This window comes from Curtobacterium sp. VKM Ac-1376 (assembly GCF_015351025.1).
Classification (GTDB): domain Bacteria; phylum Actinomycetota; class Actinomycetes; order Actinomycetales; family Microbacteriaceae; genus Curtobacterium.
Genome location: NZ_JADKRV010000004.1, coordinates 168,217 through 223,042 on the forward strand (window position 1 = coordinate 168,217; position 54,826 = coordinate 223,042).

The 54,826-nt window shown below is 71.3% G+C and carries 57 protein-coding genes (2 of these 57 running past the window's edge); 22 read left to right on the plus strand and 35 right to left on the minus strand.

Annotated features, from left to right (window positions below):
- The 3 genes from ITJ56_RS07535 to ITJ56_RS07545 form a co-directional block, all read right to left on the minus strand.
- On the minus strand, positions 1 to 1,197 hold the 5' portion of the coding sequence (locus tag ITJ56_RS07535; RefSeq protein ID WP_194629265.1) for an ABC transporter substrate-binding protein. The gene continues 129 nt to the left of window position 1, outside the view; 1,197 of the gene's 1,326 nt are visible here — the first part of the coding sequence; the start codon lies at positions 1,195 to 1,197; its stop codon lies beyond the left edge, outside the window.
- 23 nt (positions 1,198 to 1,220) lie between these two features.
- Entirely contained in the window at positions 1,221 to 2,441 is a 1,221-nt protein-coding gene (locus ITJ56_RS07540; RefSeq protein ID WP_194629267.1) for a Gfo/Idh/MocA family protein, read from the minus strand.
- A gap of 145 nt (positions 2,442 to 2,586) precedes the next feature.
- Positions 2,587 to 3,375, minus strand: a complete 789-nt coding sequence (locus ITJ56_RS07545) for a DeoR/GlpR family DNA-binding transcription regulator (RefSeq protein ID WP_194629269.1) — start codon at positions 3,373 to 3,375, stop codon at positions 2,587 to 2,589.
- A gap of 133 nt (positions 3,376 to 3,508) precedes the next feature.
- Here ITJ56_RS07545 and ITJ56_RS07550 point away from each other — a divergent pair, with 133 nt between their 5' ends.
- From ITJ56_RS07550 to ITJ56_RS07570, 5 genes are read left to right on the plus strand one after another with little or no spacing between them, the layout of a single operon-like run.
- On the plus strand, positions 3,509 to 4,387 hold the full coding sequence (locus ITJ56_RS07550) for an SIS domain-containing protein (protein ID WP_194629271.1): 879 nt from the start codon (positions 3,509 to 3,511) through the stop codon (positions 4,385 to 4,387).
- Complete coding sequence (locus ITJ56_RS07555; RefSeq protein ID WP_194629273.1) at positions 4,387 to 5,292, plus strand: ROK family protein; 906 nt, start codon at positions 4,387 to 4,389, stop codon at positions 5,290 to 5,292. Before ITJ56_RS07550 ends, ITJ56_RS07555 begins: the two co-directional genes overlap by 1 nt.
- Complete coding sequence (nagA, locus tag ITJ56_RS07560) at positions 5,289 to 6,404, plus strand: N-acetylglucosamine-6-phosphate deacetylase (protein WP_194629275.1); 1,116 nt, start codon at positions 5,289 to 5,291, stop codon at positions 6,402 to 6,404. The genes ITJ56_RS07555 and nagA overlap by 4 nt, the downstream gene beginning before the upstream one ends.
- Positions 6,401 to 7,363, plus strand: a complete 963-nt coding sequence (locus ITJ56_RS07565) for a 1-phosphofructokinase family hexose kinase (RefSeq protein ID WP_194629276.1) — start codon at positions 6,401 to 6,403, stop codon at positions 7,361 to 7,363. Before nagA ends, ITJ56_RS07565 begins: the two co-directional genes overlap by 4 nt.
- Complete coding sequence (locus tag ITJ56_RS07570; RefSeq protein WP_194629278.1) at positions 7,360 to 8,196, plus strand: class II fructose-bisphosphate aldolase; 837 nt, start codon at positions 7,360 to 7,362, stop codon at positions 8,194 to 8,196. Before ITJ56_RS07565 ends, ITJ56_RS07570 begins: the two co-directional genes overlap by 4 nt.
- A 41-nt stretch (positions 8,197 to 8,237) precedes the next feature.
- On the opposite strand, the gene ITJ56_RS07575 is transcribed toward ITJ56_RS07570, so the two are convergent.
- The 3 genes from ITJ56_RS07575 to ITJ56_RS07585 form a co-directional block, all read right to left on the minus strand.
- On the minus strand, positions 8,238 to 9,644 hold the full coding sequence (locus tag ITJ56_RS07575; protein WP_194629280.1) for an L-serine ammonia-lyase: 1,407 nt from the start codon (positions 9,642 to 9,644) through the stop codon (positions 8,238 to 8,240).
- A gap of 34 nt (positions 9,645 to 9,678) precedes the next feature.
- Entirely contained in the window at positions 9,679 to 9,873 is a 195-nt protein-coding gene (locus ITJ56_RS07580; protein ID WP_027466823.1) for a PspC domain-containing protein, read from the minus strand.
- Between the two features lie 117 nt (positions 9,874 to 9,990).
- Positions 9,991 to 10,917, minus strand: coding sequence for an NADP-dependent oxidoreductase (locus ITJ56_RS07585; RefSeq protein ID WP_228517314.1), 927 nt, complete (start codon positions 10,915 to 10,917; stop codon positions 9,991 to 9,993).
- Between the two features lie 103 nt (positions 10,918 to 11,020).
- On the opposite strand from ITJ56_RS07585, the gene ITJ56_RS07590 reads away from it, so the two are divergent.
- Positions 11,021 to 11,839, plus strand: coding sequence for a shikimate 5-dehydrogenase (locus ITJ56_RS07590; protein ID WP_194629288.1), 819 nt, complete (start codon positions 11,021 to 11,023; stop codon positions 11,837 to 11,839).
- Between the two features lie 74 nt (positions 11,840 to 11,913).
- Here the strand turns inward: ITJ56_RS07590 and ITJ56_RS07595 are convergent, their stop codons facing one another.
- The 15 genes from ITJ56_RS07595 to ITJ56_RS07665 all read right to left on the minus strand — a co-directional run bounded on the left by ITJ56_RS07595 (position 11,914) and on the right by ITJ56_RS07665 (position 24,268).
- The gene (locus tag ITJ56_RS07595; protein ID WP_194629290.1) at positions 11,914 to 12,357 is read right to left on the minus strand and encodes an SRPBCC family protein; all 444 of its coding nucleotides are present in this window, start codon (positions 12,355 to 12,357) and stop codon (positions 11,914 to 11,916) included.
- Positions 12,358 to 12,362: 5 nt separating this feature from the next.
- Positions 12,363 to 13,808: a phytoene desaturase family protein gene (locus ITJ56_RS07600; RefSeq protein ID WP_194629292.1), complete on the minus strand. Its 1,446-nt coding sequence runs from the start codon at positions 13,806 to 13,808 to the stop codon at positions 12,363 to 12,365.
- Positions 13,809 to 13,847: 39 nt separating this feature from the next.
- Positions 13,848 to 14,516: a hypothetical protein gene (locus ITJ56_RS07605; protein ID WP_194629293.1), complete on the minus strand. Its 669-nt coding sequence runs from the start codon at positions 14,514 to 14,516 to the stop codon at positions 13,848 to 13,850.
- 55 nt (positions 14,517 to 14,571) lie between these two features.
- Positions 14,572 to 15,099 (minus strand): GNAT family N-acetyltransferase, encoded by a 528-nt coding sequence (locus tag ITJ56_RS07610; RefSeq protein WP_194629295.1) that lies wholly within the window; start codon positions 15,097 to 15,099, stop codon positions 14,572 to 14,574.
- Between the two features lie 33 nt (positions 15,100 to 15,132).
- Positions 15,133 to 16,410, minus strand: a complete 1,278-nt coding sequence (locus ITJ56_RS07615) for an ABC transporter permease (RefSeq protein WP_194629297.1) — start codon at positions 16,408 to 16,410, stop codon at positions 15,133 to 15,135.
- Positions 16,407 to 17,135 (minus strand): ABC transporter ATP-binding protein, encoded by a 729-nt coding sequence (locus tag ITJ56_RS07620; protein WP_194629299.1) that lies wholly within the window; start codon positions 17,133 to 17,135, stop codon positions 16,407 to 16,409. Before ITJ56_RS07620 ends, ITJ56_RS07615 begins: the two co-directional genes overlap by 4 nt.
- Entirely contained in the window at positions 17,132 to 17,275 is a 144-nt protein-coding gene (locus ITJ56_RS07625) for a hypothetical protein (RefSeq protein WP_194629301.1), read from the minus strand. Before ITJ56_RS07625 ends, ITJ56_RS07620 begins: the two co-directional genes overlap by 4 nt.
- 101 nt (positions 17,276 to 17,376) lie before the next feature.
- Complete coding sequence (locus tag ITJ56_RS07630) at positions 17,377 to 18,384, minus strand: glycine betaine ABC transporter substrate-binding protein (RefSeq protein ID WP_194629303.1); 1,008 nt, start codon at positions 18,382 to 18,384, stop codon at positions 17,377 to 17,379.
- Complete coding sequence (locus ITJ56_RS07635) at positions 18,381 to 19,157, minus strand: ABC transporter permease (RefSeq protein ID WP_194629305.1); 777 nt, start codon at positions 19,155 to 19,157, stop codon at positions 18,381 to 18,383. The genes ITJ56_RS07630 and ITJ56_RS07635 overlap by 4 nt, the downstream gene beginning before the upstream one ends.
- The gene (locus tag ITJ56_RS07640) at positions 19,154 to 20,425 is read right to left on the minus strand and encodes an ATP-binding cassette domain-containing protein (protein ID WP_194629314.1); all 1,272 of its coding nucleotides are present in this window, start codon (positions 20,423 to 20,425) and stop codon (positions 19,154 to 19,156) included. Before ITJ56_RS07640 ends, ITJ56_RS07635 begins: the two co-directional genes overlap by 4 nt.
- On the minus strand, positions 20,412 to 21,059 hold the full coding sequence (locus ITJ56_RS07645) for an ABC transporter permease (RefSeq protein ID WP_194629316.1): 648 nt from the start codon (positions 21,057 to 21,059) through the stop codon (positions 20,412 to 20,414). Before ITJ56_RS07645 ends, ITJ56_RS07640 begins: the two co-directional genes overlap by 14 nt.
- A gap of 207 nt (positions 21,060 to 21,266) precedes the next feature.
- Positions 21,267 to 21,959, minus strand: coding sequence for a DinB family protein (locus tag ITJ56_RS07650; protein ID WP_194629318.1), 693 nt, complete (start codon positions 21,957 to 21,959; stop codon positions 21,267 to 21,269).
- Positions 21,956 to 22,567 carry a hypothetical protein gene (locus ITJ56_RS07655; RefSeq protein ID WP_194629320.1) on the minus strand — a complete coding sequence of 204 codons (612 nt, stop codon included), beginning with the start codon at positions 22,565 to 22,567 and terminating at the stop codon, positions 21,956 to 21,958. The genes ITJ56_RS07650 and ITJ56_RS07655 overlap by 4 nt, the downstream gene beginning before the upstream one ends.
- A 58-nt stretch (positions 22,568 to 22,625) precedes the next feature.
- Entirely contained in the window at positions 22,626 to 23,501 is an 876-nt protein-coding gene (locus ITJ56_RS07660) for an aminoglycoside phosphotransferase family protein (protein ID WP_194629322.1), read from the minus strand.
- A gap of 116 nt (positions 23,502 to 23,617) precedes the next feature.
- Positions 23,618 to 24,268 (minus strand): ScbR family autoregulator-binding transcription factor, encoded by a 651-nt coding sequence (locus ITJ56_RS07665; RefSeq protein ID WP_194629324.1) that lies wholly within the window; start codon positions 24,266 to 24,268, stop codon positions 23,618 to 23,620.
- A gap of 90 nt (positions 24,269 to 24,358) precedes the next feature.
- Here ITJ56_RS07665 and ITJ56_RS07670 point away from each other — a divergent pair, with 90 nt between their 5' ends.
- Positions 24,359 to 24,802: a hypothetical protein gene (locus ITJ56_RS07670; protein WP_194629325.1), complete on the plus strand. Its 444-nt coding sequence runs from the start codon at positions 24,359 to 24,361 to the stop codon at positions 24,800 to 24,802.
- A 30-nt stretch (positions 24,803 to 24,832) separates the two neighbouring features.
- Here ITJ56_RS07670 and ITJ56_RS07675 read toward each other — a convergent pair whose 3' ends face one another.
- From ITJ56_RS07675 to ITJ56_RS07685, 3 genes are read right to left on the minus strand one after another with little or no spacing between them, the layout of a single operon-like run.
- Positions 24,833 to 25,615, minus strand: a complete 783-nt coding sequence (locus ITJ56_RS07675) for a SpoIIE family protein phosphatase (RefSeq protein ID WP_194629327.1) — start codon at positions 25,613 to 25,615, stop codon at positions 24,833 to 24,835.
- 38 nt (positions 25,616 to 25,653) lie between these two features.
- A complete protein-coding gene (locus tag ITJ56_RS07680) occupies positions 25,654 to 26,001 on the minus strand; it encodes a GAF domain-containing protein (RefSeq protein WP_194629329.1) in 348 nt (115 codons plus the stop codon).
- Positions 25,998 to 26,774, minus strand: a complete 777-nt coding sequence (locus ITJ56_RS07685; protein WP_228517315.1) for a ThuA domain-containing protein — start codon at positions 26,772 to 26,774, stop codon at positions 25,998 to 26,000. Before ITJ56_RS07685 ends, ITJ56_RS07680 begins: the two co-directional genes overlap by 4 nt.
- A gap of 50 nt (positions 26,775 to 26,824) precedes the next feature.
- On the opposite strand from ITJ56_RS07685, the gene ITJ56_RS07690 reads away from it, so the two are divergent.
- Positions 26,825 to 27,277 carry a DUF3817 domain-containing protein gene (locus ITJ56_RS07690; RefSeq protein WP_194629331.1) on the plus strand — a complete coding sequence of 151 codons (453 nt, stop codon included), beginning with the start codon at positions 26,825 to 26,827 and terminating at the stop codon, positions 27,275 to 27,277.
- 151 nt (positions 27,278 to 27,428) lie between these two features.
- Here the strand turns inward: ITJ56_RS07690 and ITJ56_RS07695 are convergent, their stop codons facing one another.
- Complete coding sequence (locus tag ITJ56_RS07695) at positions 27,429 to 29,639, minus strand: NADP-dependent isocitrate dehydrogenase (protein WP_194629333.1); 2,211 nt, start codon at positions 29,637 to 29,639, stop codon at positions 27,429 to 27,431.
- Positions 29,640 to 29,833: 194 nt separating this feature from the next.
- Between ITJ56_RS07695 and ITJ56_RS07700 the strand changes: the two genes are divergently transcribed.
- Both ITJ56_RS07700 and ITJ56_RS07705 read left to right on the plus strand, forming a co-directional pair.
- Complete coding sequence (locus ITJ56_RS07700) at positions 29,834 to 30,199, plus strand: hypothetical protein (protein ID WP_194629334.1); 366 nt, start codon at positions 29,834 to 29,836, stop codon at positions 30,197 to 30,199.
- A gap of 27 nt (positions 30,200 to 30,226) precedes the next feature.
- Positions 30,227 to 31,918 (plus strand): cation:proton antiporter, encoded by a 1,692-nt coding sequence (locus ITJ56_RS07705; RefSeq protein WP_194629336.1) that lies wholly within the window; start codon positions 30,227 to 30,229, stop codon positions 31,916 to 31,918.
- 18 nt (positions 31,919 to 31,936) lie between these two features.
- Here ITJ56_RS07705 and ITJ56_RS07710 read toward each other — a convergent pair whose 3' ends face one another.
- Positions 31,937 to 32,431, minus strand: a complete 495-nt coding sequence (locus ITJ56_RS07710; RefSeq protein ID WP_194629338.1) for a hypothetical protein — start codon at positions 32,429 to 32,431, stop codon at positions 31,937 to 31,939.
- A 162-nt stretch (positions 32,432 to 32,593) separates the two neighbouring features.
- On the opposite strand from ITJ56_RS07710, the gene ITJ56_RS07715 reads away from it, so the two are divergent.
- The 4 genes from ITJ56_RS07715 (at position 32,594) to ITJ56_RS07730 (ending at position 36,327) form a co-directional block, all read left to right on the plus strand.
- The gene (locus tag ITJ56_RS07715) at positions 32,594 to 33,718 is read left to right on the plus strand and encodes a M23 family metallopeptidase (RefSeq protein WP_194629340.1); all 1,125 of its coding nucleotides are present in this window, start codon (positions 32,594 to 32,596) and stop codon (positions 33,716 to 33,718) included.
- A gap of 208 nt (positions 33,719 to 33,926) precedes the next feature.
- Positions 33,927 to 34,838, plus strand: a complete 912-nt coding sequence (locus tag ITJ56_RS07720; protein ID WP_194629342.1) for a helix-turn-helix transcriptional regulator — start codon at positions 33,927 to 33,929, stop codon at positions 34,836 to 34,838.
- Positions 34,839 to 34,867: 29 nt separating this feature from the next.
- Positions 34,868 to 35,647: a class I SAM-dependent methyltransferase gene (locus tag ITJ56_RS07725; protein WP_194629344.1), complete on the plus strand. Its 780-nt coding sequence runs from the start codon at positions 34,868 to 34,870 to the stop codon at positions 35,645 to 35,647.
- Positions 35,648 to 35,844: 197 nt separating this feature from the next.
- Positions 35,845 to 36,327: an FBP domain-containing protein gene (locus ITJ56_RS07730; RefSeq protein WP_194629346.1), complete on the plus strand. Its 483-nt coding sequence runs from the start codon at positions 35,845 to 35,847 to the stop codon at positions 36,325 to 36,327.
- 164 nt (positions 36,328 to 36,491) lie between these two features.
- On the opposite strand, the gene ITJ56_RS07735 is transcribed toward ITJ56_RS07730, so the two are convergent.
- A complete protein-coding gene (locus ITJ56_RS07735; RefSeq protein WP_194629348.1) occupies positions 36,492 to 37,478 on the minus strand; it encodes an aldo/keto reductase in 987 nt (328 codons plus the stop codon).
- A gap of 128 nt (positions 37,479 to 37,606) precedes the next feature.
- Here ITJ56_RS07735 and ITJ56_RS07740 point away from each other — a divergent pair, with 128 nt between their 5' ends.
- Positions 37,607 to 38,149: an acyl-CoA thioesterase gene (locus ITJ56_RS07740; RefSeq protein WP_194629350.1), complete on the plus strand. Its 543-nt coding sequence runs from the start codon at positions 37,607 to 37,609 to the stop codon at positions 38,147 to 38,149.
- An 87-nt stretch (positions 38,150 to 38,236) separates the two neighbouring features.
- Positions 38,237 to 39,118 (plus strand): aldo/keto reductase, encoded by an 882-nt coding sequence (locus tag ITJ56_RS07745; protein WP_194629352.1) that lies wholly within the window; start codon positions 38,237 to 38,239, stop codon positions 39,116 to 39,118.
- Between the two features lie 274 nt (positions 39,119 to 39,392).
- Here the strand turns inward: ITJ56_RS07745 and ITJ56_RS18720 are convergent, their stop codons facing one another.
- Positions 39,393 to 39,515: a hypothetical protein gene (locus ITJ56_RS18720; RefSeq protein WP_267239029.1), complete on the minus strand. Its 123-nt coding sequence runs from the start codon at positions 39,513 to 39,515 to the stop codon at positions 39,393 to 39,395.
- Here ITJ56_RS18720 and ITJ56_RS07750 point away from each other — a divergent pair.
- Complete coding sequence (locus ITJ56_RS07750; protein ID WP_194629354.1) at positions 39,514 to 39,885, plus strand: hypothetical protein; 372 nt, start codon at positions 39,514 to 39,516, stop codon at positions 39,883 to 39,885. The genes ITJ56_RS18720 and ITJ56_RS07750 overlap by 2 nt on opposite strands.
- Before the next feature lie 355 nt (positions 39,886 to 40,240).
- On the opposite strand, the gene ITJ56_RS07755 is transcribed toward ITJ56_RS07750, so the two are convergent.
- Positions 40,241 to 41,464: an alpha/beta fold hydrolase gene (locus ITJ56_RS07755; protein WP_194629355.1), complete on the minus strand. Its 1,224-nt coding sequence runs from the start codon at positions 41,462 to 41,464 to the stop codon at positions 40,241 to 40,243.
- A 23-nt stretch (positions 41,465 to 41,487) separates the two neighbouring features.
- Here ITJ56_RS07755 and ITJ56_RS07760 point away from each other — a divergent pair, with 23 nt between their 5' ends.
- The 4 genes from ITJ56_RS07760 to ITJ56_RS07775 all read left to right on the plus strand — a co-directional run bounded on the left by ITJ56_RS07760 (position 41,488) and on the right by ITJ56_RS07775 (position 46,911).
- Positions 41,488 to 42,069, plus strand: coding sequence for a DUF3000 domain-containing protein (locus ITJ56_RS07760; RefSeq protein ID WP_017886108.1), 582 nt, complete (start codon positions 41,488 to 41,490; stop codon positions 42,067 to 42,069).
- Positions 42,066 to 43,421 (plus strand): ribonuclease D, encoded by a 1,356-nt coding sequence (locus ITJ56_RS07765; RefSeq protein ID WP_323749751.1) that lies wholly within the window; start codon positions 42,066 to 42,068, stop codon positions 43,419 to 43,421. Before ITJ56_RS07760 ends, ITJ56_RS07765 begins: the two co-directional genes overlap by 4 nt.
- A gap of 128 nt (positions 43,422 to 43,549) precedes the next feature.
- Positions 43,550 to 44,770 carry a thiolase family protein gene (locus tag ITJ56_RS07770; protein WP_194629357.1) on the plus strand — a complete coding sequence of 407 codons (1,221 nt, stop codon included), beginning with the start codon at positions 43,550 to 43,552 and terminating at the stop codon, positions 44,768 to 44,770.
- Positions 44,771 to 44,772: 2 nt separating this feature from the next.
- On the plus strand, positions 44,773 to 46,911 hold the full coding sequence (locus ITJ56_RS07775; RefSeq protein WP_194629498.1) for a 3-hydroxyacyl-CoA dehydrogenase NAD-binding domain-containing protein: 2,139 nt from the start codon (positions 44,773 to 44,775) through the stop codon (positions 46,909 to 46,911).
- 151 nt (positions 46,912 to 47,062) lie between these two features.
- On the opposite strand, the gene dxs is transcribed toward ITJ56_RS07775, so the two are convergent.
- The 5 genes from dxs to dut all read right to left on the minus strand — a co-directional run bounded on the left by dxs (position 47,063) and on the right by dut (position 54,189).
- On the minus strand, positions 47,063 to 49,000 hold the full coding sequence (dxs, locus tag ITJ56_RS07780) for a 1-deoxy-D-xylulose-5-phosphate synthase (protein ID WP_194629359.1): 1,938 nt from the start codon (positions 48,998 to 49,000) through the stop codon (positions 47,063 to 47,065).
- Positions 49,001 to 49,200: 200 nt separating this feature from the next.
- A complete protein-coding gene (locus ITJ56_RS07785) occupies positions 49,201 to 52,038 on the minus strand; it encodes an aconitate hydratase (protein WP_194629361.1) in 2,838 nt (945 codons plus the stop codon).
- Between the two features lie 128 nt (positions 52,039 to 52,166).
- Complete coding sequence (locus ITJ56_RS07790; protein ID WP_194629362.1) at positions 52,167 to 52,946, minus strand: DUF3159 domain-containing protein; 780 nt, start codon at positions 52,944 to 52,946, stop codon at positions 52,167 to 52,169.
- A gap of 32 nt (positions 52,947 to 52,978) precedes the next feature.
- Positions 52,979 to 53,701 (minus strand): DUF3710 domain-containing protein, encoded by a 723-nt coding sequence (locus ITJ56_RS07795; protein WP_228517316.1) that lies wholly within the window; start codon positions 53,699 to 53,701, stop codon positions 52,979 to 52,981.
- Positions 53,698 to 54,189 (minus strand): dUTP diphosphatase, encoded by a 492-nt coding sequence (gene dut / locus ITJ56_RS07800; RefSeq protein WP_194629364.1) that lies wholly within the window; start codon positions 54,187 to 54,189, stop codon positions 53,698 to 53,700. The genes ITJ56_RS07795 and dut overlap by 4 nt, the downstream gene beginning before the upstream one ends.
- A gap of 63 nt (positions 54,190 to 54,252) precedes the next feature.
- On the opposite strand from dut, the gene ITJ56_RS07805 reads away from it, so the two are divergent.
- Entirely contained in the window at positions 54,253 to 54,684 is a 432-nt protein-coding gene (locus ITJ56_RS07805; protein ID WP_194629366.1) for a DUF3093 domain-containing protein, read from the plus strand.
- Positions 54,685 to 54,811: 127 nt separating this feature from the next.
- Here ITJ56_RS07805 and ITJ56_RS07810 read toward each other — a convergent pair whose 3' ends face one another.
- Positions 54,812 to 54,826 carry the end of a DUF4193 domain-containing protein gene (locus ITJ56_RS07810; RefSeq protein ID WP_017886098.1) on the minus strand. Its footprint extends 285 nt past the window's final position, so only the last 15 of its 300 coding nucleotides appear in the window; its start codon lies off the right edge, out of view; the stop codon is at positions 54,812 to 54,814.

Here is a 54,826-nt window from a genome sequence, read left to right on the forward strand (position 1 = left end):
CTTCGACACCGGCAGGGGCTTCGCGTAGTCGACCGCGTCGAGGAACACCTGCAGGTCGGCGTCGGGCATCGTCTTCGTGAAGGCGCCCTGCGTGCCCTCGTAGGCGGGGATGACCGCGCCCATGTCGCCCTGCTGCTGCTGGGCGGTCTTGCCGGCGAGGTAGACCTGGAGCGCCTGCGCGGCGGCCTTGTTCTTGCTGGCCTCGGACACGACGTTCGACACACCGTGGATGACGGTCGCCTGCTCCTTGCCCTTCGGCAGCGGGTAGACCACGACGTCCTTCTCCATGTCGGTGCCGGTCAGGGCGGAGCGGAACCAGCTGCCGCCCTGGTACATCGCGAGCTTGCCGGAGGTGAACCACTGGTCAGCGGTGGTGTCGGTGAGCTGCTTGATCGACGGCGAGGCACCCGACTTGATCAGGTCGGTCCAGAACTGCAGGCCTTCCTCCGAGGCCTTCGAGGCGTACTCGGACTTCGTGCCGTCCGCGTTCACGACGGATCCCCCGGCCTGGAAGATCGTGTTGTAGTAGGTCGTCTGACCGTCCATGCCGCCGGCGGCACCGTAGGCGCCTTCCGCCTTGAGCTTCTCGCTGAGCTCGGCGCTGGTCTTCTGGAAGTCGTCCCAGGTCCAGTCCTTCGAGGGCAGGTCCATGCCGGCCTGCTCGAACAGCGCCTTGTTCACCCAGACACCGATGGTGTCGAAGTCCTTCGGCACGCCGTACTGGGTGTCGTCGTACGTGTACAGGTCGTTCAGCGCGCTCGAGTACTTCGTCGGGTCGATGTCCCCGGCCTTGACCTCGCCGGTGATGGGCGCGAGCTTGCCGTTGGCCGCGTACAGCTGGAAGTTCGGGCCGTTCATCCAGAACAGGTCGGGCAGCGTGTTGCTCGAGCCCTGCGTCTGCAGCTTCGTCCAGTAGTTGGCGAACGGTGTGACGTCGACGCTCACCTTGATGTCCGGGTACTCCTCGTTGAAGCCCTTGAGGTTGGCCTTGATCGCCTTGACCTGGTTCTCGTCCCAGACGGCGTACGTCAGGTTGGCCTTGGTGTCCTTCGCGGCGACGGTGTAGTCGCTGCCGGAGCTCGACGCCCCGGAGGACGTGGAGCACCCGGCGAGGAGTGCGGCTGCACCGAGGGCGGCGACGGCGCCGAGGAGGGCGCGGCGCACGCCGGTCGCTCGGGCGGGGATGTGTGCGGTCATCGGGAGGTCCTTTCGCACGGCCGTCAGGAGCCGACGGTCTGGGAGGGGTGGGTGGTGGGGTGGGTGAAGTGCGCGATCGTCTCGGCCGGCAGGCGCGGGACGTCGATGGGGACGGAGCCGTTGCGGAGCGAGCGGGTCGCCAGCGCGCCGGCCGCGACCGCGGCGCGTGCCGCGATCGGGGAGAGTTCCGTCGGTTCGCCGAGGGCGACGGACCGCAGGAACTCGGTCATGGTGAGCAGGTCGGCGTCGGCGTGGCCGTCCTCGACGCCGTCGATCGGGTACTCACGGTCCCCCGTGGTGTCCCAACCGCGACGATGCGTCCAGACCTTCACGACACCGCCGCCGGTGTCGCCGATGTTCTCGAGCCGGCCCTCGGTGCCGATGACGGTGTAGTTCCGCCAGTAGTCCGGGGTGAAGTGGCACTGCTCGTAGCTCGCCTGCACGCCGTTGTCGAGCGTCATCATCACCATCGAGACGTCCTCGACGTCGACGACGGGGTTGAGCCCGGTCTGAGCCAGCGGCGGCCAGTTGTCGTGGGAGAACCAGTCCCCCATCAGCTCGCCGCTGCGGTCCCGCCGGTCGGTGACGTCCCCGTAGACCGACAGGGAACCCATGCCCACGACACGACTGGTGTCGCCACCGCCGAGCGCGTGGATGACGTCGAGGTCGTGGCTGGCCTTCTGCAGGAGCAGTGAGTTGACGTTCGCACGGTCCGCGTGCCAGTCCTTGAAGTAGTAGTCACCGCCGTTGCCGACGAAGTGGCGGCACCAGACGGCCTTGACCTCACCGATCTCGCCGCGGTCGACGATCTCGCGCATCAGGCGGACGACGGCGGCGTGCCGGAAGTTGTGTCCGACGTACAGCGGCGTGCCGGTCTCGGCGGCGGTGTTGAGGACCGCGTCGGCGTCCTCGACCGTGATGGCCAGGGGCTTCTCGAGGTAGACCGCGATGCCCGCACGGAGCAGGTCGATCGCGATCTCGGCGTGGGTCCAGTCCGGGGTGGTGACGATCGCGGCATCCGCGTGCCCGGTGAGTTCGCGGTGGTGGTCGACCACCAGGGCGTCCGGGTACTCGGCGCGCCCGCGCTCGCGGCCGGCGACGGTGACGTCCGCCACCGCGACCACCTGTGCGTGCAGTGCGGGGTCGGCCGCTGCCGCCTCGGCGACGTGCCGCGCGATCGCGGACCGCTGGCCCATCCCGATCACCGCGACGCGGAGTCCTGCGTTGTCAGCGCCCATGCTCATCGCTCCCTTGCGTGATTGTGACGCCCATGATGCCGAATCGATCATGAATGCACAATAGGCGCTCACGGATCGCTCAGGGAGTGGAGCAGGGAGGGTTTTACACGATCGAAACGTCGCGGACGCTTCGCGGTACGCGGACGACCGGTCAGTCGGCGACGACGAGCTCCACGCCGGCGCTGGCGAGGTCAGCGGCGAACGCGGGCGGGACGGGCTGGTCTGTGACGAGGACGTCGATGCGGTCCAGCGGGCAGATCCGGGCGAACGTCGCGCGCTCGATCTTCGTCGAGTCGGCGACGACGACCACCCGACGCCCGACGGACGCGAAGTGCCGGCTGACCTCGGCCTCGCCCTCGTGCATGGTCGTCGCACCGTACTGGCCGGTCAGCCCGTCGACGCCGAGGACCACGAGGTCGAGCGCGAACTCGTCGAGGGTGTCCCGCACGAGCGGCCCCACGAGTTCGTAGGACTGCCGCCGGGCAACCCCGCCGGTGACCACGATCTTCACGTTGGCGCGGACGGAGAGCTCGTACCCCACGTTCAGGGCGTTCGTCACGATGGTGATCCCGAACTCGCCGTCGGCGCGGATGAAGCGCTCGCTCTTGCCGAGTTCGCGCGCCACCTCGGTCGTCGTCGTACCGCCGTTCAGCCCCACCGTCTCGCCGGGCTGCACGAGCCGGGCAGCGGCACGGGCGATGGCCGTCTTCGCCTCGGCCTGCCGGGCGATCTTGTACTGCAGGGGCAGCTCGTACCCGGCACCGAGGGCCGCCGCTCCCCCGTGCGTCCGCGTGACGAGCCGCTGCTCAGCCAGGGTCGCGAGGTCACGACGGGCCGTCGCGGCGGAGATCCCGAGCAGTTCGCCGATCTCGGCGATCGACACGTTGCCGCGTTCGCTCACCAGTTCGAGCAGGGCGTTCAGCCGCTGTTGGGGGGTCATGACGGTCATCCTACGGTGTCCTCACGATCGCTATCTGATCGATTGTGACGTTTTCCTCTTCCATCGAGCACGATCGCTCGCTACGCTTCCTGATCATTCGATCACCCGGATCGACCCGGACCGGAAGGCTCCCATGACCGACACCTTCGTGAGCGCTGAACTGGCCTCGCAGCCGGAGACCTGGCGCGCAGCCGCCGCACTCCTGCCGACGTTCGCCGATGCGCTCCCCCAGCCCGGAGAACGCGTGGCCGTGGTCGGCTGCGGTACGAGCTGGTTCATCGCGATGAGCTACGCCGTCGCCCGCGAGCAGGCAGGCCTCGGGGTCACCGACGCCTTCGCCGGCTCGGAGTACCCGGCATCGCGCGAGTACGACCGCGTCGTCACCATCAGCCGCTCGGGCACCACGACCGAGATCGTCGACCTGCTGCAGGCCATGCCGTCCCAGCGCACCGTCCTGATCACCGCCGTCGCCGACAGTCCTGCCGCAGCCGTGGCCGACCAGGTGGTCGCCCTGCCCTTCGCGGACGAGCGATCGGTCGTGCAGACCCGGTTCGCGACGACCGCGCTCGCACTGCTGCGGGCGTCCATCGGCGACGACGTCGACGCACTCGCGTCCCAGGCCGAGACGGCTCTGACGCTGCCCATCGACGACCTGCTCGACGCCGAACAGGTCACCTTCGTCGGGCGCGGCGCCGCCGTGGGCCTGACGTTCGAAGCAGCACTGAAGACGCGTGAGGCCGCACAGTTCTGGGCCGAGTCGTACCCGGCGATGGACTACCGGCACGGACCGATCGCGATCGCGCAGCCCGGTCGACTCGTCTGGTCGCTCGGCACCGCTCCCGAGGGGCTCGCTGCCGAGGTCGCCGTCACCGGTGCCCGCTTCGTGCAGCACGACCTCGATCCCATCGCCGGGCTCGTCGTCGTCCACCGGTTCGCCGTCGCCCTGGCCGAGGGCCGGGGACTCGACCCGGACAACCCCCGTTCGCTCACCCGGTCGGTCATCCTCACCTGATGGCCGGCGCAGGCGCGGTGCTCGGGGTCGACGTCGGCGGCACGGGCATCAAGGCCAGGCTGACCGACGCCGACGGACTCGTCCTGTACGAGGCCCGGGTCCCGACGCCGAGCGAGGACCCGGACGCCGTCCGCCTCGCATCGGTGGTCGCCGAGCTCGCCGTCGACGCTCGGCGGCGCTGGCCGCTCGACGCGATCGGCCTGGTGACGCCCGGTGTCGTCGACGAGGCTGCCGGCGCGGTGGTCCTCGCGGTGAACCTCGGCTGGCGGGACGTGCCCGTGCGCGAGGCCGTCCGGACAGCACTCCGGCACCGAGGGATCGACGTCCCGCTCGCCTTCGGGCACGACGTCCGCGCCGGTGCCCTGGCGGAGATCGCCGGCGGTGATCCGGCGTCGTCCCGGGGCTCTGTCGCCTTCGTGCCGGTCGGCACCGGGCTCGCGAGCGCCCTCGTCGTCGACGGTATCGTCGTGCCCGGCGGTGGCTGGGCGGGGGAGATCGGGCAGGTGCGGATCCCGTCCGGGCAGCACGCCGGGCTCCGGGTCGAGGAGATCGCGTCCGCAGGGGCAGTCGCCCGGCGATCGGGGGCTCCGTCCGCGCACGCTGCGATGCTCCGGGTCCGTGCCGGGGACGTCATCGCGACCTCGGTCTGGTCCGACTGCGTCGCCGTGCTCGCCGACGCCCTCGCCTGGACGACCGCCGTCGCGGGGTGCCACACGATCATCGTCGGCGGGGGGCTCGCCGAGTCCGGTTCGCTGCTGCTCGACCCACTCCGCACCGCCGTCGCTGAGCGCCTGGTCGGCGTGCGGGTCCCCGTCATCGCGGCGGCTCGACACGGCGACGCCGCCGGTGCCATCGGCGCCGGCGTGCTCGCACGACGGCTGCTCGAGACCGAGGTGCTGGTGTGACGACGCTCGTTCGGGCCCCGCGCATCCTGACCGCCGCCGACGACCTGCGGGACGGCTGGCTCGTCATCGACGACGACTCGGTCCTCGCCCTCGGGACGGGGACGCCACCGCGGACCGACGCGGCGCTCACCCTGGCCGGCACGGTCGTTCCGGGCTTCGTCGATCTGCACGCCCACGGCGCACTCGGCCACGACTTCGCCGGGTGCTCGGCGGACGAAGCACGGGCCGTCGCCGCACACCACCGGTCGCGCGGGACAACGACCCTCGTCGCCTCGGTGGCGACGGGGCGCCCACGGGACACCGTGGACGCGCTCACCCGGCTCCGGCCGCTCGTCGCCGACGGCACGCTCGCCGGGATCCACCTCGAGGGCCCGTGGCTCGCCCAGGCGCGGCGTGGAGCGCACCGGGCGGACCTACTGCATGCGCCGGACCCGGCCGAGGTCGACGCCTACCGTGCTGCCGCCGGCGATGCGCTGCGCGTCGTCACGCTCGCCCCCGAACTCCCCGGCGCGCTCGACGCCGTGGCACGGTTCGTCGCCGCGGGTGTCGTCGTCGCCATCGGGCACACCGATGCCACCGCCGAGCAGACCCGTCGTGCCATCGACGCCGGCGCCTCGCTCGTGACGCACCTGTTCAACGGGATGCCCCCGCTGCACCACCGCACGCCCGGTCCGGTCGGGGTCGCGCTGACCGACGACCGTGTGCTGCTCGAGTGCATCGTCGACGGGCATCACCTCGACCCGACCACCGTCGACCTCGTCCAGCGGAGTGCCCCGGGCCGGATGCTCCTGGTCTCCGACGCGATGTCCGCGACCGGCTGCCCCGACGGCGAGCACACCGTGGCCGGATCGGCGGTGTCCGTCCGCGACGGTGTCGCCATGCTCGCCGACGGGTCGTCCCTGGCGGGTAGCACGATCACCGTCAGCGATGCCGTTCGGCGCCTCGTCGCGGCGGGCACCGCGCTGCCCGAGGTGGTCGCCACGTCCGCCGGTCGCGCGGCGCACATGCTCGGGCTGCCGGCACCGCTCACGGTCGGGACCCCCGCCGAGCTCCTGGTCCTCGACCCGGCGACCGGTACGGTCCGTGGCCTGCCGACGGTGGTGTCCGCGTGATCGTCGTCGTCACCCCGAACCCTGCCGTGGACGTCACCTACCGGGTCGCCGAACAACGCGTCGGCGAGACCCAGCGCGTGCTCGAGGTCCAGCGACGACCCGGCGGCAAGGGGCTCAACGTCGGCCGTGTCCTCGCGGCCACCGGTGTGTCCACACACGCCGTCCTGCCGCTGGGCGGCGACGCCGGAGCCTGGATCGCGGACGCCCTCGACGACCTCGCGCTCGCCCACACCGACGTCGCCGTCCGCGGCGAGACCCGGACGACGGTGACCGTGGTCGACGACGTCGCACACCCGACGATGTTCGGTGAGCCGGGCCCCACGCTCGACCACGCCGAGTGGGACACCGTCGCGACGGTGATCGACGACCTGCTCGTGACGGCCGACGCCCTCGTGGTGTCGGGGTCGCTGCCCCGGGGCGCCGACTCCGCCGTCGTCGCGCACTGGGTCACCGCCGCGCGGCACCGTGGCATCACCTCCGTCGTCGACTGCTCCGGGTCGGCGCTGCTCGCCGCGGCCGAGGCCGGCGCCACCGTCTGCAAGCCGAACCGCGAGGAACTGCTCGAGGCCACCGGCACCGACGACGAGCGGGCCGCCGCACTGCGGCTCCTCCGACTCGGCGCAGCCGTGGTGGTGGTGTCGCGCGGGTCGGACGGCATCGCCGCGCACACCACGGAACACGTGCTCGAGGTCCCGGCGGTCCCCGGCGTCTCGGGCAATCCGACCGGAGCCGGTGACGCCGCGACGGCGGGGCTCGTCAGCGCCCTGGTCGCCGCGGCGCACGACGGCGTCGTCCCGATCACCCGGACCGTCCTGCTCCGCGCACTCCGCTCCGCCGCTGCCCACGGAGCAGCCGCCGTGCTCCGGCCGGTGGCCGGCGAGGTCGACCCCGCCGACGTGCACCGCTTCCTGTCCGACCCGCCCGCTCCCACCCACGACCGAACGAGGACCCCAGCATGATCACCGACCTCGCCCTCACCGGCCTGCTCGACACCGCCCGGACAGCCCGGGGCGGGGTCGGCGCGTTCAACGTCGTGCTGCTCGAGCACGCCGAGGCGATCGTCACCGGCGCCGAGCTGGCCGGTCTGCCGGTCATCCTGCAGATCAGCGAGAACTGCGTCCGGTACCACGGCGGCCTCGCGCCCATCACGACGGCCACCCAGGCCATCGCGCGAGCGGCCGACGTCGAGGTCCTCGTGCACCTCGACCACATCGAGGACCCGGACCTGGTCGTCGCCGGGATCGAGCTCGGGGTGGACTCAGTCATGTACGACGGCTCCCACCTGGACTTCGCGGCCAACGTCGCGGCCACCCGGGGGCTCGCAGCTCGCTGTCACGCCGCGGGGGTCGCGATCGAGGCCGAGCTCGGCGAGGTCGGCGGCAAGGACGGCGTGCACGCCCCCGGGGTGCGGACGGACCCGACCGACGCGGCCGCGTTCGTGGCCGACACCGGGGTCGATGCCCTGGCGGTCGCGGTGGGGACCTCGCATGCCATGCAGACTCGCGAGGCCTCGGTCGACCGCGCCCTCGTCGAGCGGCTCCGTGCCGCGGTGTCGGTTCCCCTGGTGCTGCACGGTTCCTCGGGGCTGACCGACGATGAGCTCCGTGCGGCCGTGCATGCCGGGATGACGAAGATCAACATCTCGACGCACTTGAACGGCCTGTTCACCCGCGCGCTCCGCACCGTGCTCGACGAGGGGCCGGACGTCGTCGACCCGCGGAAGTACGTGGCGGCGGGACGCGACGCGATCGCGACCGAGACCGCGCGGCTCCTGACGCTCCTGCACGGCTGAGACAGCGCGACTCCAGGCCGGGCGACGCGGCACGAACTCCGTCAGCAGAGCGGGACGTTCACCGCAAGCCCGCCCATCGCGGTCTCCTTGTACTTGGTGGACATGTCCGCGCCGGTCTGCCGCATCGTCTCCACGACCTGGTCGAGCGAGACGTGGTGCACGCCGTCGCCGCGCAGCGCCATCCGAGCGGCGTTGATGGCCTTGTTCGCCGCGATCGCGTTCCGCTCGATGCACGGGATCTGCACCAGGCCGCCGATGGGGTCGCACGTCAGTCCGAGGTTGTGCTCCATCGCGATCTCGGCGGCGTTCTCGACCTGTTCCGGCGTGCCGCCGAGCACCTCGGCGAGACCGGCGGCGGCCATCGACGCCGCCGAACCGACCTCGCCCTGGCAGCCGACCTCGGCACCGGAGATGGACGCGCGTTCCTTGTAGATCGACCCGATCGCCCCGGCGGTGAGCAGGAACCGCGCGACGGCGGCGTCCCGTTCCGCCGCGGAGGAGACGGAGACCGTGGGCACGTAGGTGAGCGCGTAGTACAGGACCGCGGGGATGATGCCCGCGGCGCCGTTCGTCGGCGCGGTGACGACACGGCCACCGGTGGCGTTCTCCTCGTTCACCGCCATGGCGACGAGGTTCACCCACTCCATCGCGAACAGTGGATCGTGGTCGGGGTCATCACGGCTGAGCTGCTCGTGCCAGCTCGCGGCTCGACGACGGACGGAGAGGCCACCGGGCAGGCAGCCGGTGCGCCGCACGGAGCGTTCGACGCAGGACTCCATCACGGCGTGGATCCCGAGCAGTCCGGACCGGACGTCGGTGACCGAGCGGTCGACGGCTTCGTTCGCCAGCGCGATCCCGCTGATCGGCAGCCCTGAACGGGCGCAGGCGGCGAGCAGTTCGGCCCCGCTCGAGAACGGGTACGGCACGGCGTCGTCCACCGGGATGGCGGCCCCGGCGACGGCGGCGGCCGCGTCCGCTGCGGGTGCAGCCTTCTCGTCGCGCGCGATGAACCCCCCACCGACCGAGTAGTACGTCTCGTCGACCAGGTCGGTTCCGTCGGCGTCGCTGGCGCGGAGCCGCATCGCGTTCGGGTGCCGCGGCAGCATCGTCAGGGGGTGCAGGACGATGTCGGCGAGCCGGAAGGGCACGCTCGCACCGCCGTCGAGCCGCAGGACGCCGTCACGCTCCAGGTCGTCGAGCGCCGCGGCCATGGCGTCCGGGTCGACGGTCTCGGGGTGCGCCCCCATGAGTCCGGCGACGACGGCACCGAGGGTTCCGTGACCGTGCCCCGTCGACGCGAGCGACCCGTACAGGTCGACCACCACCGAGGCGACCGGCAGATCGCGGACGAGTGCGGCGAACTCGGCACCGGCCCGCATCGGCCCGACGGTGTGCGAACTCGAGGGGCCGACACCGACGCTGAACAGATCGAACACGGAGACCGGCACGCCGCCACACTAACCCGTCCGGACGGGTCTGCGGTCAGCGCCGACGGCCACCCTCGGGGGGCATCACGAACCACAGGACGACGTACGCGATCCACAGGGGGCCGGGGAAGAAGCTCAGGATCACCCAGACGACCCGGACCAGGGTGCGGGACAGGTTGAACCGGTCGGCGAGACCGGCGCAGACACCGGCGAGGAGGCGACCGTTGCGGGGACGGGAGAGTGTGCTCATGGGGACGACGCTACGCACCCGCGGGGGCGGTCGGCATCCGGGCAGTACCCCGGCCACGGTGGGGGAAACCCCCGACCCGACCCCCAGCCCGAGCCGGCCCGAGCCGACCCCGAGCGGTCACGGGACGAGAACGATCTTGCCGCGGGTGTGCCGCTGCTCGAGTTCCTCGTAGGCGTCCTGCACACGCTCGAACGGGTAGGTCGCCGCGATCGGCACCTCGATGGAGCCGTTCGCGACCTGCAGGGCGAGGGCTCCGAGGATCTCCGGGTCGGCGGTGTCCGAGCTGCCGGAGGCCTTCGCCCCGACCTCGGCCGCGTACTCGAACGCGATGATCGTCTCGATGCGGTCGACCGGCACCCCCAGCGCGATCCCGAGGCGCACGTACTCGGGCCCGTAAGTGTCGATGACGGCGTCGATGCCGTTGGTAGCGAGTTCGGTGATGCGCTCCTGCAGCCCCTCGCCGTACGCGACGGGCCGAGCGCGCTTCGAGCGGAGCCACTCGTGGTTCGCCTCGGACGCGATGGCGATGACGTCGATGCCCTCGTTCGTCAGCAGCTGGGTGACGAAGCCGCCCACACCACCGGCGGCGCCGGACACCACGACGGTCTCGCCGGGCCGCGGGTCGACGGCGCGCACGGCCGCAGCCGCGGTGGTCGCGATGACGTCGAGTCCGCCGGCGACGGTCCAGTCCAGCAGCCGCGGCTTCTGCACGACCTGGACGGCCGGCACGGAGACGTACTCGGCCTGGCTCGCGCGGTCCCACGACCAGCCGATGACCTCTTCGCCTTCGTCGACGCCGTCGACCTCCGCCCCGACGGCCACCACGATGCCCGCGAAGTCCGTGCCCTGTCCGGACGGGACCTCGCCGCCGACCAGGCCCTGGCGGATGGCGGACTCGCCGGGGTTGATGCCGGCCGCGCGGACGCGGACGAGCACCCGGCCGGGCGACACCTCGGGCACGGGCACCTCGGCGACGTGCAGCACGGAGCGATCGCCCCACTCGTCGAAGCGGACAGCGCGCATGGTCTCCGGGATCTCAGGCATCGCGTTCGACGCTACCCCCGAGCAGCGGCACCCGTCAGCGGCTCCGGCAGCGGCTCCGGCAGCGTGGACCGCTCCATCGGCACGGCAGTGCGAGACTGGGGCAATGCCCATCCTCAACAAGGACATGCAGGTCTGCATGTCGCTCGCCGCCCGACCGAGCAACATCGGCACCCGGTTCCACAACTTCCTGTACGACGAGCTCGGGCTCAACTTCCTGTACAAGGCGTTCACCACGACGGACCTGCCCGGCGCCGTCACCGGCATCCGGGCGCTCGGCATCCGCGGCTGCTCGGTGTCGATGCCCTTCAAGGAGGCGATCATGCCGCTCGTGGACCACATCGAGGACTCCGCCGCCGCCATCCAGTCCGTCAACACGGTCGTGAACGACGACGGCGTGCTCACCGCCTCGAACACGGACTACGAGGCGATCGCCGCGCTGCTCGGCTCACACGAGGTCGACCCGTCGTCGCGCGTGCTGCTCCGCGGCTCCGGCGGGATGGCCAAGGCCGTCACAGCAGCGTTCCGCGGCGCCGGCTTCGACCGGTTGACGGTCGTCGCCCGCAACGAACAGACCGGCCCGGCGCTCGCGTCGCAGTACGGGTACGAGTGGGTCGCCGACGAACACGAGGCGGGGGAGACCGACCTCGTCGTCAACGTCACACCGCTCGGCATGCGCGGCGACCAGCAGGACGCGCTCGCCTTCGCACCCGAACGGATCGAGGCGGCGCACACGGTCTTCGACGTGGTCGCGTTCCCGTCGCAGACCCCGCTCGTCCGCGCCGGGCGTGACGCCGGCAAGCACGTCATCACCGGCGCCGAGGTCATCGCCCTGCAGGCTGCGCGCCAGTTCGAGCGCTACACCGGCGTCGCCCTGACGAACGACCAGGTCGCGCGCGCCAGCGAGTTCAGTCGCGCGGAGTAGGAACCGGCCACGAATCCGACTGGAGGCACGGCGCCAGCTGGCACCGCGCCTCCAGTCCGGTGTTCGGGGACGTCTCAGGCGTTGGCCGCACGCCCGACAGCGACCCACTCGAGCCGGCGCAGCGTCTCGCGGTTGCGGGTCCAGATGAGCGGCTGCATGAGGAAGTCGGGCACGTACGAACCCGGCCCGGCCACCGCGTTCTCGGTGATCGTGACCTTGCTGCCGTGCCGGTGCGGTTCGACCTTCAGCTCGACGCGGGCCTCGCCGATGGGCCAGCCCTTCGGCTGGATGACCATGCGGTGCGGCGGCTCCCAGACGAGCGACGTCGTGACGTCGTCGATGACCAGCGGCCACGCACCGAACGAGTGGTGCAGCCGGGTGCCGACCTGCGGCCAGCCGGACTCCTCCTTGCGCATGCGCGAGGCTCCCACCACCCAGGTCGTGTAGAGCCAGCCGTCACCGAGCACGTCGAAGACGTCCTCGGGGCGGCAGTGCAGGATGCGGACGTTCTTCGCCATGGTGTTCAGCCTTCCGGGGTGAGGTCGACGTCGTCCGGCAGCCCGAAGGTGTGCCGGAGTGCGCTCTTGGCGGCGCGCCAGCCGGCCATGCCGTGCACGCCGGGGCCGGGGGCCGAGGACTCGGAGCACAGGTACATGCCGCCGCCCATCCGCCACGGGTCGCTGGACAGGACGGGGCGCTTCACGAGCTGCCAGAAGCTCGCGGCTCCGGCGGCGATGTCGCCGCCGACGTAGTTCGGGTTGTACTCGCCCATCTGCACGGCGGTCCGCGAGCTCGACGACAGGATCGTGTCACGGAACCCCGGGGCGAAGCGCTCGATCTGCCGCGTCACCGCCTCGGTCGGGTCGACGTCCGAGCCGGCTGGGACGTGCGCGTACGCCCAGAACACGTGCTTGCCCTCGGGCGCGCGGGTGGGATCGACCACGGTGGGCTCGGCCCCGAGGACGTACGGACGCTCGGCGTGCCGGCCGCGCGCGACGGCGTGCTCGGCCGCAGCGATCTCGCCCCGGGTGCCACCGATGTGCACGGTGCCCGCTCGACGCAGGTCCTCGTTGGTCCACGGCACCGAGTCGGACAGCGCGAAGTCGACCTTGGCCGCCGCGTTGCCGAACCGGAAGCGCCGGAGCGCACCGCGCTTCGGTGTCGGGATCTGCTTGCCGGCGATCCGGAGCATGCCCGGCACGCTCGTGTCGAACAGCACGGCCTTGGCGGGGGTCAGGTCACCGAGGGACCGGACCTCGTGTCCCGTGACGATGCGACCGCCGTGCGCGACGAGGTCTGCGGCGAGCGCATCGACGATCGCCTGGCTGCCGCCGATCGGTACCGGCCACCCGCGGGCGTGCGCGTAGGAGCCGAGCGAGAGGGCCGCAGCGGCGGTGGACAGCGACGGCAGGTGCTGGATGGAGTGCGCGGCGACACCGGAGACCATCGCGGGGGCCGCATCCCCGCGGAAGCGCACGTTCCAGGCGCTCGTGCCCTGCTCGAGCGCGCGCAGGCCGAACCGCAGGACGGTGACGGGATGCCGCGGCACGTGCAGCAGCGCATCGGTCGCGAAGTCGGCGACCTGGTCGGCGTGCCGCGCGAGCGGGGCCATCAGCTGCTTGAAGGCCGGGCCGTCCACGCCGAGCTCGGCGGCCGTGCGGTCGATGTCCCGGTACGCGATGCCGGCCCGTCCGCCGTCGAGCGGGTGGCCGTACTGCACCTCGGGCAGGCGGAGCTCGATGCGCTCCTCCATCCGGAACAGCCGGAAGAACTCGGACTGCAGGGCCATCGGGTGCACGGCCGAGCAGACGTCGTGCAGGAAACCGGGCAGGGTGAGTTCTGCGGTGCGGGCCCCGCCGCCGATGGTGTCGTTCCGTTCCATCACCTCGACCGACAGGCCAGCGCGCGCCAGCGTCACCGCGGCCGCGAGCCCGTTCGGTCCCGCTCCGACGACCACCGCATCAACCATGCCCCGAGCCTAGGGACTCGTGACTGTTCGTGGTCCAGGTCAGGCGCGCGAGGTGTCCGGATCGGCCGGGTCGGACTCGTCCTGGTCGCCATCGGCGTCGTCGGGCTCGTCGGCGTCCGCCGCGGTGGAGCCGACCGGGTGCTCGGCCAGCAGCGCCGCGAAGTCCTCGTCGAGCATCTGCTGCAGCCGGTCGTCGCGGCCGATCTCGTAGCCGTCGGCGGGGCGCTGCGCCCAGCCGAGCCGTCCGACGACGGTGGTGCCGATGTCGTCCCAGGCGCGGGCCCGGGCGGCGAGCACGATGCCGTCGACGAAGTGCTGGTCGTCACGGCGCTTGTCGAGCATCGTGGCGAGCTGCTCGTACGTGGCCTCGCGCATGCGGAGCTTCAGGTCATCGCCCCGCCGGTAGTCGTGCTGGTGGCGGGAGCGGCCCTTCTGCTTGCTCGACCGCGACCGGATGTCACGCATGCGCGCGGCATCGCCCCGCTGCTCCTCGGCCATGCGGTGGAGTTCCTGGCGCGTGGCCTCGGCGATGAGCGCGTGGTCGAAGTAGCCCTGGTCACGCAGGGCGTTCGTGATGATGCGGTTGGCCACCGCGATCGTGACGGCGGCCTTCGCGATGAGGAAGCCCTCGTCGACCGCCCGCTTCAGTTCGACCTGGCTGATGGGTCGATCGCGCACGTCGTGGTTGCGTCGTCCGAACAAGGCCATGCTCCGACGATACCGGCGACCGGTGTCGATCCGTCTGCACCGGGGGCGGCAGGGCTCAGAGGAGCAAGCCGTAGACGGCCACGTCGACGCGCTCCGGGCCGAGGGGCAGGGCCCCGCGCAGGGTGCCCTCGTGCGCGAAGCCGAGCCGCTCGGCGAGCCTGCGGCTCCGCGCGTTGTCGACGGCCGTCCGGATCTCCATGCGTGCCACGCCGCGCGCCCGGGCGACCCCGATCAGGACGGTGGCGGCTCGCCGGGCGACACCCCGCCCCTCCTGTCCGGCGTCCACCCAGTAGCCGAGTGATGCCTGCCCCAGGTACGGGTCGAACGTCAGCGACGCCACCCCGACCACCCGGTCGCCCGCGCGGATGACGCAGGGCAGCGCGCGGTCCATCGCGAACTGCCCGAGCAGTCGCTCGGTGTGCAGGGCGATGGCCTCGCGGGTCTGCGCGCCCCACGCCCAGGGCTCTGCGGCGCGCAGCCGGTCGAGGTTGGCGTGCACGAGTTCGAGCACCGGGTCGACCGTCGTCAGGTCGCGCAGCGTCAGCGTGTAGCCGTCGCCGAGGTCTCGTCCGAATGCCGTCACCGTCCTGACACTAGGCACCCCGACCTGGGGCCGTCACTCGTAGCGGAGTGCCTCGATCGGGTTCTGTCGCGCCGCGCGCCGCGCCGGCAGGGTACCCGCCAGGAACGCGATGAACATCACGACCAGGATGATCGTCGCGACCGAGCCCGGCGCGAACTGCATGATCTGCAGCCCCGGCAGGTCCTGCAGCAGCGTGCCGGCCAGCACGTTCGAGATCCCCGTGCCGAGCAGGATCGCTGCCCCGGCCCCGATGGCGCTGCCGAGGAAACCGATGAACACGGCCTCGAGCGAGAACAGCGTGTAGACCTTGCCGCCGCCCATGCCCATCGCCTTCATCAGGCCGATCTCGCGGGTGCGCTCCTGCACGCTCATGAGCAGGGTGTTGATGATGCCGAAGCCGGCCGCGATCAGGGCGATCACGGCGAAGGCGTTCAGCACCCCGACGATGCCGCTGATCACCGTCTGGAACTGGCCGAGCTGGTCCTGGACGGTCTGCCCGAGGAACCCGTCGTCGGACAGGGACTTCTTCACGGTGGCGACCGAGGCACCTGCGTCGAGCGTCGCGGTGGCGCTGGCGTACGACGTGGCGATCGAGTCGGGCTTGCCGATCTCCTGCGCGGCCTGCATGGCGTCGGTCAGCGCGGCGTTCGCCCCGGCACCGCTCCCGAACAGCGACTCGTTCTGCACACCGACGACCGTGGCGGTGAGGGTGTGCTCCTTGCCCTGGTAGTCGTCGACGGCGAACGTGAGCTCCTTGCCGACGGCGGCGGAGGCGCTGCCGAGACCCGAGTTCTTCAGGTAGTCGGTCGGCAACATCACCTGGTTGGCGTCGGTTTCGTCGTCGAGCTGCTTGCCGCTCGCCAGGTCGGCGTCGAGCTCACCGGCGTTGGCGGTCAGGGAGACGACGTACTTGCCCTGGTCGCCGTACTCGGCGTACTTCGGCGCGAGGGCGACCGCGGGACGGAGGCTCGTGATGCCGTCGGTCTTCTCGATGTCGTCGACGTCGGACTGCGACAGGTACGAGAACGACGCCGGGCCACGGTCGACGCTCTGGCCGGACTCGTCTGGGTCGTACTCCGCCGGGCCGCTGTCGGTCGAGGTGGTGTCGACGGCCTTGGTGACGACCAGGGTGCCGTCGTCGCCGATCGACGAGACCTGGCTGTCGATGTAGTTGCTGACGCCCGTGCCGATGGCGGACGTGAGCGTGATGGTGAAGGCGCCGATGAAGATCGCGATGACGGTCAGCGTGGTGCGGAGCTTGGAGCGGAAGGTGTTGCCGACCGCGGTGCGCAGGAGGTCGAGGACGTTCATGCGGAGTGCCTTCCGTGGGTGGCCGACGCGTCCACGGCGTCGACGCTCCCGCCGACGATCAGACCGTCGCGGACGTTGACGCTGCGGTCGCAGCGTGCGGCGAGCTCTTCGTCGTGGGTGACGACGACGAGCGTGATCCCCCGCTCGCGCTGCAGCCCGAACAGCATGTCCTCGACCACCTGCCCGGTGTTCGTGTCGAGGTTGCCGGTCGGTTCGTCCGCGAAGATGACACTCGGCTCGCCGACCAGCGCCCGGGCGATGACGACCCGCTGCTTCTGCCCGCCGGACAGGTCGTTCGCGTCGTTCTTCGCCTTGTCGGCCAGACCGAGGGCATCGAGCGCCGCCATGCCACGACGCTTCCGCTCGGCACCGGAGACACCGGCGATCTTGAGCGGGAGCACGACGTTGTCGAGCACCGAGGTCTTCGGTGTCAGGAAGAACTGCTGGAACACGAACCCGAAGGTGCTGTTCCGGGTGCGGTTGACCTGCCGTGCACCGAGCGTCGCGGCGTCCGTGCCGTCGAGCAGCACCTGTCCCGCCGAGGGCTTGTCGAGCAGCGCGAGCAGGTGCATGAGCGTCGACTTGCCGGAGCCCGACTTGCCGACGATCGCCAGGCTCTCGCCCGGGTGCACCGCCAGCGACACCCCCTTGAGCGCATCGAACCGCGTCGCGCCGCGGCCGTAGGTCCTGGCGAGGTCACGGGCCTCGAGCACGGGAGTGGTCATGGGTTCACCGTAGTGTCCGCCTCGAGACCCGCCGTCGCATCGCCGAGGCGGCTCGGTCCCTGGCGCTCGAGCAGGACATCGACCTCGACCCCGGTCCGCGCCCGCGTCGTCGCGTCGATCCGCGACACGGCTGCGCGCATCGCTGCCGCCTGAGACGCAACGACAGACGGACGGGAGGCGCGGCGCCAGCTGGCACCGCGCCTCCCGTCCGACGGATGGTGAGCGAACCGACCGCGGGACGTCAGGGCTTCGTGATGAAGCCCTCCTTCACCATCCAGTCGAACGCGACGTCAGCCGGCTCGCGCCCCTCGACGTCGACCTGACGGTTCAGCTCCTGCAGCACCGCGTCGGTGAGCTTCGGCGAGATCCGGTTGTAGATGCCCTCGAGCTGCGGGTACTCCTTGAGCGTCGCCGAGTCGAGCACCGGGGCCACGTTGTAGGCGGGGAAGAACCCCTTGTCGTCCTCGAGCACGGTCAGGCCGAGCGACTTGATCCGGCCGTCGGTGGTGAAGACCTCGCCGAAGTTGCACTTGCCGCGGTCGGTGGCCGTGTAGACCGTGCCGGTGTCGAGGATGCTGACGTTGCTGCTCGGCACACCGTTCGGGCCCGAGCTGCCGAGTTCCAGCCCGTACTTCTCGAGCATCGGCTTGAAGCCGTCCGCACGCGAGTTGAACTCCGACTCGACGCAGAACGTGCGCTGGTCGACCGGCAGCTTCGTGACGTCGGACAGGCTCGTGACGTCGCCGAGTTCCTCGACGGCCTCGTCGCGGACGGCGAATGCGTACGTGTTGTTCATCGGCGCCGGTTCGAGCCAGGTCAGCCCGTTGCCGGCGTCCTCTTTCTTGACCGCCGTCCACTGCTCGGTCTTGTCCGGGATCCCCTCGGCGTGGCCCATGAAGGTCAACCAGGCGGTGCCGGTGTACTCGTACGTGAAGTCGGCGGCGTGCGAGGTCATCAGCTCACGGACCGCGACGCTGCCGGGCACGTTCGTCTCGTCGGTCACGTCGAACCCGGCGGCCTTGGCGGCGAGCACCGCGATCTTTCCGAGCACGAGCTGCTCGGTGAAGTTCTTCGACGTGACGGTGATGTGGGCGTCGGCCGGCAGGTCGTCGATGCGCTGGATGGAACCAGGGGCGGCCTCGGGCACGAACGACGTCGCGGGCTGCAGGCCGCAGCCGGTCAGGACGAGGGCGGTGGCACCGGCGAGGAACGCGGCGGCACCGGCCCGGGTGCGGGTCCGGTGGTTCATCTGAGTCCCTTCGGTCGTGCGACCGTCTCGACCACGCGGCCGAGCCAGTCGATGGTGAGGGCGAGCAGGGCGACCAGGAGCGCACCGGAGATCAGCACCTTCGGCAGGAAGAGGTTCACCCCGGTGGTGATGAGCAGGCCGAGACCACCGGCGCCGACGAACGTGGCGAGGCTGGCCGTACCGACGAGGAGCACCAGGGCCGTCCGGATACCGGAGAGCATGACCGGCACGGCGAGCGGGAGCTCGACGCGCATGAGGACGCTGAACGCGCTCATGCCCATGCCCCGGCCGGCCTCGACCAGTCGGGCATCGACGCTCTGCACGCCGATCATGGTGTTCCGGAGCACCGGCAGGATCGCGTAGAGCACGAGAGCGACGACCGCGGACCAGCTGTTCAGGCCGAGCCAGGCCGCGAGCAGCACGATGAGGCCGACCGCGGGCGCAGCCTGCCCGAAGTTGGCGACGGCGAGCACGTAGACGCTCGCCCGACGCAGGGGGCCGCGGGTGAGCAGCACCCCGAGCGGGATGCCGATCACGAGCACCAGGATCGTCGACTCCAGCGTGAGCACGAGGTGCTGGCCGGTCAGGTCGAGGATGTCCGACGGGTTCAGCGTCGTGCGCTCGGTCGGGGTCAGGTCGGCCGTCGCGAGCCACACCGCGAACCCGGCCAGGACGACCAGGATCGCGATCGGCTGGAACAGCAGACCCTTCCACGAGGTGCGCGCACCGGTTGCCGGGCCGGCTGCCGCGGGGCCGGCCGCGACAGCGCTCACAGGTCTTCCCCCGTGGGCATGGAGGCCATCGGGGACGACGGCATCGTCTCGATCGGGTTCGTGTTCGTCCCGACCGGCGTGTAGGCCTGCTCGTTCGCGGCGGCCGCGCGGGATCGGGTGATGGCCTCCATCACGGTCTCGACCGTGATGACCCCGCGGAAGGCGTCGCGTCGCCCGGTGACGAGTGCGGCACCGGCACTCGAGACGAGCATGGTGTCGAGCGCGTCGTTGAGGGTCGCGCCCTCGCCGACGACGGGCAGGCCCGGTTCGACGCCGTCGGGGATGCGTTCGAGGCGCTCGAGCTGCCGGCGCGACGGCCAGCCGATCGGGCGCTGGCGATGGTCGACGACGACGACGTGCTGGTGTCCGCCGGCCTCGTTCATCCGCTGCAGCACGGCCTTGACCTCTTCGCCGGGGGAGCAGGTCACGGCGGACTCGACCTCGACGTCGCGCACGCGGTTCAGCGTCAGCTGCTTCAGCCCGGCACCGGAGCCGATGAAGTTCTCGACGAACTCGTTCGCCGGCTCGGCCAGGATCCGCTCGGGGGTGTCGTACTGCACGATGTGGGCGCCCTCGGTGAAGATGACGATCCAGTCGCCGAGCTTCACGGCCTCGTCGAAGTCGTGCGTGACGATGACGATCGTCTTGTGCAACTCCTCTTGGATGCGCAGGAGCTCGTCCTGAAGGCGCTGGCGGGTGATCGGGTCGACCGCACCGAACGGCTCGTCCATGAGCAGGACCGGCGGGTCCGCTGCGAGCGCGCGGGCCACGCCGACGCGCTGCTGCTGGCCGCCGGAGAGCTCGCGGGGGTACCGGTCGCGGTAGGTGTCGGGATCGAGCGAGACCAGGTCGAGGAGCTCGTCGACGCGCGCCGCGACCTTCTCCTTCGACCAGCCGAGCATCTTCGGCACGATGGCGATGTTCGCCGCGACGGTCATGTGTGGGAAGAGCCCGCCGGCCTGGATCACGTAGCCCATGCGGCGGCGGAGCTCGTCGCCGTCGATGCCCGTGACGTCGTCGTCACCGACGACGATCCGACCCTGGGTGGGCTCGATCAGGCGGTTGATCATCTTGAGGGTCGTCGTCTTGCCGCAGCCGGACGGGCCGACGAGCATGACGATCTTGCCGGCCGGGATCTCGAGCGTGATGCCGTCGACCGCGGGCTTCGACTGTCCGGGGTACCGCTTGGTGACCTCGTCGAGCAGGATGCTGCGTCCGGTGACGTCCCCGTCGGGCGCGGTGGTGGTGGCGGAGTCAGTGCTGGACACGGATACCTCTCGAGATGGTCAGGCGGCCGAGGCCGATGAGGAGCAGGTCGAGGACGAGGGCCAGCAGGATGACGCCGACCACCCCGACCACGACGGAGGACAGGGCGTTGGCACCGCCGAGGCGGGACAGCCCGGAGAAGATGAAGCCGCCGAGCCCGGGGCCGAGCGCGTAGGCAGCGATGGCGGCGATCCCCATCACCATCTGGGCGGAGACGCGCACGCCGCTGAGGATGATCGGCCACGCCATCGGCAGTTCGATCTGCAGCAGGGTCCGGAACCGGCTCATCCCGATGCCGCGCGCCGACTCGACGACGGTGGGCGGGATCTCGGCGAGACCGACGACCGCGTTGCGCAGGATCGGCAGCGCGGCGAAGAAGACGACCGTGACGACCGACGGCAGGACCCCGAAGCCGAGCGGGACGATGAGCAGGCCGATGACCGCGAAGGACGGCAGGGTGAGGCCGATGGCGGACACCCCGTTCGCGACGGAGGTCAGGCGGGGGCTGCGGTAGACGAGTGTGGCGAGCACCACGGCGATGACCGTGGCGAGGACCACGCACTGGACGACCAGTGAGAAGTGCTGCCACGATGCGAACCAGATCTGGCTCCATCGCTCCACGACGTACTGGAACACGGGTGGGCGCTCCCCTTCCGGTCGGCTGAACTGCCCACAGATCGGGGCACGAGCTGCGCCAAAGCTACGCAGCACCGAGATGCGATGTGCAACCCGAACCGGTGACGCGCTCGTTTGCCTCACACTCGCCCACAGAGGAACCCCTGATCAGCGCCTGGTGACCGCGGTGATCCTGGGAGAACGGTAACGATCGTGAGGCCGCATCGGCTATGCCTCGACGTCGCGCAATCCGGCACGTTCCGCGATGTCGACGAGCTGCTCACGCCACCGCACCCATTCCTCCGGGGTCTTGTCGGCGAGGTTGCCGTCCCCGTCACCCGCGAGTCCGTCGAGCATCTCGCGCACGATGTCCGCGTGTCCCGCGTGCCGCGCGGTCTCGTACGCCATGTGCACGAGGATCCGGTGCACCGTGACGTCACGGTGCCCCTCCGGCCACCACGGCACCGTTCCGGGGGCGTCGAGGTCGAGCGCCTCGATCGTGGCGTCGGCGTGCGCGGCGCTGCGGTGGTGGAACGCCACGACGTCGGCCATCGTCTCGTCGAGCGACGCGTACATGTCCGCGCCGTCCCACGACTCGAGCCAGGCGGGCGCATCGGGCAGCGGCCGCCCGAAGACCTCGCCGAAGTACCCCGCCTGCACCCCGGCGACGTGCTTCACGAGGCCGAGGACGTTCGTGCCGGTCGGCGTCACCGGCCAGCGGGCCTGCCGTTCGGCCAGTCCGTCGAGCTTCGCGAGCAGTGCGGCCCGGTGCTTCTGCAGGTACCGGTGCAGTGTCTGCTTGACCACGGCGGCGGCGGGGATCCCCGTCGAGCCCTCGTCCGACAGCAGTGCGTTCCCGCTCGCCGCAAGGGTGCTGGGGGCCGCTGGGTGCACCCGGGGGACGGCGTCGGTGTCGCTCATGCCCTCGATCGTGCCACCCGGGCCTCCTGCAGGCGCGCCGTCTCCTGGACCGCGACCCGTTCGGCCGTCAGCAGCAGTCCCGCGACGTCCGCCGACGTGCGGGCAGGTGCGTCGTTCCAGCTGGTCAGGTCGCGCACCCGTCCCATCCGGATGTCGGGTGCCGGGCACCAGAGCACGGGCTCGCCCTCGTCACGGGCGAGCGCGTGCCAGACGACGTCGAGCGAGTGCTGCACCCGTGGCGCGTGCACGGCGTGTGGCCCGCCGGCAGCGGACACCACCGCTCCGACCAGGCAGGCGCCGACGAGCGGCCGGCCCTGCACGTCCATCGCGGCGGCGCTGGAGGCCTTGCACACGCGACCGTGCTCGTCGAGGTAGGCGAACCAGGCGTGCTGGATCCACCCGCGCTCGACGACGCCCCGGGCGTCCGACAGCAGGTGGACGAGCTCGCCGAGCTCGCGCAACCGGTCGTCGAGCCGTCGTGCGCGTGCTGCGGCGCGGTGGTCGGCGAACCGGTCGAGGAGCCCGCGCAGACCGCGACGCTCGGGTCGGACGAGGGCGGGGGAGGCGTCGGTGGCGACGTCGTGCTGGACGCGGAGCTCGAGGGTCATGGTGGCCCCTCCGATCGGCTGTGCACGGATGGTGCGGTCACGATAGCCCGGCCGGGACTCAGCCGTCCAGCACCGCGTCGATGCTCCGCCGTGCGACGCTCCGGAAGGCGCGGTCGTCGGCCGTCGCGAGCGCGGAGGCGAGCGCGATCGCCCAGCCGCGTGCACGTCCCCAGGTGGTGTCCGGAACCGTGACCAGCGCGCGGAACGCGTGACGCCCCTGCCGGTCGAGCGTCAGCCAGGCGGTCGCGAGGTCCACGGCGGGGTCCCCCGCGGTCACGTCACCGAAGTCGATCACCGCCGACAGGCGGTCGTCGCCGTCCGGGCGCTCCACGAGCAGGTTGAACGGGTGCAGGTCGCCGTGCACCCAGACGGGAGGCCCGGTGTGCGCCGGCAGCGCGGCCGCGGTCCGCCAGGCTGCCGCCAGCTCGACGGCACGGGGCACCTCTGCCGTGTCGAGTCGCGCCAGGACGGCGTCGCTGCGCGTCGCGAGCGGCACGCCCCGGAACGGGTTCAGCGGGGCGTCCGCCGGCGCGGGCACGTGCAGCAGTCCGACGAAGGCGGCGAGCGCCTCGGCCACGGGCACCCCCGCAGCTCGCTCGCCGATCGGCGCACCGGGCAGCCACCGCACGACGCTCCACGACCACGGGTACCGGGGCCCCGGACGTCCGACGCGCACCGGTTGCGGCACCGGCACGACGGGTGCGACACGGGCGGCGATCTCCGGCAGCCAGCGCTGCTCGTGCTCGACGAGCTGCGCGGCGACCGCCCGTCGGGGCACGCGCACGGCCAGGTCCGCGCCGAGGCGCAGCACGACGTTGTCCCAGCCGTTCGCCACGACCTCGAGCGGCAGTCCGGCCAGGTCGGGGTGCTGGTCGTGCAGCAGGGCACGGACCAGCGGGACGTCGACGTCGACCTCGGCGGACGGGGTGGGCATCGCGTCAGGCTAGTGGGCCGCGGGACACATGCCCGCGAACTGGGGCCGCTGGCCCGACACGACTCTGGGTATCCTCATGGGCAGGTGACGTGGGTGTTTCCCTGGGGGGACCCGCGTCACTCCGGGGCGATGATCGCGACGAGCCGCGGGATCTCCGGTCGCAGCCGCTCGGTGACGAACGCGTCGAGCAGGACCGTCCAGAGCTCCCGAAGCCCCTCGAACAGGTCCGCGCGGCGCGTCAGGACGTCGGACACCGTCTGCACACCCGTGTACGCACGGACGACGACCCGGCCGACGAGCTCCGGGTCCCACCGCGGGTCCAGCTCGCCCGCGTCGACGGCCTGCCGGGCGAACCCGGCGACCACCGTCGTCCAGTCCGTGTACGGGTCCTCCCGGGCGACCTCGCGCGCCGCGACGTCGGTCGACAGCCGGACGCCGGCGCTGACGACCACCTCGGCGGTGATCTGCACCGCGAGTCCCTGCGACAGCCACATGATCGACTCGAGCGGGGTGGTTCCCCGTGCGACCGCGGCCTCGCCGTACCGTCGGGAGATCGCGTGCTGCTCGGCCACCACGGCACCCGCCATGTCGGCCTTCGACGTGAAGTGGAAGTACAGCGCGCCCTTGGTCATCCCGATCCGCTCGGCGATGCCGTCCATCGAGGCGCCGACGTACCCGCGCTCGTCGAACTCCCCGGCCGCCCCCTCGATGATCGCGGTCCGGGTCGCGAGCGATCGCTGCTGCCGGGTCGGTCGGTCCTGCGCCATGGGCACCGATCGTAGCCAGCGCGGACTGCGCGCGGGGACAACCGGGCGGCGTTCGGCATGTGTTCGGGCACGTGCCCTACGGTCGGCGCCATGGACGGATGGCGGAGCCCGGCGCGCTGGGCACGGACCGGACGGTGGCTGCTGCTGCCGATCGCGGTGCTCGACTGGGTCGCGCTCGCACCGCAGACCGTGGTCGTGCTCGCGTTCCTCGTCGCCGTCGTCGGGCTCGCCGGCATGGCCGCGGCCCTCGTGGTGCACATGCTCGGGCGGTCCCGCGGGGCGATGGCCGCCGTCGGGGTCGTGCTGCTGCTCGGTGGGCTCGTCGTGTTCGGCCTCGACCCGTTCCCCGGCTCCTTCCCGCTGATCGACCCCTGGTGGCCCGAGTCGATCACGCAGCCGCAGCACGTCGGCAGCGCCTACTGGCAGCTCGCCGGCCTGGGCATCGAACTCGCCGGGTTCGCCCTGCTCGCCACGCTGCTCGTGGTCACGCTCACGGGGACCCCCCGCACTCGCCAGGACCGCTTCCGCTCCTGACGCCCGCGGCACGGGTGACGCCACGCCCGCTCAGCGGCGGGTGAGCACCACGAGGGTCACGTCGACGCCGACGCCGACGCCGACGCCCTCGGGCATGAGTGCTCGGACCCGCTCCACGACCGCGGCGCCGTCCGACGTGGACCGCACCAGGTCGGCGAGGTCGTCGAGGTGCCGCAGGCCGTCCAACGTCAGGACGCCCTGCGTGCACACCACGAGCCGGTCACCGGGTCCGAGCTCGAGCACCCCGGGGGACCGCGGGATCGACGGGGGCTGCAGTCCCAACGGCAGGTCGAGCGAGTGCAGGGTCCGGCCGGTGCCGTCGGCACGGACGAGGACGGCGAGGCCGTGCCCGGCGTCACCGAAGTCGGCGTGACCCGTCGTCGGGTCGAGCCGCAGGTGGAAGAGCGACCCGACAGCGTCCGCAGCCGACAGGTCGGCGGTGATCTGGGCCTCCAGGCCGCCGATCGCGTCCTGCATGGCGGTGCCGGTCCGCGCGACCACCGCGCCGTGCACGGCTGCGGCGAGCAGTCCGGACGCCGGGCCTGCGGCGGTGACCCGGCCCACGGTCACGTGCAGCGCGCCGTCCGGAGCGACCCGCCAGTCGGCCACGTCACCGCCGCCGGCGTCGTGCTGCGCGGCCAGGACGTCGAGGGAGTGCCCGAGGACCTCCACGGGTTCCGGCGCCAGGCCGTCGAGCGCCATGCGGGTCCGCCCGCGGTCCATGGCCTCGCCGAGCTCCCGCTCCGCCCACCTGGCGAGGTCGCCCAGCAGCGCGAGCTCGTCGACCCCGAACTCCCGCGGCTTCGCGTCCATGATGCAGAGCGTGCCCACACGGGTTCCGTCGACCATGGTCAGCGGCGCGCCCGCGTAGAACCGGACCCCCTGCTCCGTGACGGCGGCCGGTGGCGGAACCGGGGGTCGAGCGTGGCGTCCGGCACGACCATCGGCTCGTTCGTCAGCACCGTCGCCGAGCAGAACACCTGCTCCTCCGGCGCACTCCCGCCCTGCCGCCAGCCCTGCGTCGACTGTGCCGTGACGACACCGCCGTGCACCAGGTTGAGGAACGTCAGGGGGACCCCGAAGGCCTCCTGCGTCATCCGCGTGATGCGGTCGAAGCGCTCCTCCGGTCCGCTGCCGAGGACACCGAGCGCCTCGACGACGGCGGTGCGGTGCGCTGTGGCGGGGTCGGGCGCGGTCATCCGGCCTGTCTACCCGCACCGTCCGACAGGAACCAGTCCCGCGGGTGGGGGTCAGCGGTCAGCTCGCGCCGCTCCGACACCGGTGCCGCCCACGCTGCGGCGTTCGACAGCACCCGCTGGATGTCCGGGTGGTGGTAGACCGGGTACTCCTGGTCGCCCGGCGAGAAGTAGAAGACCTTCCCCAGACCGCGGCGGTACGCGACGCCGGAGCGGAAGACCTCGCCGCCGGCGAAGGTCGACAGGAAGACCTCCTCGTCGGGGCGGGGGATGTCGAAGTACTCGCCGTACATCTCCTGCCGGTCGATGACGATCGGGTGCGGGACCCCGGCGGCGATCGGGTGCTCCGGGGCGACGGTCCAGACGAGTTCGCGTTCGCCGTCGTTCCGCCACTTCAGCGAGCAGGTCGTGCCCATCAGGCGCTTGAACGGCTTCGAGTAGTGCCCGGAGTGCAGGACCACCAGGCCCATCCCGGCGTGCACGGCGTCGACGACCAGGTCCACGACGGCGTCGCTCACCTCGTCGTGGGCGGCGTGGCCCCACCAGAACAGCACGTCGGTGACGGCGAGCCGCTCGGCGGTGATGCCGTGGTCGGGTTCCTGCAGGGTGGCGGTGGAGACTTCCGACCCGGGCTGCAGCTGCCGGAGCGCCTCGGCGATGACGCTGTGCATGCCGTCGGGGTAGTGCCCGATGACCGTCGCGTCGCCGCGGGTCTCGTGCACGTTCTCGTTCCAGACCAGGATGTTCAGGGGAGGGTTCTCGGTCGTCGTCGACATGGCGGCCACGCTACCGGGTGTCTCCCGGACGGGTCCGGGACGATGTCGGCATGACTCCGCGCTCCCTGTTCCGTGCCGCCGCGGTCGCCGAACTCGTGACCTGGACCCTGCTCGTCATCGGGATGGTGCTCGAGTACGGCCTCGACGCCGGCGACCGGGGCGTCCGCATCGGCGGTGGCGTGCACGGCTTCGTGTTCCTCGCGTACCTGGTCGTCACGACGGTCGTGGCGGTGAACCAGCGCTGGTCGCTCGGCGTGCTCGTGCTCGGGTGGGTCAGCGCCGTCGTGCCGTACGCGACGGTGCCGTTCGAGGTCGCGGTCGCCCGCCGCCGCATGCTCGAGGGGTCGTGGCGCCGCTCGCCGGACCACCACTCGGGGTTCTGGGACCGCCTGCTGTTCTTCGTGGTGCGTCGCCCGGCGATCGCCGCGGGCGTCGGCGTCGTGGCGGTCGCCCTGGTCTTCACGGGCCTGCTGGCCGCGGGCCCGCCGCGCGTGGCTTCATGAGCGGTACGTGACTTCGTGAGCAGAAATGGTCGGGTTCGTGATGCGGACCCGACCGTTTCTGCTCACGATGCGCGGCCCTGGTCGCGACCACACCACGGACGGGAGGCCCGGTGCCAGCTGGCACCGGGCCTCCCGTCCGTGGTGGGCGCGGCTAGAGCGCTGCCAGCGTCGCGTTCAACGTGGCGGACGGACGCATCACCGCGCTCGTCTTGGCGTCGTCGGGGCGGTAGTAGCCGCCGATGTCGGCCGGGTGCCCCTGCACCGCGACGAGCTCGTCCACGATGGTCTGCTCCTGCTCGCCGAGCTTCGCCGCGATCTCCGCGAAGGCCGCCGCCAACTCGGTGTCCTGGGTCTGCGCCGCGAGCTCCTCAGCCCAGTACTTCGCCAGGTAGAAGTGGCTGCCGCGGTTGTCGATCGAGCCGAGCTTCCGGCCGGGGGACTTGTCCTGTTCCAGGAAGGTCCCGGTGGCGCGGTCGAGGGTCTCGCCCAGGATCTTCGCCCGCTCGTTGCCGGTCACACCAGCCAGGTGCTCGAGGCTGACGGCCAGCGCGAGGAACTCGCCCAAGCTGTCCCAGCGCAGGTAGTTCTGCTGCACGAGCTGCTGCACGTGCTTCGGCGCCGAACCGCCGGCACCCGTCTCGAACAGGCCGCCACCGCCCAGCAGCGGGACGACGGAGAGCATCTTCGCCGAGGTGCCGAGCTCCATGATCGGGAACAGGTCGGTCAGGTAGTCGCGGAGCACGTTGCCCGTGACCGAGATGGTGTCCTCGCCGCGGCGGATGCGCTCGAGCGAGAAGCGCATGGCGTCCTCGGGTGACAGGATCTCGATCTGCAGGCCGTCGGTGTCGTGCTCGCCGAGGTACTGACGGACGAGCCCGATCAGGTTGGCGTCGTGCGCGCGGGTCTCGTCGAGCCAGAACACGGCGGGCGTCGCGGAGGCACGGGCGCGGGTGACGGCGAGCTTCACCCAGTCGCGGATGGCGACGTCCTTGGTCTGGCAGGCGCGCCAGATGTCGCCGGGCTCGACGTCGTGCTCGATGACGACGTCACCGGCGGCGGTCGTCACGCGGACCACACCGGCACCGGGGACCTCGAAGGTCTTGTCGTGCGAGCCGTACTCCTCGGCCTTGAGCGCCATCAGCCCGACGTTCGGGACGGAGCCCATCGTCGCCGGGTCGAAGGCCCCGTTGACGCGGCAGTCGTCGATCACGGTCTGGTAGATGCCGGCGTAGCTCGAGTCCGGGATGACGGCGAGGGTGTCGTGCTCGTCGCCGTCCGGGCCCCACATGTGCCCGGAGGTGCGGATCATCGCCGGCATCGAGGCGTCGACGATGACGTCGCTCGGCACGTGCAGGTTCGTGATGCCCTTGTCCGAGTCGACCATCGCGAGCTCGGGTCCGGCGGCGATGCCGTCGGTGAAGGCCTGCGCGATCTCGGCGCCGTTCGGCAGGGCGTCGAGGCCCGCGAGGATCGAGCCGAGGCCGTCGTCCGGGGTGAGGCCCGCCGCGGCGAGGTCGGCGCCGAAGCGCTCGAACACCGACGGGAAGAACGCCCTGATGACGTGGCCGAAGATGATCGGGTCGGAGACCTTCATCATCGTGGCCTTCAGGTGCACGGAGAACAGGATGTCCTCGTCCGCAGCGCGCTTGATCTGGTCCTGCAGGAACGCCTCGAGCGCGGCGACGTGCAGCACGGTGCCGTCGATGACCTCGCCCTGCAGCACCGGGATGGACTGCTTGAGGACCTGCTCGGTGCCGTCCTCGGCCACGAAGGTGATCGTGAGGACGTCGTCGGCGGGGGCGATCCAGGACTTCTCGTTCGCGCGGAAGTCGTCGACGCCCATCGTGACGACGTTCGTCTTCGAGTCGGATGACCACGCGCCCATGCGGTGCGGGTGCTTCCGGGCGTAGTTCTTCACCGAGAGCGGCGCGCGGCGGTCGGAGTTGCCCTCGCGCAGGACCGGGTTGACGGCGCTGCCCTGGACACGGTCGTAGCGGGCGCGGGCGTCGCGCTGCTCGTCGGTCGTCGGCTCGTCCGGGTAGTCGGGCAGGTCGTATCCCTGCGACTGCAGTTCCTTGATCGCGACCTTGAGCTGCGGGATCGACGCCGAGATGTTCGGCAGCTTGATGATGTTCGCCTCGGGGGTCTTCGCCAGCTCGCCGAGCTCGGCGAGGGCGTCGTCCAGGCGCTGCTCGGCAGTGAGCCGCTCCGGGAACTGGGCGATGATCCGGCCGGCGAGCGAGATGTCGCGGGTCTCGACGTCGACACCCGCGGTGCCGGCGAAGGCCTGGATGACCGGGAGGAAGGAGTGGGTGGCGAGGAACGGCGCCTCGTCCGTGAGGGTGTAGATGATCTTGGCCATGCTGGCGGGTACTCCCTTGTTCGACCGTCGGTACGTCCACGGTACTCGTGGCGCGGGATGTCTCGACATCAAGATACATGGTGCCCCCTGACGCCCGGCAGGCACTCGGCGGAGATCCAGGAGGCGCATCGCAGGTACATAGAAACGTGACGTCTGCTGGTCTTCCGCAGTTCCCGAGCCGCAGGAGGGCGACCATGACGACGACACGGCAGACACCCGAGGACTCGGGCTGGACCGCAGAGGACCTGCGCTCCGCCTACGCCTCGGACGGCAGCGGCCCGTACCGGTACGCCCCGGACGGCAGCGGCCCGTTCTCCTACGACCCCGACGGGTCCGGACCGTGGCTCGTCGGCCCGGAACCCCGCGGTGGTGGCCGTGGGTTCGCCCCGCGGCAGCGCGGGAGCCGCTCGCGACTCAGGCGGATCGGGACGGCCTGCACCGCCGGGGCGCTGGCGCTCGTGATCGCGGTCGGCAGCGTGTCGGTCATCGCTCACACCGCTCCTCCACACCCCTCGGTCCAGGCGAGTGCTCTCCGCAGCGGAGAACCCGACGGGGCCTGATCGTCCGGGTGGTGCCACGCTGGACCCGTGACCGAACTCCTCGTCGTGGGTGTCATCGCCCTGATCGCCATCGCGGGTGCCGCCGTGCTCGGGCCCCGCATCGGGGTCGCTGCGCCGCTCGTGCTCGTCGTCGTCGGGATCGTCGCGAGCCTGCTGCCGTTCATCCCGGACGCCGAGATCGAGCCGGAGTGGATCCTCGCCGGGGTCCTGCCTCCGCTGCTCTACTCATCGGCGGTGTCGATGCCGTCGATGAACTTCCGGCGCGAGTTCGGCGCGATCAGCGGCCTGTCCGTCCTGCTCGTCGTCGCCAGCAGCCTCGTGCTCGGGCTGTTCTTCGCCTGGGTGATCCCGGGCCTCGGGTTCTGGTGGGGCATCGCCCTCGGCGCGATCGTCAGCCCGACCGACGCCGTCGCCACCTCGATCGTCAAGCAGACCTCGGTCTCGCGCCGGGCGATCTCGATCCTCGACGGCGAATCACTGCTCAACGACGCCACCGCGCTCGTGCTCCTGCGCACCGCCATCGTCGCCGCTGCAGCGTCGTTCTCGTTCTGGGGCGCGCTCGGTGACTTCGCCGGGGCGGTGGCCATCGCTGTCGTCATCGGGTGGGTCGTCGGCTGGTTGAACGTGTTCGTCCGTGCCCGGGTACCGAGTGCCGCGGTGAACACGGCGCTGTCCTTCGCGGTGCCGTTCGTCGCGGCGGTCCCGACCGAGCACTTCGGCGGATCCGGGCTCATGGCCGCCGTCGTCGCGGGCCTGTTCACCGGGATCGTCGGGCCGCGCAAGCTCCCACCGGGGCACCGACTGTCGGACGCCCAGAACTGGCAGACCATCGAACTCGTGCTCGAGGGCGCGGTGTTCCTGACGATGGGACTCGAGCTCGCCACCATCCTCGGCGACGTGCAGGACGAGCATGCGGGCATCGGACCGGCCCTGCTCATCGCCGTCGGCGCCCTCGTGCTCACCGTGGTCGTGCGGACCGCGTACGTCGCCCCACTCCTGCTCGCCCTGTCGGCGAGCGCGAGGCGCGGCGGGCGGATGCAGGAGCGCTTCGCAGAGATGCACGCGGGTGACCGTGACGCGATGAGCGAGGTGATCCGCGAGCACCGGCCGGGCAACCGTGCCCCCTCCGAACGAGAGCTCGACCGGTTCACGACGCGCGTCCGACGGACGCTGGCGGACATCGCGTACTACACGAGGGCGCCGCTCGGCTGGCGGGAGGGCACCGCCGTGGTGTGGGCGGGGATGCGCGGGGCAGTGACCGTCGCTGCTGCGCAGACGTTGCCAGAGGGCACCCCGCAGCGATCGCTCCTGGTGTTCGTCGCCTTCGCGGTCGCGCTGCTGTCCCTGGTGATCCAGGGCGGCACGATCGGCCCGCTGCTCCGACGCATCGCCACCCCCTCGACGGACGCGGCCGCGAAGGACACCGAGGAACGACAGCGGCTCCTCGAACTCATGCGGGACGCCGCCGAGCAGGTACCGGGCACCCGTGAACAACCACCGGCGTCGCGGGAAGAGCTCGAGGCAGCGGACCCGGCCGAGCTCCGGGCTTGGATGGGGCGTGAGAAGGCCAGACGGCTCGCGGTGCTCCAGGCGCAGCGCACGGCGATCCTCGACGCCCGCGACGACGGCACCTTCGACGCCGAGGTGCTGGAGTCGATGTTGCAGAACCTGGACGCCGAGCAGATCGCGCTCGAACTGCGCGGGGCCCCGACCCGGTGACCTGCTCCCCGGGTCGGCTCAGTCGCCGATGGAGACCCGGAACACCCGGACGCCTGCGGTGCGCAGCCCGGCGAGACCGAGTCGCATGCGCAGGGGCCGGAAGGGCCGCCGGAACCCGGACGACGCCGACGCGGCATCGATCTGGTGCAGGACCTCGGACGTCAGGGTGCGCTCGAGCTTCGGTGCCAGCCGGGTCACCCCGGAGACCGTGACGACGATGCGTACGGCGTGCGGTGCGAGCATCGGCGCGATCAGCTCGGCCGCCGCCTGGGCACGGTGGAACGCCGGGTCGTCACCGGGGCGGCGGATCGCGATGACCGCCAGCGTCGCGTCCCAGGTGTCCTCCGGGTCCGGCAGGTCGTCCACCGCGATGACGCGCATGCGTGCGGCGTCGATGCCGGCGCGCACGGCGGCGGCCCGGAGCACGGGCAGGAGTTCCTGGGTGCCGGCCAGCACGACGTGGGCCGACGCCAGGTCGACCGTGCCGTACCGCTCGCGCGGCGTTCGGGCCATGGTGCGGGTCCTTCCGTCGCTTTCCCCCGACCGTACTGATCGGTGGACGCCGGGGGACGCCGACGGGAAGGGTGATCAGGTGCCTCACAGCACGGTCGGTAACGAAAAGATCACGAAAGGGCCTGTACAAAGCGACAGAGTCGTGCAGAATGGTGGGCGGCCATGACGACTGAACCCGAACCCGACCAGCACCCGGAGACCCCGGTGGTGCACCTGTCCCGTCGCGCCGCCCTGGAGGCCGAGCGTGCAGCAGCCCGCGGGTCCCAGCGCCGCGGCAAGGCAGCACCGGCCCCGAAGGCCCCGAAGGCCGCACGGCCCGCGAAGGCTCCCAAGCCCTCGAAGGCCGCCGAGGCCGCGCGGGTCGCGAAGCCGGTCGAGCGCCGGAGGGCGGCCGCACCCGCGAAGTCGATCGTCGTCGCGACGTCCAGCACCTCCGCCACCACCGAGCCGACGGGCCGCCGCGCCGCGGCCGCCCGAGCCACCACAGAGCACGTCGACGACCGCATCCAGCGCATCGTCCGCCGACCCGCCCCCGAGGTGCCCCGCGTCGCCAGCGCACCCCGGGTGTCCCGGTCGGCCCGTGCAGGACGCATCACGCTCACCAGCGCCGCCGCTGCGATCGCGATGTTCGCCGCGTCGGCGATGCCCGCACACGCGAGCGCCGGCACCTCGATGGCCACCTCGACCATCGCTCCGATCGTGCGCACCCAGGACTACGCGGTGACCCAGGCGGTCACGGCCGCCGGGTTCGACCGTGACGGGTTCACCGTCGGCGGCGGCTCGACCGTCACCACGAAGACGGCTGGTTCCGCCGACACCACGACGACCGCCGGTGGCGCCGTGTCCTTCGGCGGCGCCGTCCGCTCGCCGTTCCCCGGGCCGGTGCAGATGAGCTCCGGCTTCGGCTACCGCTCGGCTCCGTGCGGCGCGTGCTCGTCCCTGCACCAGGGACTCGACTTCACACCGGGCATGGGCACGCCGATCGGTGCCGTCGCCGCCGGCACGGTCCGGGTCTCCGGCACCTACTTCTCGTACGGCAACGCGGTCATCATCGACCACGTGATCGACGGACGCCAGGTCTCGACGCTCTACGGCCACATGATCCCCGGGTCGTCGCCGCTCAAGGTCGGCGACACCGTCGCTGCCGGGCAGTTCATCGGGCTCGTCGGGTCGTCCGGCGTCTCGACCGGTGCGCACCTGCACCTCGAGGTCCTGATGGACGGCGTCACACCGATCGACCCCGAGGCGTGGCTCGAAGCCCGCATCGGTCGCTCGCTCACGATCTAGCAGCACGCCGGAACACACAGCCCACGCCGAGCAGTGGCGGGGTGACCGCGGGCCCACCGCCCACCGCCGCTAGCCGCCCGTGCCTTCCGCGAAAGCGACAGATTCCCGGCACCGTTCCGCGGCGATCTGTCGCTTTCGCGGGGCGGAGCGTTGGGCTTCCACGGCAGCTGTCGCTTTCGCGCACGGCCCAGGCACGTACGCTCGTCGCATGGGTATCGACGTGCGCAACGAGATCCGCGACTTCCTGTCCTCCAGGCGAGCACGGCTCACCCCCGAGCAGGTCGGCATGCCGTCGTTCGGCGGCGGGGTCCGACGGGTCCCCGGACTGCGTCGGCATGAAGTCGCGATGCTCGCCGGCGTGAGCGTCGACTACTACACGCGGCTCGAGCGCGGTTCGCTCAAGGGCGTCTCGGACAGCGTGCTCGAGGGCCTCGCGAGCGCCCTGCACCTCGACGAGGACGAACGCGCGCACCTGTGGGACCTCGCCCGGCTGGCGAACTCCGGCGTCAAGGTGATGCACCGGAACGTGCCGACGCGGGTGCGCCCCGGCGTGCAGCGCCTGCTCGACGCCATCACCGGTGCGCCGGCCTGGGTGCGGAACGAACGCGGGGACGTCGTCGCGACGAACGAGCTCGGGCGGGCGCTGTACGCGCCTCTGTTCGCCGGCCCCGGTCGTCCCGTCAACACTGCGCGGTTCACCTTCCTCGACCCCGCCGCCCGCGACTTCTTCCCCGACTGGGCGCAGACCGCGAAGGACGCCGTCGCCGTGCTCCGGACCGCGGCCGTGTCGAACCCCTGCGAGCCCGGACTCATCACGCTGGTCGGCGAACTGTCGACCCGCAGCGAGGAGTTCCGCGGCTGGTGGGCGGCACACGACGTGCGGCTGCAGCGCACCGGCAAGAAGCGCATCGACCATCCGATCGTGGGTGAGCTGAAGCTGGCGTACGAAGCGCTCGACCTGGTCGCCGACCCCGGCCTGACGATGTTCTCGTACTCGGCCGAACCCGGCAGCGAGTCCGAGCGGTCGCTCGCGCTGCTCGGCAGCTGGGCCGCGACGGAGCGGGCCGAGCAGTACGCGGCCATGCGCGAGTCGGAGTCCGAATCCGAGTCGGTCGACTGACCGCCCGCGGCGGTTCGGAGGGTGGGGACGTGACCAGGACGACGGACGGTTCGGCGGGGGACGCCGACTACGGCCGGATCGGCGGAGGTTACCGGCAGTACCGTCGGCCCGAACCGGCCTTCGCGCGTGCGATCGCGAAGGCCCTCGGCGACGCTCGGACCGTGCTCAACGTCGGCGCCGGTGCCGGCTCCTACGAACCCACCGATCGCGAGGTCACGGCGGTGGAGCCCTCGGCGGCGATGCGTGCCCAGCGGCCGGACACCCTGTCGACCGCGATCGATGCCACCGCCGAGGACCTGCCGTTCGCCGACGACACCTTCGACGCCGCGATGACGACCTTCTCGGTGCACCAGTGGGGCGACCTCGAGCGCGGGCTCGCCGAGGTGCGCCGCGTCACCCGGGGCCCGATCGTCATCCTGACGTGCGACCCGGACCGCGTCGAGGACTACTGGCTCGCCGAGTACGCCCCGGAGGTGATGGCGACCGAGGCCCGGCGCTACCCCGCCCTCACCCGCATCACCGACGCCCTCCCGGGCGACACCGTCACGGCGACCCCGCTGCCGATCCCGTTCACCTGCGTCGACGGGTTCTCCGAGGCGTACTACGCGCGCCCGGAGCGGTTGCTCGACCCCGGCGCCCGCCAGGCGAACTCGGCGTGGAGCTTCGTCGACGAGCTCACCGCCCGACGCTCGGTGGCCGCGCTCCGGTCCGCGCTGGAGTCCGGCGACTGGGACCGGCGGCACGGTTCGCTGCGGATCCGACCGAACTACGACGGTTCGCTCGTCCTGGTCACCGCGGCGCCGCGCTGACCGAGCCGGGGGTTGACACGCGGCCGTAGGCTGATCGGGTGAGCTTCCAGGAGGTGGTCGGCGCCCGATACGCCGGCATCAGGGCGCGAGGCCCCCGGTCGCGCCCTCGAGCGCGGCCGACCTCGTCGAGCCCTGACCTCCTCCGCCCGGTGCGGTGTGCGTCCGCACGCCCCGGGTCTGCACGAAAGCGAATCACCATGCTCCCCATCGTGGAGAAGACCATCCGCACGTCCTTCGTCAACGCCTCCCGGAAAGAGGTGTCCGACCTCACACTGCCCGCCGGGTTCGAGGCGCTCGACTGGGACGCGCTCGACTACCTCGGCTGGCGCGACCCGAAGATCGGTCGGCGTGCGTACGCCGTCGTGCCGACGCTCGACGGCGAACTGATCGGCATCCTGTTCCGGCAGGCCGAGGCCTCGCCCCGCTCGCGGGCGCAGTGCTCGTGGTGCCAGGACGTCAAGCTGCCGAACGACGTCGCGTTCTACAGCGCGAAGCGCTCCGGCCCGGCGGGCCGCAACGGCAACACCGTCGGCACCCTGGTGTGCCAGGACTTCCAGTGCTCGCGGAACGTCCGAAAGCTGCCACCGCCCGCCTACGAGGGCTACGACGTCGAGGCCGCGCGCCTCCGGCGCATCGAGGACCTGCGGGTCCGGGCCGCGTCCTTCGCCGCCGAGGTCTGAGACGCCGGCGTCCTCGGAAGACGCCGCCGGGTCAGTGAGACGCCGCCGGATTCGGGGGCGTCTGACGCTGACGCCGGCGTCTCGCGTCCGCAAACGCGACTGACGACGGACGGGAGGCCCGGTGCGGATCCGCACCGGGCCTCCCGTCCGTCAGGTGGTCGCGTCTACCGACCGATGGTCGACATGTCGGGGTAGCGGTCGCCGGTCGGGACGGGCAGCGTCGACAGGCGCGACAGCTGGTCCGCCGTGAGGGTGAGGTCGGCGGCACCGACGTTCTCCTCGAGGCGCGAGACCCGCTTCGTGCCGGGTATCGGGACGACGTCGTCGCCCTGCGCCAGCAGCCAGGCGAGCGACACCTGCGCCGGGGTGGCCCCGGCCTCGGCCGCGATGTCCTTGACCGCGTCGACGATCCGCATGTTCTGCTCGAACGCCGCCTGCTGGAAGCGCGGGTTCGCCAGGCGGAAGTCGTCGGAGTCCAGGTCGGAGGGCTTCGTGATGGCACCCGTCAGGAACCCACGTCCGAGCGGCGAGTAGGGCACCAGGCCGATGCCGAGCTCGCGCAGGGTGTCGAGCACGTCACCCTCGGGGTCGCGCGTCCACAGCGAGTACTCGCTCTGCAGCGCCGTGATCGGGTGGACGGCGTGGGCCTTGCGGATGGTCGCCGCACTCGCCTCGGACAGGCCGATGTGGCGGATCTTGCCCTCCTGCACGAAGCCGGCGAGCTGGCCGATGACGTCCTCGATCGGCACGGCCGGGTCGACGCGGTGCTGGTAGTAGAGGTCGATGTGGTCGGTACCGAGGCGACGGAGGGAGCCCTCGAGCGCCTCGCGCACGGACTCCGGCTGGCTGGAGATGCCGCGCTGCTGGGTCGGCGTCTCCTCGCCGGCCTCGTGGTGGTACAGGCCGAACTTCGTCGCGATGACGACGTCGTCGCGACGGCCCTCGAGCGCCCGGCGCAGGAGCTCCTCGTTCGTGTAGGGGCCGTACGCCTCGGCGGTGTCGAACAGGGTGACGCCGAGGTCGATCGCGCGGTGGATCGTGCGGATCGACTCGTCGTCGTCGGTGCCGGCGCCCGTGTAGAAGGCGCTCATGCCCATGGTTCCGAGGCCGATCGGGCCGACCTCGAGGTCTGCGAGCTTGCGTGTCTGCATGGTGCAGGTCTACTCCCACACAGTCGATTGGAGGGAGGCACTGACCGTGCCGGTCAGACTCGGGCACCGTTCGTGAGGTTCCTCCAAGGTCCTGGCACCGCTCCGCCGCGCACTGGTGAGATCGACCCGTGAACCTGTACTTCCGACTGCTCCTGCTGCAGCTCCGCATCCGCCTGCGCCCCCGGGTCGCGGGACGCCGGACCTCGCTGTGGGACGAGGTGCGGACACGGTTCCGGGTCGTGCCCACCGACCTCGACCCGCTACGCCACGTCAACAACGGCAAGTACCTGTCGATGCTCGACCTCGGTCGGCTCGACCTGATGCTCCGCTCGGGCTACTGGGCGGCCCTGTCCGAGCACGGCTGGTACCCCGTCGTGTCGGCGCAGACCATCACCTACAAGCGCTCGCTGACCCTCGGGCAGCGCTTCGAGCTCCGCACCCACGTGCTCGGGGTCGACGACCGTTCGGTGTACCTGGAGCAGACGTTCGTCCGGGGCGGGGCCGTGATGGCCCGCGCCGTCGTGCAGGCCCGGTTCCTGCGGCGCTCCGGCGGGACGGTGTCGACGGCGGAACTGCTCGAGGCCGCCGGTGGAGCGGACCGCGACCTGACCGTGCCCGGCTGGGTGCACGACTGGGCCGCTGCGACCCGGATCAGCAGTGGCAGCGCCTGATCCGCCCGACCGTGACCCGCGACGAGGGCGAGCGGTCGGGGGACACCGCCTCAGTGACCGGCAACCCACCCGGCGTAGACCGGGGGAATGACCACAGGCACTGACACCACCAACCGTCCGGCCGCGTCCTCCGGTACCTTCCGCATCGGCGGCGACCTCGAGGTCAACCGGCTCGGCTACGGCACCATGCAGCTCACCGGCCCCGGCGTCTGGGGACCGCCGAAGGACCACGACGAGGCGATCCGGGTCCTCAAGCGCGCCGTCGAACTCGGCGTGAACTTCTTCGACACCGCCGACTCGTACGGCCCCTACGTCGCCGAGGAGCTCCTCAAAGAGGCTCTGCACCCGTACGGCGACGACATCCTGATCGCGACGAAGGCCGGCCTGACCCGCACCGGCCCGAACGAGTGGCCGCCGGTCGGCCGCCCGGAGTACCTGCGCCAGGAAGCCGAGATGAGCCTCCGCCGCCTGGGCCTCGAGCGCATCGACCTGTTCCAGCTCCACCGCATCGACCCGAAGGTCCCGCTCGAGGACCAGGTCGGCGAGCTGAAGAAGCTGCAGGACGAGGGCAAGATCCGCCACATCGGCCTGTCCGAGGTCTCCGTCGACGAGGTCAAGGCCGCGCAGGAGATCGCCACGATCGTCTCCGTGCAGAACCTCTACAACCTCACCGACCGCTCCTCGGAGGCACTGCTCGACTGGTCCGAGGAGCAGGGCATCGGCTTCATCCCGTGGTTCCCCCTGGCCACGGGCGGCCTGACCGGCGAGGACTCGCCGCTCACCGAGATCGCGGAGCGCAAGGGCGCCACCCCGGCGCAGCTCGCGCTCGCGTGGCTGCTCGAGCGGTCGCCGGTGATGCTGCCGATCCCTGGCACGTCGAGCGTCGCGCACCTGGAGGACAACCTCGCGGGCGCCACCGTCGAGCTCACCGACGACGAGTTCGAGGAGCTGGCGAAGCTGGGTCACTGACCCAGGGACGCGACCGCGGGTCGCGAACTCGACGACCGGGCGGACGGGAGGCGCGGTGCCAGCTGGCACCGCGCCTCCCGTCCGCTTTTCGGTCACGTCTACCGCGCGCTGGCCGCGCCGCGCCGCTGGACCACCTCGGTGAGTCACGCGAGGATCCGGGCGTCGTGTCTACGGCGGAGATGCTCAGGCGACCGGTGCCTCTTGGTCGCCCCCCTGGTTCTGTTGCCAACTACCGCGACGTCGCAGGACTACCGTCAGGGAAGACCGAGCCCGATTACAGCGTGAACTCGGGGCAGTTCCTGCTCGAAGGTACGTTGCGCGCCCCCTCCCGAACGGCATCGAGAAGGGCGAGATCCAGCTCGATCGCTTCAGCGGCATCAATGCGGAGTTCTGACATGCAAGAAGTCTTCTTTCTCTCGTCCATGGACAGCAAGCGGCTCTCGTCCGTCTTCCGGTGCGAAGTGGAACGACCGATCGAGCTCCCGAACGGTCACCATGCGCTGATGGTCAGCTGCGATCCGCCGCTGAACGGTCAGGAGCTCGGCCACCCGCTGGGCGTCGGGGAGCTGTTGCTCTGGAGTCGCTTCGAAGACGAAGACCTCTGGACCTTCCCCGCCTTCCCGCACTTCGTGCAGATCTGTCTCCCTGACGTCGATCTGCCTGTCCATGCCATGCCTCCGAGCATCGCATGGGGCGAGATCTACAAGACCGAGGCAGACGCGCACGCCCACGAGATGAGCGCTCGCCCGCGCTCCTCGACGAAGTGATCGATCTGGACGCCAAGCTCCGGCAGACTCGCGAACCGCCCGACGAGGCAGCAGGAAGCGATCCGTGAGAGCGAGCACATGAAGACCGTGTCGTTCCGCAGGAGATCAGGCCGCCCGGCACTCAACCTCAGCCACGCCGAGGCGACGGACATCGCCGACAGCATCTGGCAGCTCATCGACGACGAGTTCCTCGAACGGAACGATAGCCACACCACCCGCTTGGTGAGCGGGAAGGGTCGGGTGCGCGACGGTCACCCGACCATTTCTGCTCTCGAAGCGACCGAACGGACGCAACGGCGGACGGGAGGCCCGTGGCGGGGTCGCCACGCGCCTCCCGTCCGCCCTTCGGTCGCGTCTACCGCGCGCTGGCCGCTCCGCGCCGCTGGACCACCTCGGTCAGCCACGCGAGGATCCGGGCGTCGAACCAGTCGGCGTCGTGGTTCCAGAGCTTGGTGTGCCGGGCCGTGGTCTGGATCTCGAGCCGCACCAGGTCGGGCCGTGCGCGGGCCAGGTCGTGCGAGGCCGAGGACGGCACGAACCCGTCGTCGTCGCTGTGCAGCAGCAGGATCGGCACCGTGAGCTCGTCGGCACGGGCGACCATGTCGAGCTCGCGCAGGTCGACGGGCCGCTGCAGCCCGGCCAAACGGTAGAGCACCGGCGTGCGGAGCAGGCGTTGGGCAACCTTGCGGACCGGCCGCGGCAGGCGCAGCAGCTTGCTCTGCGACTTGAGGACGGCGTGCCAGTCGACCACCGGCGACTCGAGCACGACCCCGTCGACCAGCCCGGCGAAACGCGAGCGGAGCAGGGTCTGCAGCACGACGGCGCCGCCCATCGACCAGCCCATGAGCACGACGCTCTGGGCGCCCTGTGCGGTGAGCCAGCGGAGGACGGAGTCGACGTCCTCCCACTCGGTGCTGCCGAGGCCGTAGCGGCCGTCGACGCTCGGCGGGGCGACGCCGTCGTTCCGCCACGACGCGAGGACGACCGAGTAGCCGGCGGCGCGGAAGACCGGGACGGCACGAATGGTCTCGGCGCGGGTCACGCCACGGCCGTGCACCAGGACGGCCCAGGGGGCGTCCGTGTCGTCGGCGCGGACGACCCACGCGGGAGCCGGACCGTTGGGGGTGGGGATGTCGACGTCCTCGACGGGCACGTCGAGCTCGCCGGGGGTCAGGTAGAACCAGCCGCCCCAGCGACCGCGACGGGCGGCGGTCGGGTCGCCGGCGTCGATGGCGATGATGCGGCGCGTGACGGTGGTGTCGGTGGTGCCGAGCACTTCGCCGACGCGCATGTGGCCGGTGCCGCCCCCGAACCAGAGCGAGTAGCGGCCCTGCAACTCGGTGTCGGCGGTGCGCTCGATCGTGACGGTCTTCCGGACCGGGTCGACGGCGTGGATCGGGACGCGTTCGTTGCGCTTGCGGTCGGGGGTGACGACGGCGCGGGCGACGGCGGCGACGAAGCCACCGATGACGGCCGTCCCCACCGCGGCTGCTGCCAGACCGGCGCCGAGTGCGATGAACCCGGCCGATCGTGCGGTCTCCTGGACGACGTCCTCGGCGGGTCGCGCGGATCGGGACATGGCCCGGAGCCTAGTCTGCATGTGTGTCCGAAACCCGAGAGCCCGACGCCTTCGCGCGGCTCCGCGCGTTCGTGTCCGGCGGCAGCGGCCGTGCCGAGACCACCGTCACCGAGATCCCCTCGCCGACCCGGATCGCACCGTTCTCGATCGCCCTTGCGGCGGACGTGTCCGGCACCGCGCACGGCGTCGAGTCGGACCTGGGCACCGGCCGGTTCATCGCCCTGTACGACCCCGAAGAACCCGAGGGCTGGGGCGGCGCGTTCCGTGTCGTCTCGTTCGCGCAGGCGCCGCTCGAGCCGGAGATCGGTGTCGACGAGTTCGTCGCCGACGTGACCTGGAGCTGGCTCGTCGACGCGCTCGAGTCGCACGGTGCGACCTACGACCACGCATCGGGCACGGCAACCAAGATCATCTCGCGCGGCTACGGCGACCTCGCCGCACAGGGCGACGGCGCCCAGCTCGAGCTCCGCGCATCGTGGACACCACGCGGGGACGACCTCACCGCACACGTCCGGGCCTGGCAGGACATCGTCGCCATGCTCGCCGGTCTGCCGCCCGCATCGGACGGCGTGACCCTGCTGGCCCCGAGGAGGCTCGCCAAGTGACCGACCCCGCTCCCCAGGACGCCGCCGGTTCGACCGGCCCGGCTGCGCCCGCAGCCACGGCTGCCGGCTCGTCTGGCCCCGCCGCAGCTGCCGGCTCGGCTGGCACCGCTGCCGCGGCAGCTGCCGCCGCCAGCCCGGCCGTCGAGGCATCACACGACGCCGTCAAGGTCATCGACACCCGCGAGGACTACCTCGAGGCGGTCGCCGCGATCGCCGCCGGCCACGGCCCCGTCGCGGTCGACGCCGAACGCGCCAGCGGCTACCGGTACTCGCAGCGCGCCTACCTGATCCAGGTGTTCCGCCGTGGTGCCGGTGCCTTCCTGTTCGACCCGATCCCGATCGGCGACTTCTCCGAGCTGCAGGCCGCCATCGTCGACGAGGAGTGGCTGTTCCACGCCGCCTCGCAGGACCTGCCGTGCCTGCAGGAGGTCGGGCTCGTCCCGACGCGCATCTTCGACACCGAGCTCGGCGCCCGCATCGCCGGGTTCCCCCGCGTCGGCCTCGGCGCCGTCGTCGAGCAGCTGCTCGGCATCACGCTGGCGAAGGCGCACTCGGCCGCCGACTGGTCGACCCGTCCCCTGCCGCAGTCGTGGCTCGTCTACGCGTCGCTCGATGTCGAGCTGCTGCCCGACCTCCGGGACGCACTGGCCGAGAAGCTCGACGAGGCCGGCAAGACCCGCATCGCCCAGGAGGAGTTCGACGCGGTCCTGCACCGCGCGCCGAAGCCCGCCCGTGCCGAGCCCTGGCGTCGATTGTCCGGCATGCACGCGCTCCGTGGTGCCCGGGCGCTGGCGATCGCCCGGTCGCTCTGGCTCGCCCGTGACGAGTACGCCCGACAGGCTGACATCGCACCGGGTCGAACGATCCCGGACTCCGCGATCGTCGCCGCAGCGGCAGCCGCACCCGAGTCCCGCGCCGAACTCGGTGCGCTGAAGACCTTCACCGGCCGCGCCAGCCGCTCCGAGCTCGACCGCTGGTGGGCCGCGGTCGAGGAAGGCCGCACCACCGAGGACCTCCCCCGTCTCCGCGGTGCCGGTGAGGCCACGCTGCCCCCGCCCCGCGCCTGGGCCGACCGCAACCCGGCTGCCGACCGCCGGTACAAGGCCGCGCGCGCCGCGGTGACGAAGCGTGCCGAGGAGCTCGACATCCCGCTCGAGAACCTGCTCACGCCGGAGACGCTCCGGCTCGTGTCGTGGGCCCCGCCGTCGCCGCCGTCGACCGAGCTGGTCGGAGCGGCCCTCGCCGAGCACGACGCCCGCCCGTGGCAGGTCGAGGAACTCGCGTCGATCATCGCGTCGGCCTTTGTCGAGGCTGCACAGCGGCCCGCGTCGACGGACGACGACGAGTCGTAGGAACTGCCCAACCGGCATGCGGCCGCCCAGGCTGGGGGCATAGCGTCGGGAAGGTCGCCGGGCGAGGCCCGGCCCGGCCGGAGCGACCTGCGTTCCGGCCCGATCGAAGAGGATCTGGGAGGCCCGGATTGCCAAAGGCATCAGACGTCGTGTTCGTGGACGGCGTGCGGACACCGTTCGGACGAGCCGGCGAGAAGGGGGTGTTCTGGAAGACCCGGTCTGACGACCTCGCGGTGCACGCGATGCGTGGACTGCTCGACCGGAACGCCTCGCTCGACGGAGTAGCGGTCGACGACGTCGCCGTCGCGGCGACCACGCAGCAGGGTGACCAGGGGCTGACGCTCGGCCGGACCGTGGGGATGCTCGCGGGCCTCCCGAAGTCGGTTCCCGGGTACGCCATCGACCGCATGTGCGCGGGTGCCATGACGAGCGTCACGACGCTCGCCGGCGCGATCGCCTTCGGCGCGGCCGACGTCGCCATCGCCGGCGGCGTCGAGCACATGGGGCGCCACCCGATGGGCTTCAACGCCGACCCGAACCCCCGCTTCGTCGCTGAGCGCATGGTCTCGAGCGACGCCCTCGTGATGGGTGCGACCGCCGAGCGCCTGCACGACCGCTTCCCCGCGATCACGAAGGACCGCACGGACGCCTACGCCGTCCAGTCCCAGCAGCGCTACGCCGCTGCCTGGGCCGCCGGCAAGCTGCAGCCGGACGTCATCCCGGTCGAGGTCAACAAGGGCGACGGCTGGGACGTCGTCAGCACCGACGAGCCGCCGCGGCCGGGCACCACTCTGGAGGCCCTGGCCGCCTTGAAGACGCCGTTCCGGCCCCACGGACGGGTCACCGCCGGCAACGCGGCCGGACTCAACGACGGTGCGACCATGAGCCTGCTCGCGTCCGAGGAGGGTGCGAAGCAGCACGGTCTGTCGACGAAGATGCGCATGGTCTCGTTCGCCTTCGCCGGCCTCGAACCCGAGGTCATGGGCGTCGGCCCCGTCCCCGCCACCGACAAGGCCCTGTCGAAGGCCGGACTGTCGATCGACGACATCGGCCTGTTCGAGATCAACGAGGCGTTCGCTGTCCAGGTGCTCGCGTTCCTCGACAACTACGGCATCGCCCAGGACTCCACGAACGTCAACGCGTGGGGCGGCGCGATCGCCGTCGGCCACCCGCTGGCGTCGAGCGGCGTCCGCCTGATGAACCAGCTCGCCGCGCAGTTCGCGGAGCGCCCGGACGTCAAGTACGGCATCACCACGATGTGCATCGGGCTCGGCCAGGGCGGCACCGTCATCTGGGAGAACCCGAACCACACCAAGTCGGCCGAGCGTTCGGCTCGGAAGGGGGCGTGACCATGACCATCGTCGACAACGACCGACTGGCCGAACTCAGCGAGGACGAGGTGGTGACGCACTCGTTCGTCAAGCACGTCACGATGCCCTCGGGTGGCACGCTGGCGCTCATCACGCTCGACAACGGCAAGGACTACAAGCGGCCGAACACCCTCGGGCCCCGCACGCTCCGAGAGCTCTCCGGGGTGCTCGACACCCTGAAGACCGAGGCTGCCGCCGGCACCATCCAGGGCGTGGCGATCACCGGCAAGGAGTACTGCTTCGCCGCCGGGGCCGACCTGTCCCAGGCCGCCGCGGTGCCCTCGCGCGAGGCGGCACACGACCTCGCCGCCCTCGGCCACGCCACGCTCCGGAAGTTCTCGGACCTCGGTGTCCCGTCGTTCGCGTTCGTCAACACGCTCGCACTCGGTGGTGGGCTCGAGATCGCCCTGCACTGCACGTACCGGGCGTTCTCGTCCGCTGCGCAGGGCATCGGGCTGCCCGAGGTGTTCCTCGGCATCATCCCGGGCTGGGGCGGTGCGACGCTGCTCCCCCGCCTGATCGGCCCGGAGCGTGCGCTCCGCGTCATCGTCGAGAACCCGCTCAAGAACAACCGCCTGATGGACGGTCCGGCCGCGGTCGAGATCGGTATCGGCGACGTGCTGATCCCCTCGGTGACGTTCCTGCCCTCGGCGGTCGCCTGGGCCGACGGCGTCATCACCGGCGCGACCAAGGTGGTGCGCAAGAACGAGCCGGGCATGCTCGAGAAGGCCGCATGGGGCACCGTCGTCAAGGTGGCCCGCGGCCGGGTCGCGTCGAAGATCGGCACCGTGCCGAAGTCGCCGTTCCGCGCGCTCGACCTCGTCGCCGCCGCGAAGTCCGGCTCGCTGGACGACCGGTTCGCCGACGAGGACGAGGCCCTCGCCGACCTCATCTCCGGCGATCAGTTCGCCGCGTCGATGTACGCGTTCGACCTCGTGCAGAAGCGCGCGAAGAAGCCCGTCGGGGCACCAGAGGGCGTCGAGCCGAAGAAGATCACGAAGGTCGGCGTCCTCGGTGCCGGGCTGATGGCGTCGCAGTTCGCCCTGCTCTTCGCTCGTCGTCTCGGCGTCCCCGTCGTCATCACCGATGTCGACCAGTCCCGGGTGGACGCCGGTGTGGAGCGGATCCGCGGCGAGGTCGCGAAGCTCCTCGACAAGGGCCGGATCTCCCCCGACGACGCGAACCGCATCACGGCGCTCGTGAGTGGTTCGGTGTCCTACGAGGCCTTCGCCGACGCCGACTGGGTGATCGAGGCCGTCTTCGAGGAGATGGGCGTCAAGCAGGAGGTCCTGAGGAAGATCGAGCAGGTCATCGCACCGGACGCCATCCTCGCCACCAACACCTCGTCGCTGTCGGTCGACGAGATGGCGTCGGTGCTCGAGAACCCGGAGCGGCTGGTCGGGTTCCACTTCTTCAACCCGGTCGCGGTCATGCCGCTGCTCGAGGTGGTGCGTGCGGCGAAGACCTCGGACCAGGCCCTCGTCACGGCCCTCGCCGTCGCGAAGACCCTGAAGAAGACGGCGATCATCACCGCGGACCAGCCGGGCTTCGTCGTCAACCGTGTACTCGCCCGGGTGCTCGGCGAGGCGATGCGCGGGGTCGAGGAAGGCACCTCGTTCGACACCGTCGCACAGGGTGCCGCGCCCCTCGGCCTGCCGATGTCGCCCTTCGAACTGCTGGAGCTCGTCGGCCTGCCGGTCGGCGCGCACGTGCTCGACTCGCACCACGCCGCCTGGCCGGAGCGCTTCTACCCCGGTGACGGGCTGAAGAAGATCGCCGAGCACGGGAAGATCCTGACCCGCGACAAGAAGGGCAACGTGACCGGGTACGACCCCGCCGCGGTGAAGCTCGTCGCGCCGTCCAAGAAGGACGCGAAGCCGGTCGACGCCGCCGAGATGCAGCGCCGCTTCGAGGACGCCCTGGCCGACGAGCTGCACCGCATGCTCGAGGACAAGGTCGTCCAGCACGTCGAGGAGATCGACCTCGGGCTCATCCTCGGTGCCGGCTACCCGTTCCAGGCCGGCGGCGTCAGCCCGTACCTCGACCGCAGCGGCGCTTCCGAGCGTGTCTTCGGCGGGACGTTCCACACCCCGCGGATCGTCGGCCCCGCTTCCCGCTAGTCCAGGCCCGGCGCTGGGACCGCCGCACAACCAACGTCACCCCGAACCGCGGATCGCCGTGGTTCGGGGTGACGTTGGTTGTGCGGGACGAATGCGACCCGCCGGCGACGACCGCCGGTGACCACGACGCCGCGACCGCGACCGCGCGCGACTAGCGGTCGGACGCCGCGGACTCGCGGGACCGCGCGGGCTTCGCCTGGGGCAACTTCGTCCCGACGACCTGGTCGATGACGTCGCGGGCGATGGCCCGCGCCGTCAGTCCGGCGTCGGCGAGGATCTGCGACCGGGTGGCGTGGTCGATGAACGCATCGGGCAGCCCGAGCTCGTTCACCCCGGTGTCGACCCCGGCGGCCCGCAGGTCCTGCCGCAGCCGGGTGCCGACGCCGCCGACCCGCACGCCGTCCTCGATGGTGATCACCAAACGGTGGGACCGGGACAGCTCGATGAGCGACGCCGGGATCGGCACCACCCAGCGGGGATCGACCACGGTGACACCGATGCCCTGCGCCTCGAGCAGGGCGGCGGCCTCGAGCGCGGTCGGCACCATCGACCCGACGGCCACGAGCAGCACGTCCTCGTTGCCGTCGGACGCCTCGTGCAGCACGTCGACGCCGTCGTCCAGCCGACGCACCGCGGGGATGTCCGGCCCGACCTGGCCCTTCGACCAGCGGAGCACCGTCGGGGCGTCGTCGACCGCGATCGCCTCGCGGAACTCCTCGCGCAGGGTCACGGCGTCTCGCGGCGCGGCGATGCGGATGCCCGGCACGACCTGCAGCAGCGCGAGGTCCCACATGCCGTGGTGCGAGGGACCGTCGGGACCGGTGATCCCGGCACGGTCGAGCACGAACGTCACGCCGGCCCTGTGCAGGGCGACGTCCATGAGCACTTGGTCGAACGCGCGGTTCAGGAACGTCGCGTAGAGCGCCACGACGGGGTGCAGGCCGCCGTAGGCCAAACCGGCAGCCGTGGTGACCGCGTGCTGCTCGGCGATCCCGACGTCGTACACGCGGTCGGGGTGCTGCTCCTGGAACAGGTGCAGCCCGGTCGGTCGGAGCATCGCCGCCGTGATCGCGACGATCCTCGGGTCCGAGGATCCGGCCTCGGCCAGCGACGACGCGAACACCGAGGTCCACGACGGACCCGACGCCGCGTCGAGCGACTCCCCCGTCTCGGGGTCGATGTGCCCCACGGCGTGGAACTGGTCGGCCTGGTCGCGCAGGGCGGGCTCGAACCCGTGGCCCTTCTCGGTGATCGCGTGCACGATCGTCGGGGCACCGTAGGCCTTCGCCTGCCGGAGCGCCGCCTCCATCGCCCGCTGGTCGTGGCCGTTCACCGGGCCGATGTACTTGATGTCGAGGTTCGAGTACAGCGCCTCGTTGTTCGTGAGCCGCGACAGGAAGCCGTGCAGCCCCCCGCGGACGCCCCGGTACACGGCACGGCCGGGAGCGCCGAACCGCGCTGCCACCGCCTGCGTGCCCTCGTACAGGGCCCGGTACTCGCGTCGGGTGCGGACCGAACTGAGGAACCGCGCCATGCCGCCGATCGTCGGGGCGTAGGAGCGGCCGTTGTCGTTGACGACGATGACCAGGCGCCGGTCGTTGTCGTCGGAGATGTTGTTGAGCGCCTCCCACGTCATGCCGCCGGTGAGCGCGCCGTCCCCGACGACCGCGACGACGGTACGGTCGGTCTGCCCGGTCTGACCGAAGGCACGAGAGATGCCGTCGGCCCACGACAGCGACGACGACGCGTGCGAGGACTCCACGATGTCGTGCTCGGATTCGCTCCGCTGCGGGTACCCGGCGAGCCCGCCGCGCTCACGCAGCCCTGAAAAGTCCTGCCGCCCGGTGACGAGCTTGTGCACGTACGACTGGTGCCCCGTGTCGAAGACGAACGGATCGTTCGGCGAGTCGAAGACCCGGTGCATCGCGAGCGTCAGCTCGACGACGCCGAGGTTCGGCCCGAGGTGCCCGCCGGTCTTGGCGACCTCGGCGACGAGGAACCGCCGGATCTCGGCGGCGAGGTCCGTCATCTGCGCGTCGGAGAGACGCTTCAGGTCGCGCGGCGACGTGATGCTGCTCAGCAGGCTCACGGGCGCTCCTTTCGTGGGTACCAAGCCATCACCCTATTCCCGTGGGCTTCCATTCATCCGACCTCGCAGGCTCGGCCGACGCTGGCGCCGCGCGCCGCTGGCGCGTCGCATCATGCGGAGCGTGCGGGAGGCCCGTGGCGGTGTCGCCACGGGCCTCCCGTCCGTCAGGTGGTCGCGTCAGCGACCCGTCTCCTCGGCTCTCAGACGAGCGACCGGAGCACGTACTGCAGGATGCCGCCGTTGCGGTAGTAATCGGCTTCACCGGGGGTGTCGATGCGGACGACCGCGTCGAACTCGACCGGCTGCTTGCCGGCGGGCGAGTGCTCGCTCGGCGTCGCGGTGACGTGCACGGTCTTCGGGGTGCGACCCTCGTTCAGCTCGGTCAGGCCCGAGATCGAGACGACCTCGGTCCCGTCGAGTCCGAGGGACTCGACCGTCTCGCCCGCCGGGAACTGCAGCGGGACGACGCCCATGCCGATGAGGTTCGAGCGGTGGATCCGCTCGAAGCTCTCGGTGATGACCGCGCGGACGCCGAGCAGGTTCGTGCCCTTGGCCGCCCAGTCGCGCGACGAGCCGGAGCCGTACTCCTTGCCACCGAAGATGACGAGCGGGACGCCCTGCTCCTGGTAGTGCTGCGAGGCGTCGTAGATGAACGACTGCTCGCCGTCCGGCGTCGTGAAGTCGCGGGTGTAGCCGCCCTCCACCCCGTCGAGGAGCTGGTTGCGCAGGCGGATGTTCGCGAACGTGCCACGGATCATGACCTCGTGGTTGCCGCGACGCGAGCCGTAGGAGTTGAAGTCCTTGCGGTCGACGCCGTGCTCGGCGAGGTACTGACCCGCCGGGCTGTCCGCCTTGATCGAACCGGCCGGCGAGATGTGGTCGGTCGTGACCGAGTCGCCGAGCTTCGCGAGCACGCGGGCACCGGAGATGTCCGACACCGCGTCGGGCTGCATCGTCATGCCCTCGAAGTACGGGGGCTTCCGGACGTAGGTCGACTCCTGGTCCCACTCGAAGGTGTCGCCCGTGGGGGTCGGCAGGTTCTTCCAGCGGTCGTCGCCCTCGAACACGGAGCCGTACTCGTGGGTGAACATCTCGGTGTCGATGGAGGTGTCGATGACCTGCTGCACCTCGGCCGCGTCGGGCCAGATGTCGGTCAGGTAGACGTCGTTGCCGTCCTGGTCGGTGCCGAGGGCGTCCTTGTCGAAGTCGAAGTGCATCGACCCGGCGAGGGCGTAGGCGATGACCAGCGGCGGCGACGCCAGGTAGTTCATCTTCACGTCGGGGTTGATCCGACCCTCGAAGTTGCGGTTGCCGGACAGGACGGCGGTGACGGCGAGGTCATTGTCCTGCACGGCCTGCGAGATCTCTTCCGGCAACGGGCCCGAGTTGCCGATGCAGGTGGTGCAGCCGTAGCCGACCGTGTAGAAGCCGAGCTGCTCGAGGTAGGTGGTGAGACCGGCCTTCTCGTAGTAGTCGGTGACGACCTTCGACCCCGGCGCGAGGGTGGTCTTCACCCAGGGCTTCGCGGTGAGGCCCTTCTGCGCGGCGTTCCGGGCGAGGATGCCGGCGGCCATCATGACCGACGGGTTGGAGGTGTTCGTGCAGGACGTGATCGCGGCGATCGCGACGGCGCCGTGGTCGATCGTGAACGGCGCGCCGTCCGCGATGGCGACCGAGGTCGGCTTCGAGACGGTGCCGGGCGCGCTGGACGCGTGCACGGGGACCTCGGAGCCGGGGGCGTCCTGCAGGTCGTCGAGCGCGTGCTCGTCGCCGGGGGCCGCGGCCACCGGGTCGGACGCCGGGAACGTGTCGGCGACGGCCTTGTCCTCTTCGCTGTGGTCGGTACTCGCGTAGTTGGCGAGGTCGACCTCGAACTGGTCCTTGGCCTTCGACAGCTCGATGCGGTCCTGCGGGCGCTTCGGCCCCGAGATCGACGGCACGACCGTGGACAGGTCGAGCTCCATGTACTCGGAGTAGTTGGGCTCGACGGAGGCGTCGTGCCACAGGCCCTGGGTCTTGGAGTACGCCTCGACCAGGGCGATCTGTGCCTCGTCGCGACCGGTCAGGCGCAGGTAGTCGAGCGTGACGTCGTCGACCGGGAAGATCGCCGCCGTGGAGCCGAACTCCGGCGACATGTTCCCGATCGTGGCGCGGTTCGCGAGCGGGACGGCGCTGACGCCCTCGCCGTAGAACTCGACGAACTTGCCGACGACCCCGTGCTTGCGGAGCTCCTGGGTGATCGTGAGCACCACGTCGGTCGCGGTCACGCCGGCCGGGATCTCACCGGAGAGCTTGAAGCCGACGACCTTCGGGATGAGCATCGACACGGGCTGCCCGAGCATCGCGGCCTCGGCCTCGATGCCGCCGACACCCCAGCCGAGCACGCCGAGGCCGTTCACCATCGTGGTGTGCGAGTCGGTGCCGACCAGGGTGTCCGGGTACGCGTAGGTCTCGCCGTCGAAGTCACGCGTGTAGGTGACCTTCGCCAGGTACTCGATGTTGACCTGGTGGACGATGCCGGTGCCCGGCGGGACGACCTTGAAGTCCTCGAACGCGGTCTGGCCCCAGCGGAGGAACTGGTAGCGCTCACCGTTCCGCTCGTACTCGAGGTCGGTGTTGCGCTGGAGTGCGTCCGTGCTGCCGAACAGGTCGGCGATGACGGAGTGGTCGATGACCATCTCGGCCGGCGACAGCGGGTTGATCTTGTTCGGGTCGCCGCCGATGTCCGCCATGGCCTCGCGCATGGTGGCGAGGTCGACGATGCACGGCACACCCGTGAAGTCCTGCATGACGACGCGTGCCGGCGAGAACTGGATCTCGGTGTCGGGTTCCGCGTGGGGCTTCCAGGAGCCGAGCGCCCGGATCTGCCCCTCGGTGACGTTCTTGCCGTCCTCGGTGCGGAGGAGGTTCTCCAGCAGCACCTTCAGGCTGTAGGGCAACTTCTCGTGCCCGGGAACCGAGTCGATCCGGTGGATCGCGTAGTCGACACCCCCAACCGACAGTGTGTCCTTCGAGCCGAAGCTATTGACTGCAGCCACCGTGCCGCCTCCCTACTGATCGGTTTGCCCTCATCCTCGCGGGCCGTGGACCGTCCCACCAGCAAGGCAAACCTAATCCCGCGAGCACGAGCGCGCCCGGCGAGAACTATCTTGATGTCGAGACAACTCTACACCGTGGCGACGTCGTCCCGTCGCACGAACACCGTCCGGACCAGCAGCCAGGTCACCCAGAGCACCGCCGCGTACAGCGGCACGCCGAGGATGAGCTTCAGCCCGGCGAGCAGTTCGACCTGCGCGGTCAGGTACAGCGGGACCTCCACCGCGAGCCGGACCGCGAACAGCCCGACCCAGATCCAGGTGGCGACCGTCAGCACGCGGCGCTTCACCGGGTCGGCGCGCCAGTCGACGTGCGACCCGTCCTCGTTCGCCGGCAGCAGGAACCCGACGACGAGCCCGATGAGCGGCCAGCGGATCGCCAGCGTGATCAGCAGCCCGACGAGCCAGACCGCGTTGATGACGATCCCGGGGATGAAGTTGCTCTCTGCCTTGCCCGTGATGAGCGCGAGGCCCGCCGAGACCGCCACCCCGAGGATGCCGGCGAACGACATCGTCACCGACTGCCGCTGCGCCAAGCGCAGCACCACGAAGACCAGGCCGACGGCCACCGGGACCACGACGCTCGGCACGAGTTCCTTCGTGATCGCGTAGACGACCAGGAACGCGAACCCGGGCAGCACCGACTCGGCGAGCCCGCGAACCCCGCCGACTGCGCCGAGCAGCGCCCGGCCGGACGGTGCCTCGCCGGGCGCGACGCGGGCGATGCCGGCGTTCTGTACGGCGTCGCGCAACTGTGCGGAGAACGACGGCGCCGCCGACGGCTCAGCCGACGGCGCGACGGGGTCGGGGCCAGCCGTCTCGGGTCGTGGGGTGTCGTCGTGGTCCGGCACCGTGCCTCCAGGCGGGGTTGGTCGTCAGTCCGTCAGATCGCGGTCTGGGTCGACTTCGGCATGTGCAGCGGGATGAGGTCGCGCGGCGGCATCGGCGTCGTGCCGCGCACGACGACGACGCTGCGGAACAGCTCCTCGATCTCGTCGGCGTCGTCCGGCTGCTCGGCGGCCTTGCCGGCGATCACGCCGCGCAGGAACCACCGCGGGCCGTCGACCCCGACGAACCGGGCCGGGCGTGTGCCAGCGGTTCCGCCGTCACCGTCGACCGCGACCGGCACCGAGGCACGGAGTTCCGGGCCGAACGGGCCGTCGACCTCGGTCACGACACCGCCCTGGCGCTCGATCTGCTCGGCGATCTGGGCGCGGATCTCGTGCCAGAGGCCGGTGGACCGGGGCGCCGCGAACGGCTGGACCTGCAGCGTGGACTCGTCGTAGTCGAGCCCGACCGCGACGACGCGCTGCGAGCCCTCCTCGACCTCGAGGCGCAGGTGCAGGCCCTCGCGCGGGAGCACCTTCACGCCGCCCAGGTCGACGTACGGGCGGACCAGGTTCGCCTCCGTCTCGTCGTGCGGGCCGTTCTCGGCCCGGTCCTCCGGTGCGGACTTGTCCGTGGGGGCGACCGCGTCGACCTCGTCGAGGTCGGCGTCGGCATCCGTCGCGATGTCGACCTCGGGGGACGTGTCCGCGACCTCGATGTCGTCGGCGACGGCGTCCGCCACCCCGACCTCGTCACGCTTGCGTCGGCCGAACTTCATGCGCGCGTTCCTTCCTGAGCGTCTGCGGCGGCACCGGTCACGGCGTCGCTCCGGTCACCGTAGCCCGACGAGCCGAACCCGCCCTGTCCGCGGACGCTGTCCGGCAGGTCGTCGACACGGGTGTAGGTCACCTGCGGCACCGGCATCACGATCAGCTGGGCGATGCGGTCGCCGACGTGCACCTCGTACGGTTCCGTCTGGTCGGTGTTGAGCAGTGCGACCTTGATCTCGCCGCGGTAGCCGGAGTCGACGGTGCCGGGGCTGTTCACGATCGTGATGCCGTGCTTCGCCGCGAGACCACTGCGCGGGACCACGAACGCGGCGTACCCCTCGGGCAGCGCGATCCGCAACCCCGTGGCGGCCAGGCGTCGCTCGCCCGGCTGCAGCACGAAGGCCTCGGTGGAGACGAGATCGGCACCCGCGTCGCCGGGGTGGGCGTGGCCGGGAGCGTGCTCTCCGGTCCAGAGGACGTCGACTGGTTCGGTCACGTGTCGAGGGTAGTGCAGCCGTGACCGTTCCGTGACCTCGCTCGGTCGTGGTCGAATGGTCCCGTGACCCTGTACCGCGAACGACTCTGGGCCCCGCCCGCCCTCTACCTGGCGACGGCGCTCGTGATCCCCGCCACCCTGCTCGTCTTCCTGCCCATCAGCGTCCTGGCCGGTGTGCTCGTGGCGATCGGCATGGAGCTCGCCGTGCTCGTGCTGCTGTGGGCACTCGCACCCACCATCGAGGTCACCGACACCGAGTTCCGTGCGGGCAAGGCGCGTCTCCCCCGCTCGCTCGTCGGCGCAGCCGAGGCGTTCGAGGGCGGAGCAGCGACGGAGCAGCGCGGCCCGGCGCTCGACGCCCGCGCCTGGACGCTCTTCCGCGGCTACGTGCGCGGGGTCGTCAGGGTCGAGGTCCGCGACGACGCCGACCCGACGCCCTACTGGCTGGTCAGCGTCCGGCAGCCGACCAAGGTGGTCGAGGCGCTGCGGTCCTGACGGACCACGGCCACGGCCTGGAGGCGCGGCTCGGCCCCGCCTCGCAGCACACGACGAAGGCCCCGCATCCCTGGAGGATGCGGGGCCTTCGCTGATCGTTGCGTCGACTGCGACGCGGCGGTGTCCGTTAGAGCGAGGCACA

Excerpts from the sequence above, each read along its gene's own strand:
- ITJ56_RS07700 (WP_194629334.1), top strand. The coding sequence starts at position 29,834 with ATGACGACGACACGGCAGACACCCGAGGACTCGGGCTGGACCGCAGAG.
- ITJ56_RS07710 (WP_194629338.1), bottom strand. The coding sequence starts at position 32,431 with ATGGCCCGAACGCCGCGCGAGCGGTACGGCACGGTCGACCTGGCGTCG.
- ITJ56_RS07585 (WP_228517314.1), bottom strand. The coding sequence starts at position 10,917 with ATGCCTGAGATCCCGGAGACCATGCGCGCTGTCCGCTTCGACGAGTGG.
- ITJ56_RS07670 (WP_194629325.1), top strand. The coding sequence starts at position 24,359 with ATGGACGGATGGCGGAGCCCGGCGCGCTGGGCACGGACCGGACGGTGG.
- ITJ56_RS07550 (WP_194629271.1), top strand. The coding sequence starts at position 3,509 with ATGACCGACACCTTCGTGAGCGCTGAACTGGCCTCGCAGCCGGAGACC.
- ITJ56_RS07620 (WP_194629299.1), bottom strand. The coding sequence starts at position 17,135 with ATGACCACTCCCGTGCTCGAGGCCCGTGACCTCGCCAGGACCTACGGC.
- ITJ56_RS07545 (WP_194629269.1), bottom strand. The coding sequence starts at position 3,375 with ATGACCCCCCAACAGCGGCTGAACGCCCTGCTCGAACTGGTGAGCGAA.
- ITJ56_RS07655 (WP_194629320.1), bottom strand. The coding sequence starts at position 22,567 with ATGACCCTCGAGCTCCGCGTCCAGCACGACGTCGCCACCGACGCCTCC.
- ITJ56_RS07695 (WP_194629333.1), bottom strand. The coding sequence starts at position 29,639 with ATGGCCAAGATCATCTACACCCTCACGGACGAGGCGCCGTTCCTCGCC.
- ITJ56_RS07600 (WP_194629292.1), bottom strand. The coding sequence starts at position 13,808 with ATGGTTGATGCGGTGGTCGTCGGAGCGGGACCGAACGGGCTCGCGGCC.
- ITJ56_RS07750 (WP_194629354.1), top strand. The coding sequence starts at position 39,514 with ATGCAAGAAGTCTTCTTTCTCTCGTCCATGGACAGCAAGCGGCTCTCG.
- ITJ56_RS07660 (WP_194629322.1), bottom strand. The coding sequence starts at position 23,501 with ATGCCCACCCCGTCCGCCGAGGTCGACGTCGACGTCCCGCTGGTCCGT.
- ITJ56_RS07675 (WP_194629327.1), bottom strand. The coding sequence starts at position 25,615 with ATGGACGCGAAGCCGCGGGAGTTCGGGGTCGACGAGCTCGCGCTGCTG.
- ITJ56_RS07775 (WP_194629498.1), top strand. The coding sequence starts at position 44,773 with ATGACCATCGTCGACAACGACCGACTGGCCGAACTCAGCGAGGACGAG.
- ITJ56_RS07730 (WP_194629346.1), top strand. The coding sequence starts at position 35,845 with ATGCTCCCCATCGTGGAGAAGACCATCCGCACGTCCTTCGTCAACGCC.
- ITJ56_RS07755 (WP_194629355.1), bottom strand. The coding sequence starts at position 41,464 with ATGTCCCGATCCGCGCGACCCGCCGAGGACGTCGTCCAGGAGACCGCA.
- ITJ56_RS07680 (WP_194629329.1), bottom strand. The coding sequence starts at position 26,001 with ATGACCGCGCCCGACCCCGCCACAGCGCACCGCACCGCCGTCGTCGAG.
- ITJ56_RS07665 (WP_194629324.1), bottom strand. The coding sequence starts at position 24,268 with ATGGCGCAGGACCGACCGACCCGGCAGCAGCGATCGCTCGCGACCCGG.
- ITJ56_RS18720 (WP_267239029.1), bottom strand. The coding sequence starts at position 39,515 with ATGTCAGAACTCCGCATTGATGCCGCTGAAGCGATCGAGCTGGATCTC.
- ITJ56_RS07540 (WP_194629267.1), bottom strand. The coding sequence starts at position 2,441 with ATGAGCATGGGCGCTGACAACGCAGGACTCCGCGTCGCGGTGATCGGG.
- ITJ56_RS07720 (WP_194629342.1), top strand. The coding sequence starts at position 33,927 with ATGGGTATCGACGTGCGCAACGAGATCCGCGACTTCCTGTCCTCCAGG.
- ITJ56_RS07745 (WP_194629352.1), top strand. The coding sequence starts at position 38,237 with ATGACCACAGGCACTGACACCACCAACCGTCCGGCCGCGTCCTCCGGT.
- ITJ56_RS07690 (WP_194629331.1), top strand. The coding sequence starts at position 26,825 with ATGACTCCGCGCTCCCTGTTCCGTGCCGCCGCGGTCGCCGAACTCGTG.
- ITJ56_RS07595 (WP_194629290.1), bottom strand. The coding sequence starts at position 12,357 with ATGGCGAAGAACGTCCGCATCCTGCACTGCCGCCCCGAGGACGTCTTC.
- ITJ56_RS07580 (WP_027466823.1), bottom strand. The coding sequence starts at position 9,873 with ATGAGCACACTCTCCCGTCCCCGCAACGGTCGCCTCCTCGCCGGTGTC.
- ITJ56_RS07555 (WP_194629273.1), top strand. The coding sequence starts at position 4,387 with ATGGCCGGCGCAGGCGCGGTGCTCGGGGTCGACGTCGGCGGCACGGGC.
- ITJ56_RS07615 (WP_194629297.1), bottom strand. The coding sequence starts at position 16,410 with ATGAACGTCCTCGACCTCCTGCGCACCGCGGTCGGCAACACCTTCCGC.
- ITJ56_RS07715 (WP_194629340.1), top strand. The coding sequence starts at position 32,594 with ATGACGACTGAACCCGAACCCGACCAGCACCCGGAGACCCCGGTGGTG.
- ITJ56_RS07795 (WP_228517316.1), bottom strand. The coding sequence starts at position 53,701 with ATGAAGTTCGGCCGACGCAAGCGTGACGAGGTCGGGGTGGCGGACGCC.
- ITJ56_RS07625 (WP_194629301.1), bottom strand. The coding sequence starts at position 17,275 with ATGCGCGCAGCCGTGTCGCGGATCGACGCGACGACGCGGGCGCGGACC.
- ITJ56_RS07630 (WP_194629303.1), bottom strand. The coding sequence starts at position 18,384 with ATGAACCACCGGACCCGCACCCGGGCCGGTGCCGCCGCGTTCCTCGCC.
- ITJ56_RS07570 (WP_194629278.1), top strand. The coding sequence starts at position 7,360 with ATGATCACCGACCTCGCCCTCACCGGCCTGCTCGACACCGCCCGGACA.
- ITJ56_RS07650 (WP_194629318.1), bottom strand. The coding sequence starts at position 21,959 with ATGAGCGACACCGACGCCGTCCCCCGGGTGCACCCAGCGGCCCCCAGC.
- ITJ56_RS07590 (WP_194629288.1), top strand. The coding sequence starts at position 11,021 with ATGCCCATCCTCAACAAGGACATGCAGGTCTGCATGTCGCTCGCCGCC.
- ITJ56_RS07605 (WP_194629293.1), bottom strand. The coding sequence starts at position 14,516 with ATGGCCTTGTTCGGACGACGCAACCACGACGTGCGCGATCGACCCATC.
- ITJ56_RS07685 (WP_228517315.1), bottom strand. The coding sequence starts at position 26,774 with ATGTCGACGACGACCGAGAACCCTCCCCTGAACATCCTGGTCTGGAAC.
- ITJ56_RS07735 (WP_194629348.1), bottom strand. The coding sequence starts at position 37,478 with ATGCAGACACGCAAGCTCGCAGACCTCGAGGTCGGCCCGATCGGCCTC.